This window comes from Paragemmobacter ruber (assembly GCF_009908315.1).
In the GTDB taxonomy this organism is placed as follows: Bacteria; Pseudomonadota; Alphaproteobacteria; order Rhodobacterales; family Rhodobacteraceae; genus Paragemmobacter; species Paragemmobacter ruber.
The window spans coordinates 108,248-165,301 of record NZ_JAAATW010000002.1 but is presented as its reverse complement, the minus strand read 5'-3'; the positions used below and the strand labels follow the sequence as shown (position 1 = coordinate 165,301).

Annotated in this window: 54 protein-coding genes and 1 riboswitch (2 of these 55 only partly in view); of the genes, 21 read left to right on the top strand and 33 right to left on the bottom strand. The window is 66.6% G+C overall.

The genetic code is table 11. The features are described from left to right. Positions 1–1,644, bottom strand: the 5' portion of a protein-coding gene (locus GU920_RS09220) for a DUF2339 domain-containing protein (protein ID WP_161766739.1). 1,110 nt of this gene lie to the left of the window's left edge; 1,644 of the gene's 2,754 nt are visible here — the first part of the coding sequence; it begins with the start codon at positions 1,642–1,644; its stop codon lies off the left edge, out of view. Between the two features lie 149 nt (positions 1,645–1,793). Between GU920_RS09220 and GU920_RS09215 the strand changes: the two genes are divergently transcribed. Then, a complete protein-coding gene (locus GU920_RS09215; protein WP_161766738.1) occupies positions 1,794–2,174 on the top strand; it encodes a DUF2237 family protein in 381 nt (126 codons plus the stop codon). 12 nt (positions 2,175–2,186) lie between these two features. On the opposite strand, the gene GU920_RS09210 is transcribed toward GU920_RS09215, so the two are convergent. From GU920_RS09210 to trpB, 3 genes are all read right to left on the bottom strand, one after another. Next, a complete protein-coding gene (locus GU920_RS09210; RefSeq protein WP_161766737.1) occupies positions 2,187–2,702 on the bottom strand; it encodes a helix-turn-helix transcriptional regulator in 516 nt (171 codons plus the stop codon). A gap of 30 nt (positions 2,703–2,732) precedes the next feature. After that, the gene (locus GU920_RS09205) at positions 2,733–3,224 is read right to left on the bottom strand and encodes a hypothetical protein (RefSeq protein WP_161766736.1); all 492 of its coding nucleotides are present in this window, start codon (positions 3,222–3,224) and stop codon (positions 2,733–2,735) included. A 374-nt stretch (positions 3,225–3,598) separates the two neighbouring features. Next, positions 3,599–4,831 carry a tryptophan synthase subunit beta gene (gene trpB / locus GU920_RS09200; RefSeq protein WP_161766735.1) on the bottom strand — a complete coding sequence of 411 codons (1,233 nt, stop codon included), beginning with the start codon at positions 4,829–4,831 and terminating at the stop codon, positions 3,599–3,601. Positions 4,832–5,173: 342 nt separating this feature from the next. Here trpB and GU920_RS09195 point away from each other — a divergent pair, with 342 nt between their 5' ends. Further along, positions 5,174–5,953 (top strand): DUF4394 domain-containing protein, encoded by a 780-nt coding sequence (locus tag GU920_RS09195; protein WP_161766734.1) that lies wholly within the window; start codon positions 5,174–5,176, stop codon positions 5,951–5,953. 34 nt (positions 5,954–5,987) lie between these two features. On the opposite strand, the gene GU920_RS09190 is transcribed toward GU920_RS09195, so the two are convergent. The 4 genes from GU920_RS09190 to rpsA form a co-directional block, all read right to left on the bottom strand. Continuing rightward, positions 5,988–6,626, bottom strand: coding sequence for a phosphoribosylanthranilate isomerase (locus tag GU920_RS09190; protein ID WP_161766733.1), 639 nt, complete (start codon positions 6,624–6,626; stop codon positions 5,988–5,990). A 3-nt stretch (positions 6,627–6,629) separates the two neighbouring features. Next, positions 6,630–6,992 (bottom strand): LapA family protein, encoded by a 363-nt coding sequence (locus GU920_RS09185; RefSeq protein WP_161766732.1) that lies wholly within the window; start codon positions 6,990–6,992, stop codon positions 6,630–6,632. Positions 6,993–7,077: 85 nt separating this feature from the next. Further along, positions 7,078–7,362 carry an integration host factor subunit beta gene (ihfB, locus tag GU920_RS09180; RefSeq protein ID WP_161766731.1) on the bottom strand — a complete coding sequence of 95 codons (285 nt, stop codon included), beginning with the start codon at positions 7,360–7,362 and terminating at the stop codon, positions 7,078–7,080. A gap of 196 nt (positions 7,363–7,558) precedes the next feature. Continuing rightward, the gene (rpsA, locus tag GU920_RS09175) at positions 7,559–9,238 is read right to left on the bottom strand and encodes a 30S ribosomal protein S1 (protein WP_161767326.1); all 1,680 of its coding nucleotides are present in this window, start codon (positions 9,236–9,238) and stop codon (positions 7,559–7,561) included. A gap of 387 nt (positions 9,239–9,625) precedes the next feature. On the opposite strand from rpsA, the gene GU920_RS09170 reads away from it, so the two are divergent. Continuing rightward, positions 9,626–10,711: a calcium:proton antiporter gene (locus GU920_RS09170; protein ID WP_161766730.1), complete on the top strand. Its 1,086-nt coding sequence runs from the start codon at positions 9,626–9,628 to the stop codon at positions 10,709–10,711. A 148-nt stretch (positions 10,712–10,859) separates the two neighbouring features. After that, positions 10,860–11,210, top strand: a complete 351-nt coding sequence (locus GU920_RS09165) for a DUF6614 family protein (RefSeq protein WP_161766729.1) — start codon at positions 10,860–10,862, stop codon at positions 11,208–11,210. A 34-nt stretch (positions 11,211–11,244) separates the two neighbouring features. On the opposite strand, the gene GU920_RS09160 is transcribed toward GU920_RS09165, so the two are convergent. The 5 genes from GU920_RS09160 to kdpA are packed head-to-tail and all read right to left on the bottom strand — an operon-like array spanning position 11,245 to position 18,915. Then, on the bottom strand, positions 11,245–11,940 hold the full coding sequence (locus tag GU920_RS09160) for a response regulator (RefSeq protein WP_161766728.1): 696 nt from the start codon (positions 11,938–11,940) through the stop codon (positions 11,245–11,247). Then, the gene (locus GU920_RS09155; RefSeq protein WP_161766727.1) at positions 11,937–14,612 is read right to left on the bottom strand and encodes a sensor histidine kinase; all 2,676 of its coding nucleotides are present in this window, start codon (positions 14,610–14,612) and stop codon (positions 11,937–11,939) included. The genes GU920_RS09160 and GU920_RS09155 overlap by 4 nt, the downstream gene beginning before the upstream one ends. After that, positions 14,609–15,187: a potassium-transporting ATPase subunit KdpC gene (kdpC, locus tag GU920_RS09150; protein ID WP_161766726.1), complete on the bottom strand. Its 579-nt coding sequence runs from the start codon at positions 15,185–15,187 to the stop codon at positions 14,609–14,611. The genes GU920_RS09155 and kdpC overlap by 4 nt, the downstream gene beginning before the upstream one ends. 12 nt (positions 15,188–15,199) lie before the next feature. Continuing rightward, positions 15,200–17,233, bottom strand: a complete 2,034-nt coding sequence (gene kdpB / locus GU920_RS09145) for a potassium-transporting ATPase subunit KdpB (RefSeq protein WP_161766725.1) — start codon at positions 17,231–17,233, stop codon at positions 15,200–15,202. Between the two features lie 8 nt (positions 17,234–17,241). After that, positions 17,242–18,915, bottom strand: coding sequence for a potassium-transporting ATPase subunit KdpA (gene kdpA, locus GU920_RS09140; RefSeq protein WP_161766724.1), 1,674 nt, complete (start codon positions 18,913–18,915; stop codon positions 17,242–17,244). Here kdpA and GU920_RS19905 point away from each other — a divergent pair. Beyond that, positions 18,914–19,126: a hypothetical protein gene (locus GU920_RS19905; RefSeq protein WP_449301113.1), complete on the top strand. Its 213-nt coding sequence runs from the start codon at positions 18,914–18,916 to the stop codon at positions 19,124–19,126. The two genes, kdpA and GU920_RS19905, sit on opposite strands and share 2 nt — an antisense overlap. Positions 19,127–19,482: 356 nt before the next feature. On the opposite strand, the gene GU920_RS09130 is transcribed toward GU920_RS19905, so the two are convergent. The 3 genes from GU920_RS09130 to aroA form a co-directional block, all read right to left on the bottom strand. Next, entirely contained in the window at positions 19,483–20,268 is a 786-nt protein-coding gene (locus GU920_RS09130; protein ID WP_161766723.1) for an SDR family NAD(P)-dependent oxidoreductase, read from the bottom strand. Beyond that, a complete protein-coding gene (locus GU920_RS09125) occupies positions 20,265–20,858 on the bottom strand; it encodes a (d)CMP kinase (protein WP_161766722.1) in 594 nt (197 codons plus the stop codon). Before GU920_RS09125 ends, GU920_RS09130 begins: the two co-directional genes overlap by 4 nt. A 96-nt stretch (positions 20,859–20,954) precedes the next feature. Next, positions 20,955–22,301, bottom strand: coding sequence for a 3-phosphoshikimate 1-carboxyvinyltransferase (gene aroA / locus GU920_RS09120; RefSeq protein ID WP_161767322.1), 1,347 nt, complete (start codon positions 22,299–22,301; stop codon positions 20,955–20,957). Between the two features lie 141 nt (positions 22,302–22,442). On the opposite strand from aroA, the gene GU920_RS09115 reads away from it, so the two are divergent. After that, on the top strand, positions 22,443–23,504 hold the full coding sequence (locus GU920_RS09115; protein WP_161766721.1) for an MBL fold metallo-hydrolase: 1,062 nt from the start codon (positions 22,443–22,445) through the stop codon (positions 23,502–23,504). Positions 23,505–23,511: 7 nt separating this feature from the next. Here GU920_RS09115 and trmB read toward each other — a convergent pair whose 3' ends face one another. From trmB to miaB, 10 genes are all read right to left on the bottom strand, one after another. After that, complete coding sequence (gene trmB / locus GU920_RS09110; RefSeq protein WP_161766720.1) at positions 23,512–24,231, bottom strand: tRNA (guanine(46)-N(7))-methyltransferase TrmB; 720 nt, start codon at positions 24,229–24,231, stop codon at positions 23,512–23,514. A gap of 144 nt (positions 24,232–24,375) precedes the next feature. Next, positions 24,376–24,819 (bottom strand): VOC family protein, encoded by a 444-nt coding sequence (locus GU920_RS09105; protein WP_161766719.1) that lies wholly within the window; start codon positions 24,817–24,819, stop codon positions 24,376–24,378. A gap of 89 nt (positions 24,820–24,908) precedes the next feature. Continuing rightward, a complete protein-coding gene (gene metK, locus GU920_RS09100) occupies positions 24,909–26,078 on the bottom strand; it encodes a methionine adenosyltransferase (protein ID WP_161766718.1) in 1,170 nt (389 codons plus the stop codon). Between the two features lie 6 nt (positions 26,079–26,084). After that, positions 26,085–26,134: riboswitch (SAM-SAH riboswitch) on the bottom strand. A gap of 32 nt (positions 26,135–26,166) precedes the next feature. Continuing rightward, a complete protein-coding gene (gene lnt / locus GU920_RS09095) occupies positions 26,167–27,657 on the bottom strand; it encodes an apolipoprotein N-acyltransferase (protein ID WP_235933200.1) in 1,491 nt (496 codons plus the stop codon). Then, on the bottom strand, positions 27,654–28,580 hold the full coding sequence (locus GU920_RS09090) for a transporter associated domain-containing protein (RefSeq protein WP_161766717.1): 927 nt from the start codon (positions 28,578–28,580) through the stop codon (positions 27,654–27,656). The genes lnt and GU920_RS09090 overlap by 4 nt, the downstream gene beginning before the upstream one ends. A 24-nt stretch (positions 28,581–28,604) precedes the next feature. Continuing rightward, positions 28,605–29,123, bottom strand: a complete 519-nt coding sequence (ybeY, locus tag GU920_RS09085; protein ID WP_161766716.1) for an rRNA maturation RNase YbeY — start codon at positions 29,121–29,123, stop codon at positions 28,605–28,607. A gap of 123 nt (positions 29,124–29,246) precedes the next feature. Next, entirely contained in the window at positions 29,247–30,266 is a 1,020-nt protein-coding gene (locus tag GU920_RS09080; RefSeq protein ID WP_235933198.1) for a PhoH family protein, read from the bottom strand. Positions 30,267–30,469: 203 nt separating this feature from the next. Continuing rightward, positions 30,470–30,817 (bottom strand): hypothetical protein, encoded by a 348-nt coding sequence (locus GU920_RS09075; protein ID WP_161766714.1) that lies wholly within the window; start codon positions 30,815–30,817, stop codon positions 30,470–30,472. Positions 30,818–30,831: 14 nt separating this feature from the next. Further along, positions 30,832–31,401: an OmpA family protein gene (locus tag GU920_RS09070; RefSeq protein WP_328799250.1), complete on the bottom strand. Its 570-nt coding sequence runs from the start codon at positions 31,399–31,401 to the stop codon at positions 30,832–30,834. Between the two features lie 210 nt (positions 31,402–31,611). Then, the gene (gene miaB, locus GU920_RS09065; protein WP_161766713.1) at positions 31,612–32,928 is read right to left on the bottom strand and encodes a tRNA (N6-isopentenyl adenosine(37)-C2)-methylthiotransferase MiaB; all 1,317 of its coding nucleotides are present in this window, start codon (positions 32,926–32,928) and stop codon (positions 31,612–31,614) included. Positions 32,929–33,116: 188 nt separating this feature from the next. On the opposite strand from miaB, the gene GU920_RS09060 reads away from it, so the two are divergent. Then, on the top strand, positions 33,117–33,986 hold the full coding sequence (locus GU920_RS09060) for a hypothetical protein (RefSeq protein WP_161766712.1): 870 nt from the start codon (positions 33,117–33,119) through the stop codon (positions 33,984–33,986). Positions 33,987–34,005: 19 nt separating this feature from the next. Here GU920_RS09060 and GU920_RS09055 read toward each other — a convergent pair whose 3' ends face one another. Together GU920_RS09055 and GU920_RS09050 are read right to left on the bottom strand one after the other, a co-directional pair. Further along, positions 34,006–34,641 carry an NrsF family protein gene (locus GU920_RS09055; protein WP_161766711.1) on the bottom strand — a complete coding sequence of 212 codons (636 nt, stop codon included), beginning with the start codon at positions 34,639–34,641 and terminating at the stop codon, positions 34,006–34,008. After that, positions 34,641–35,183, bottom strand: a complete 543-nt coding sequence (locus GU920_RS09050) for a sigma-70 family RNA polymerase sigma factor (RefSeq protein WP_161766710.1) — start codon at positions 35,181–35,183, stop codon at positions 34,641–34,643. Before GU920_RS09050 ends, GU920_RS09055 begins: the two co-directional genes overlap by 1 nt. A gap of 225 nt (positions 35,184–35,408) precedes the next feature. On the opposite strand from GU920_RS09050, the gene GU920_RS09045 reads away from it, so the two are divergent. From GU920_RS09045 to GU920_RS09030, 4 genes are all read left to right on the top strand, one after another. After that, positions 35,409–35,687 (top strand): BufA1 family periplasmic bufferin-type metallophore, encoded by a 279-nt coding sequence (locus GU920_RS09045; protein WP_161766709.1) that lies wholly within the window; start codon positions 35,409–35,411, stop codon positions 35,685–35,687. A 66-nt stretch (positions 35,688–35,753) separates the two neighbouring features. After that, a complete protein-coding gene (bufB, locus tag GU920_RS09040) occupies positions 35,754–36,590 on the top strand; it encodes an MNIO family bufferin maturase (RefSeq protein ID WP_161766708.1) in 837 nt (278 codons plus the stop codon). Beyond that, a complete protein-coding gene (locus GU920_RS09035) occupies positions 36,590–37,342 on the top strand; it encodes an HvfC/BufC N-terminal domain-containing protein (protein ID WP_161766707.1) in 753 nt (250 codons plus the stop codon). The genes bufB and GU920_RS09035 overlap by 1 nt, the downstream gene beginning before the upstream one ends. A gap of 4 nt (positions 37,343–37,346) precedes the next feature. Next, positions 37,347–37,784 carry a DoxX family protein gene (locus GU920_RS09030; RefSeq protein ID WP_161766706.1) on the top strand — a complete coding sequence of 146 codons (438 nt, stop codon included), beginning with the start codon at positions 37,347–37,349 and terminating at the stop codon, positions 37,782–37,784. Between the two features lie 438 nt (positions 37,785–38,222). On the opposite strand, the gene GU920_RS09025 is transcribed toward GU920_RS09030, so the two are convergent. The 3 genes from GU920_RS09025 to GU920_RS09015 all read right to left on the bottom strand — a co-directional run bounded on the left by GU920_RS09025 (position 38,223) and on the right by GU920_RS09015 (position 41,223). Then, entirely contained in the window at positions 38,223–38,996 is a 774-nt protein-coding gene (locus tag GU920_RS09025) for an ATP-binding cassette domain-containing protein (protein WP_161766705.1), read from the bottom strand. A gap of 14 nt (positions 38,997–39,010) precedes the next feature. Continuing rightward, complete coding sequence (locus tag GU920_RS09020) at positions 39,011–40,072, bottom strand: ABC transporter permease (protein ID WP_161766704.1); 1,062 nt, start codon at positions 40,070–40,072, stop codon at positions 39,011–39,013. Positions 40,073–40,200: 128 nt separating this feature from the next. Beyond that, on the bottom strand, positions 40,201–41,223 hold the full coding sequence (locus GU920_RS09015; RefSeq protein WP_161766703.1) for a sugar ABC transporter substrate-binding protein: 1,023 nt from the start codon (positions 41,221–41,223) through the stop codon (positions 40,201–40,203). Between the two features lie 207 nt (positions 41,224–41,430). Here GU920_RS09015 and GU920_RS09010 point away from each other — a divergent pair, with 207 nt between their 5' ends. From GU920_RS09010 to GU920_RS08970, 9 genes are all read left to right on the top strand, one after another. Next, entirely contained in the window at positions 41,431–42,651 is a 1,221-nt protein-coding gene (locus GU920_RS09010) for an ROK family transcriptional regulator (RefSeq protein WP_394351553.1), read from the top strand. A 188-nt stretch (positions 42,652–42,839) separates the two neighbouring features. Then, entirely contained in the window at positions 42,840–45,680 is a 2,841-nt protein-coding gene (locus GU920_RS09005; RefSeq protein WP_161766702.1) for a monovalent cation/H+ antiporter subunit A, read from the top strand. 1 nt (position 45,681) lies between these two features. Then, positions 45,682–46,026: a Na+/H+ antiporter subunit C gene (locus tag GU920_RS09000; RefSeq protein WP_161766701.1), complete on the top strand. Its 345-nt coding sequence runs from the start codon at positions 45,682–45,684 to the stop codon at positions 46,024–46,026. After that, the gene (locus GU920_RS08995) at positions 46,026–47,546 is read left to right on the top strand and encodes a monovalent cation/H+ antiporter subunit D (protein WP_161767314.1); all 1,521 of its coding nucleotides are present in this window, start codon (positions 46,026–46,028) and stop codon (positions 47,544–47,546) included. Before GU920_RS09000 ends, GU920_RS08995 begins: the two co-directional genes overlap by 1 nt. A gap of 1 nt (position 47,547) precedes the next feature. Then, positions 47,548–48,039 carry a Na+/H+ antiporter subunit E gene (locus GU920_RS08990; RefSeq protein ID WP_161766700.1) on the top strand — a complete coding sequence of 164 codons (492 nt, stop codon included), beginning with the start codon at positions 47,548–47,550 and terminating at the stop codon, positions 48,037–48,039. After that, complete coding sequence (locus GU920_RS08985; RefSeq protein ID WP_161766699.1) at positions 48,036–48,305, top strand: K+/H+ antiporter subunit F; 270 nt, start codon at positions 48,036–48,038, stop codon at positions 48,303–48,305. The genes GU920_RS08990 and GU920_RS08985 overlap by 4 nt, the downstream gene beginning before the upstream one ends. After that, complete coding sequence (locus GU920_RS08980) at positions 48,302–48,694, top strand: Na+/H+ antiporter subunit G (RefSeq protein ID WP_161766698.1); 393 nt, start codon at positions 48,302–48,304, stop codon at positions 48,692–48,694. Before GU920_RS08985 ends, GU920_RS08980 begins: the two co-directional genes overlap by 4 nt. 93 nt (positions 48,695–48,787) lie before the next feature. Continuing rightward, positions 48,788–49,774 (top strand): deoxyribose-phosphate aldolase, encoded by a 987-nt coding sequence (gene deoC, locus GU920_RS08975; protein ID WP_161766697.1) that lies wholly within the window; start codon positions 48,788–48,790, stop codon positions 49,772–49,774. Between the two features lie 4 nt (positions 49,775–49,778). Further along, a complete protein-coding gene (locus GU920_RS08970) occupies positions 49,779–52,121 on the top strand; it encodes an aldehyde dehydrogenase family protein (RefSeq protein ID WP_161766696.1) in 2,343 nt (780 codons plus the stop codon). Positions 52,122–52,238: 117 nt separating this feature from the next. On the opposite strand, the gene GU920_RS08965 is transcribed toward GU920_RS08970, so the two are convergent. Then, positions 52,239–52,793, bottom strand: a complete 555-nt coding sequence (locus tag GU920_RS08965; RefSeq protein WP_161767312.1) for a YqgE/AlgH family protein — start codon at positions 52,791–52,793, stop codon at positions 52,239–52,241. A 135-nt stretch (positions 52,794–52,928) separates the two neighbouring features. Between GU920_RS08965 and GU920_RS08960 the strand changes: the two genes are divergently transcribed. Continuing rightward, positions 52,929–53,729 (top strand): protein-disulfide reductase DsbD domain-containing protein, encoded by an 801-nt coding sequence (locus GU920_RS08960; protein ID WP_161766695.1) that lies wholly within the window; start codon positions 52,929–52,931, stop codon positions 53,727–53,729. 52 nt (positions 53,730–53,781) lie between these two features. Here GU920_RS08960 and GU920_RS08955 read toward each other — a convergent pair whose 3' ends face one another. Next, positions 53,782–57,054: the 3' portion of an efflux RND transporter permease subunit gene (locus tag GU920_RS08955; RefSeq protein WP_161766694.1), read on the bottom strand. It continues 120 nt past the right edge of the window; the window shows 3,273 of its 3,393 coding nt (coding positions 121–3,393); the start codon falls outside the window, past its right edge; the stop codon is at positions 53,782–53,784.

Genomic DNA, 57,054 nt, shown 5'->3' with positions numbered 1-57,054 from the left:
CGCCCGCGCGAACCGCATCGCCAACCCCACCATAAGCGCCGCCAGCGCCATCACCTGCAAGGCCCAAGGATAGGCCCCGATCACCGCCGCCACCGGCCATGTCAGCTCCAGCACCAGCGCCGTCACCGGCGCGGCCAGCGCCCCCGCGATCGACAGGATCACCGGATGCACCGCCCCCCGCCCGGCACGAAAGGCCAGCGCGACACTCACCCCCGCCGACAGCACCACAAGCCACGTCACCGTCCATGGCGCCGCCGTCTCGGGCGCGCGCTGCAGCGCCGCCTCAAAGGCGCGGAACACCTCGCTCCACCGCTCGGGCGCCAGCGCCACCAGCGCCACGAACCCCGCCGCAGGCACCAGCGGCAGGTCCTGCAACCCCGGCGCCTCCCCGGTCCACAGCGCCAGCGCGACAGCCAGCCCCGCCAGCAGCACAAAGGGCAACAGCCCCCAGCCCGCCCCCGGCTCGAACAGCACCAGCGCAGCCACCGCCACGGCCATCACCACCCATGCCAGCATCACCGGAAAGATCGGCCGCCCGCCGCCCTTCAGGATCAGCGACACCTGCAGAACCGTGGGCCCCGCATGATCGGGAAACAGCCGCAGCGCCGGGATGCCCACCGACATCAGCGCCAGCACCGCCACCGCCATCTGATAGGCCGCAACCGCGCCGCCGCCCGCCAGCAGCAGCATCCCCGCCCCCGCCGCCAAGGCCACCGCCAGCCCCGACACCCAGGCCCAGCGCCGCACCGCATCCACCGCCAGCCCGGCCGCCGCCACCAGCAGGAAATAGCCCTGCAGCCAATCCACGCTGTCCGAACTGCCCCCCACCATGAACGGCGACAGCACCGCCCCGGTCAGACCCAGCGCCGCCAGCAGCGGCCCGTGGAACCAGCCCAGCACCACCGCGCCCGCCGCCGTCGCCACCAGCGCGGCAAAGGTCACCTCGGCCCCGATCAGATCATAAAGCTGCCGCGCCGCCAGCACGGCGGCAAAGATCGACACCAGCCCCGCCCCGGAAAAGACCGACGGCAGATAGGCGGTGGATGACGCCTCGCCATCGCCGAACCGCCGCCGCACCCGCTCGCCCGCATAGATCAGCCCAAGGCCGAACCCGATCGCCGCCAGCACACGCAGCGCGGGCGGCAGAAAGCCGCGCTCCATCCCGTATTGCACCAGAAACACACCGGCCAAGGCCAGCGACACGCCCGATACGGCATAGACCCAGTTCGCCACCAGCCACGACCCGAAACGCTCGATCACCCCCGGCCCGCGCGGCGCGGGCGGCAGGGGCGGCGCGGGCCTGCGCGCCGCTTCTGGCGCCTCGGTCGGCGCGACAGCGGCGGTAGGGGCCGGGTTAGGCGCTTCCGCCACCTCCGCCACGGGTGCGGCGTCTGGCGGGTTCGCCTCCGCGACCACCGTTTCGGCCACACGCCACGGCCCCACCTCGTCCACCAGCGCCGCCACTGCCACCCCGGCCCGCGCGCCCCCGGGCGCCCCGCCCTGCGCCAACCGCCGCTCGGCATCGGTCAGCCGCAGCGTCAGCGCCGCGATCTCGCGACGCATCCCCGACACGCGCACCCAAAGCACGATCAGACCCACCGGAATGGCCAGAACCGCAAGCAAACCCAGTATGACCGCTTCCAATGCCCGTCCCCTGCAACAGCCCGTCAAATGCCGCGACCTTACCCCATCCCCCCCGCGCTGCAAATCGCCGCGCATGGGACGGCCCGCCCTCGACATCGGCCCCCATGACGCTACCCTGCACCCCAGCCGCCGCAGACCGGAGACCGCGCATGCAAGAACCCTCGCTCAACGTCCTCGGCCAACCGCTGGAGACCTGCTCCACCGCGCCCCTCACGGGCTTCTTCCGCAACGGCTGCTGCGACACCGGCCCGATGGATACCGGCGTCCACACCGTCTGCGCCGAAATGACGGCGGAATTCCTCGCCCTGTCGAAATATCTCGGCAACGACCTGTCCACCCCGCGCCCCGAATACGGCTTTGCGGGGCTCAAGCCCGGCGATCACTGGTGCCTCTGCGCCGCCCGCTTCTATCAGGCGCATGAAGAAGGCGCCGCCCCCCGCGTCCGCCTTGCCGCCACGCATATCCGCACGCTCGACATCGTGCCCCTGTCCATTCTGAAGGAATACGCCGTCGATCTGCCCGCTGGTTGACCCGCGCCCGGCTCAGGCCGCCGATTTCGGGCGCACCTGATCGGTCACATCGTCCCGCATCAGATCGTCGATGAACAACGACAGCAGCTGCGGCCGCCCGCTCACCCCCGCCTTGCGATAGATCGCATTGGTCTGCGCCTTCACGGTCCCCTCCGACGTGGCCCGCAGCGCCGCAATCTCGGATGTGGACATCCCTTTGATCGCGAACAGCGCCACATCCCGCTCCGCCGGGGTCAGCGCCCATTCCGCAAACCGCTCTTCCAGCAGATCCATGAAGGCGCCAGACGCGCGCCGCAACCGCTCCTGCGCGGTGTTCCGTTCCCGGATGATCCGCCGCAGCATCGCCGCCCCGAGGAAGAAGCCCAGCACAAGGCCAAGCGCCGCCCCCACCTCCATCAGCTCGCGGATCTCCCACGGCACCGGGGGGGTGTAGATCCCGAGGATCGACGCCAGAATGTCAAAGACAAAGAAAATGGCAGCCAGTGCCTGAACCAGCAGCACGCCACCGATGACCCACTTCCGCGTCACGCCACCGGCCACCCGCCAAGGCGGGCGGGATCAATTGTCCTTGCCGCCCGCGCCACCATCCCCGCCTTCGCCGCCTTCACCGCCGCCTTCACCACCCTTGTCGTCGCCGCCCCCCCAGCCGACATCGCCCCGGTCGCCCCAGTCGTTATCCGCCCAGTCCTTGTCGGTGAACTTGTCGCGCAGACTTGCCGCATCCTCGCCCAGATCGTCCGTCTTGCCAAAGCTGCTCGTCGTCCCGCCATCGCCAAGGCTGGCCGTCGCGCCCTCCGTCTCGTTGTTGGCCTCCACGAACAGATCACGCAGGATCTCGCCATTGTTGGGATTGATGACGATCTCGCGATGCCCAAGCTCCCCCTCCGCCGTGATGCGCGTCCGGCCAAGCCAGGTGCGCTCGCGCGAGATGGTCTTGAACCCCTCGGCCTGCAACTGCTCCACGATGCCTGCGGAAAAACCGTCGGCCAAGGCCGGTGTCGCCCCCATCGCGCCGGCAACCAGCGCCCCCATGACCTTGCGTCCCATCATTCCTTACCCCCTCTAGGGCAAACCGCAGACTCGCGGTTGTTAATTAATCTTTCACGAAACAGGATCCGGCAAGGCCAGAACCCGTCATTTTCATGGCGAAAGTTCCGCAGCGCCTCGCAGCCCAAAGAACCCGCCTCTCGACAGCCTGTGTCTTGCATGCCGCGTGCTGTGGCGGAATTGCCCGCAGGTTTAGGCGCAGCCCGGACCGCCGCATAACCCCGGATAAACCCAAGTTTATGCGCAAACCATTGAAATAGAACGATTTATTAATCGTGACCTTTCCACGGCAAAACAAAGCCCCCGCTGCTTGCGCAACGGGGGCCTTCTGCGTCTGTCATGTCACGGCGCGCGCCGGGCCGAATCGGCCCCCGCTGTCAGACCTTCATATCCACGCCCAGATGCTTGGCGACCGTAAAAATGTCCTTATCTCCGCGTCCGCACATGTTCATCACGATGATATGGTCGCTGGGCAGCGTCGGCGCGATCTTCATCACATGGGCCAGCGCGTGGCTCGGCTCCAGCGCCGGAATGATTCCCTCCAGCTTGCAGCACAGCTGGAACGCCTCCAGCGCCTCGGCATCGGTGATGCTCACATATTTGGCCCGGCCCACATCATGCAGCCACGCATGTTCCGGCCCGATCCCCGGATAATCCAGCCCGGCAGAGATCGAGAAGCCCTCAAGGATCTGCCCATCCCGGTCCTGCAGCAGATAGGTCCGGTTGCCATGCAGCACCCCCGGGCGCCCGCCCGTCAGGCTGGCGCAGTGCTCCATCCGGTCATCCACGCCCTTGCCGCCCGCCTCCACGCCGATGATGTTCACGCTTGTGTCGTCAAGGAAGGGATAGAACAGCCCCATCGCATTGGACCCGCCGCCGATGGCCGCGATGATCGTGTCGGGCAGGCGCCCCTCGCCCTCGGCTTCCGCCAGTTGCCAGCGCACCTCCTTACCGATGATCGACTGGAAGTCGCGCACCATCGCCGGATAGGGATGCGGCCCCGCCACCGTGCCGATGCAGTAGAAGGTGTCGCGCACATTGGTCACCCAGTCGCGCAGCGCATCATTCATCGCATCCTTCAGCGTGCCGCGCCCCGAAGTCACCGGAATCACTTCCGCCCCGAGCAACTTCATGCGGAACACGTTGGGCGCCTGCCGCTCCACATCATGCGCGCCCATGTAGACCACGCATTTCAACCCGAACTTCGCACAGACCGTGGCGGTGGCCACCCCATGCTGCCCCGCCCCCGTCTCGGCGATGATCCGCGTCTTGCCCATGCGCCGGGCCAGGATGATCTGCCCCAGCACATTGTTGATCTTGTGCGCGCCGGTATGGTTCAGCTCGTCACGCTTCATATAGATCTTCGCGCCGCTCAGATGATCCGTCATCCGCTCGGCGAAATACAAAGGCGAGGGGCGGCCCACATAGTGCTTCCACAGATCGTCCATCTCGGCCCAGAAGGTCGGGTCCGTCTTGGCGAAATTGTAGCGCTCCTCCAGTTCAAGGATCAGCGGCATCAGCGTTTCCGACACGAACCGCCCGCCAAAAATGCCGAACCGCCCGGCCTCGTCCGGCCCGGTCATGAAGCTGTTGATCCCGTCCTCGGCCATGCCCCGCACTCCCCGTTTTATTGACATGTGATGTAGCGTCCTTGGCGCGCCGGGGAAAGGGGGGCCGTCTGCCCCCCTCGTCGCTGACGCTCCTCACCCCCCGAGGATATTTTCACAACGGGGAATAGGCAGGGGGGGAATAGGCAGGGGGGGGTAGATGCAGGCCATTCCGAATGATGCCGCTTCCCCGTTGCCCAAATATCCTCGGGGGTCCGGGGGTGAAATCCCCGGGGGCAGCCACAGGGCGCGCGTTCTGACGCTTTCGTGAACACATGCGCTGAAACCCTGCCCCTGCCCCTTTCGTAGCTGCGTCCGTTGCAACCTATGGACAGGAGCGATTCCATGAAAACCCTGATGACCACCCTTCTCGTCACCGCCGCCGCCGCCGGCGCCGCGCAGGCGCAAACCGCCCTCGGCCTGACCGGCGACCGCACGCTGGTGATGATCGACACCGCCACCGGCGCCGTCACCGGCAGCGTCGAGGCACAGGGCGTCACCCGCCTGCACGGCATCGACTACCGTCCCGGCAACGGCACCATCATCGGCGTGACCGACACGCAGGCCATCGTGACGATCGACCCGGCCACCGGCGCCACGACCGAGATCGCCAAGATGAACACCATGCTGGACGTCGCCGAAGGCGCCGCCGTCATCGTGGACGTGAACCCCGCCGCGGACCGTCTGCGCTTCATGTCGGGCAGCCAGAACCACCGCGTGAACATGGAAACCGGCGAGGTGACCGTGGACGGGATGCTGAACTTCGATCCCGCCGATGCCAACGCCGCCGCCACCCCGATGGTCGTGGCCGTGGCCTATACCAACAGCTACGGCAAGCCGGAAAAGACCGCGATGTTTGACATCGACGCCGGCCTGAACGCGCTGTTGCAGCAGACCGCGCCGAATGATGGCACGCTGGCCACCATCGGCAGCCTCGGCGTCACGCTGGAAGGCCCGGTCGCGCTGGACGTCGCCACCACCGCGGATGGCACGAACACGGCCTATGTCGCCGCGCTGGGTGGTCTGCACCTCCTTGACCTCGCCACCGGCGCCGTGTCGGGCACGCTGCCCATCACCGGCACCGATCAGCCGGTCCGCGACCTGACGATCCTGCCCGCGATGTAAGGGCGATCCGACCCCGGGACGCTCCCGCCCGGGGTCACCCCGCCGCCCGGACAAAGGCCGCGATCTTGCCCGCATCCTTCTGTCCGGGCGCGCTTTCCACCCCCGACGACACATCCACCTGCCGCGCATTGGTCAGGCGCACCGCCTCGGCCACGTTCTCGGCCGTCAGGCCCCCGGCCAGCATCCACGGCCTGAGCCAGCGCCGCTGCGCCACCAGCCGCCAGTCGAAGGAAAGCCCGTTCCCCCCCGGCAGCGCCGACCCCTTGGGGGGCTTCGCATCGACAAGGATCTGATCCGCCACCGTGCTGTAATCAAACAGCGCCGCCAGATCGCCCTCATCCGCCACGCCCACCGCCTTCATCACCGGCAGGCCATAGCGCGCGCGCACCTCTGCCACCCGCTCCGGCGTCTCGTGCCCATGCAGCTGCAACATATCCAGCGGCACGCCCTCCACGATGGCATCCAGCACCGCATCCGGCGCATCCACCACCAGCGCCACCTTCGCCAGCCCCACCGGCGCCGCCAGCGCCAGTTCCGCCGCCTGCGCCACGCTCAGATGCCGCGGAGACCGTTCAAAGAACACGAACCCCGCATAGGCCGCCCCCGCCGCCGCCACGGCAGCCACATCCGCCACGGTCCGCAGACCGCAGATCTTCACCCGCACCTGTCCCATGGATCAGCCCGCTTTCCGCGGCTTTTCGATCAGCGTCAGGATCTCGTCCTTCGGCACGCTCGTCGAATCGCGCATCACCTCGATCTCGCGCTCCAGCCGGGCCAGTTCCTTGCCCCGCTGGCTCGCGGTGCGGCGATACTTGTGCTCGCGCAGCCATTCCCAGGTGAACCCGATCAGCACGCCCGCCACCACACCGCCCAGCATCACCAGGAACAGCGGCAGTTCCATCTGCCAGTTCACGCCGAACAGCGCCCCCACATCCTCGGGCAGGAACCGCACCGGCACCACCGTGCGGTTGGCCAGCGCCACCGTCAACAGCAGCACCAGAAGCATGGCGATGAAAGCATAGCGAAGATAGCGCAGCATCGGGCATCCCCCTCGGATCACGCCCGACTATCGCGCCCCCCACCCGTGCGCGCAAGGGACGGGACGGCGTAACCGGCGGAAAACCTCAGCCCTTGCCGTTCAGCCGGTCGCGCAGCAGCTTGCCGGTCTTGAAGAACGGCACCTTCTTGTCATCGACCTTCACCGCCTCACCCGTCCGCGGGTTGCGGCCCACGCGCGCATCGCGCGCCTTCACCGAAAATGCGCCAAATCCGCGCAGCTCCACCCGGTCACCCTTGGCCAGCGCCTCGATGATTTCCTCAAAGACCGTGTTCACGATCCGCTCCACATGCCGCTGCGTGAGATGCGGGTTTTCATCCGCGATCTTCTGGATCAGTTCCGAACGGATCATCCAAGTCCCCCCTGTGGTGCCGTTGATCGGTCGCCACGCTGTTGTTTGGATTGGACTATAGGCAAAAAAACCAAGCGCACAACGAAAACGCGCGCCACACCGCCAAACCGCCCCGCGCTGCGGCGCGACCGCCACCGCGAATGGCAAAAGGCCCCGCACGGAGGCGGGGCCTTTCACCAGGTTCAGACAGGATGGCTCAGTTGCCGCCCTTCAGCGCCGCGCCAAGGATATCCCCCAGCGACGCGCCCGAATCGGACGAACCGTACTGTTCCACGGCTTCCTTCTCTTCGGCGATCTCGCGCGCCTTGATCGACAGGCCCAGACGGCGGGTCTTGGGGTCGATGTTGGTCACGCGCACATCCACGTGGTCACCCACCTGGAACCGCTCGGGGCGCTGGTCGGCACGGTCGCGCGACAGGTCCGACCGGCGGATGAACGACTTGGCGCCGTTATACTCCACCTCGATCCCGCCTTCCTCGATCGCCGTCACCGTCACGGTGATGACCGACCCGCGCTTCACGCCATCCACCGCATCGGTGAAGGTGTCATCACCCAGCGCCTTGATCGACAGCGAGATACGCTCCTTCTCCACGTCCACCTCGGTGACCGCGGCCTGAACCGTGTCGCCCTTGCGGTAGTTCTGGATGGCATCCTCGCCGCGCTGATCCCACGACAGGTCCGACAGGTGCACCATGCCGTCGATGTCGTTGTCGAGGCCCACGAACAGACCGAATTCGGTGATGTTCTTGACTTCGCCCTCGATCGTCGACCCCACGGGATGAGTTTCCGCGAACACTTCCCACGGATTGCGCATCGTCTGCTTCAGGCCCAGCGACACACGGCGCTTGGCGCTGTCGATCTCCAGCACCATGACATCCACCTCCTGCGAGGTGGAAACGATCTTGCCGGGATGCACGTTCTTCTTGGTCCAGCTCATTTCCGAAACATGGACCAGACCTTCGACACCGGCTTCCAGCTCCACGAAGGCGCCGTAATCGGTGATGTTGGTCACGCGGCCCTTGTGCACCGAACCCAGCGGATAGGCGCGCTCCACGGCATCCCACGGATCGGCCTGCAGCTGCTTCATGCCAAGGCTGATGCGGTGGGTGTCCTTGTTGATCTTGATGACCTGCACCTTGATCGTCTCGCCGATCGACAGGATCTCGCTCGGGTGGTTCACCCGGCGCCAGGCCATGTCGGTCACGTGCAGCAGGCCGTCCACGCCGCCAAGGTCAACGAAGGCGCCGTATTCGGTGATGTTCTTCACCACGCCGTCGATGGTCTGGCCTTCCGACAGGTTGCCGATCACTTCGGCGCGCTGCTCGGCGCGGCTCTCTTCCAGAATGGCGCGGCGCGACACGACGATATTGCCGCGGCGACGGTCCATCTTCAGGATCTGGAAGGGCTGCTTCATGCCCATCAGCGGGCCTGCATCGCGCACGGGGCGCACGTCCACCTGCGAACCGGGCAGGAACGCCACAGCACCACCCAGATCGACGGTGAAGCCGCCTTTGACACGGCCGAAGATCGCGCCTTCGACGCGGGTCTCGGACGCATAGGCCTTCTCCAGACGGTCCCACGCCTCTTCGCGGCGGGCCTTCTCGCGGCTGATCTGCGCTTCGCCGCGGGCATTTTCCACGCGGTCCAGATAGACCTCAACCTCGTCGCCCACATTGATGTTGGGCTGTTCACCGGGGTTGGCGAATTCCTTCAGGTCGATGCGGCCTTCCATCTTGTAGCCGACATCGATGATGGCCTGGCCCGCCTCGATGGCGATGACCTTGCCTTTGACAACCGTGCCCTCTTCGGGGGTGTCAATCTCGAAGCTCTCCTTCAGAAGAGCTTCGAATTCTTCCATAGCGTTTTTCGCGCACATATGCAGTTCGTCCTTTGTCATGGTTTTCTGGCCATGCGGTTGGCTCCGCCGGTCTTTGGCTCACCCTGCGGGAAAAACCGCGCCGGTCCCGGAAAACCGGACAGACCGCGACTCCGCCATCAGGATGGGGGGCCTATAGTCGCTCGGACGCAGGAAAACAAGCGCCAAGCAATGGGCGGGCCGCAGGCCGCGTGACCTCCACCCCACCCGCCCCGCCCCCGGCACAGCGGGCAAGGCCGCGCCGCGCCCCCGCCCCGACATCCCAGACTTGCCCACGTCCCAGACTTGCCAGCCGGTCCCTGTCACGCGATCATGGGCCTGCGCAGATCGGCAGTCTCACCCCAGTCTCTCCCCAGTCTTACCCTTGACCAGAAAGCATCCCCATCCATGACCCCCGCCCCCGTCACGCCTTGGTGGTCATGGGCCGCGCCCGCGCTTGCCCTCTCTCTCGCCGCGCTTGGCCTTGTCGTGCTGCATGGCGCCGTGCCTGCCGTCTTCTTTCTCGTCGCCATTCCCGCGCTCTTCGCGGCGGTCTTTGCCGCTGTGCACCATGCCGAAACGGTCGCCCACCGCATCGGCCAACCCTTCGGCTCCATCGTGCTGGCCCTGTCCGTCACCGTGATCGAAGTCTCGCTGATCGTCTCGATGCTGCTGTCCTCGCCCGATGCCGAAAGCAGCGTCGCCCGCGACACCGTCTTTGCCGCGATCATGATCGTGCTGAACGGCATCGTCGGGCTTTGCCTGCTGATCGGGGGCCTGCGCTTCCACGAACCGGGCTTTCAGGCGCGCGGCGCGATCAAGGCCTTGGGCGTTCTGGGCACGCTGGCGGTGCTCGGCCTCGTTCTGCCGAATTACACGACCACGACCCCCGGGCCGGTCTATGCGCCCAAACAGCTGATCTTTGTCGCCACGGTCTCCCTCGCCCTTTACGGCCTGTTCCTCTACGTCCAGACGATCCGCCACAAAGAGGCGTTCCGCGACGCCGAGGATGACCACGACGACCACACCCCCCCGGATCGCCGCAGCTTTCTGATCGCGCTCCTGCTGCTGCCCCTCTCCCTTCTGGCCGTGGTCCTTCTGGCCGAGGTGCTGGCCCACCCGGTGGAAGAGGGCATCGCGCATCTCGGCCTGCCCGAAGCCCTGATCGGCGTCATCATCGCGCTGATCGTGCTCCTGCCCGAAGCGCTGGCCTCGGTCCGGGCCGCGCGTGCGAACCGGCTGCAAACCAGCATGAACCTCGCCCTCGGCTCTGCGCTGGCCAGCCTCTGCCTGACCATCCCAACCGTCGCCATCCTGTCGCTGATGCTGGGCCAGACCCTCATCCTCGGGCTCGAGGCCGAACATATCGTCCTCCTCGTCCTGTCGCTCTTCATGGCGACCCTCACGCTGGCGACGGGACGCACGACCATCCTGCAAGGTGGCATCCACCTCGTGATCTTCTTCGCCTTCCTGACCATCGCCGCCATCCCCTGACCTGCCGGCCCGGCGGGGTTCACCCCGCCCGCCCTAAGCGAAGGGCCGTCGCAGCCGTCTTAACAGGATGGAAAGTGGCAAGCCCGCAGGATGCGGCGCACCGTCCCAGACTCACAGTCCCGGACCGGGATCACGGAAGGAGGATACCGTGAACGTCTATCACTGCCTGATCGAACTGCGCCCGGAAGCCCGCGCCCTGTCCTTCGCCCATGCGGCCGGTCTCTGGCTCGATCACCTCAACCGCCTGCAGCTTGTCTCGGGCTGGCGGCTCATGCGCCGCAAGTTCGGCCTCGCCTCCGGGCGCCATACCGATTTCATCCTCGAAATCGAAATCGAAGGCATGGCCGCCCTCGACGCCGCCTTCACCGCGCTCGCCGATGCCGATGCCGATGCGGTGGAGCTTTACGAAAAGATGCACGCGATGATCGACACGGTCGAGATCGGGCTCTACCGCCCCTATCCCGACCCGTCGCAACGCGAACGCATCGCGCTGATCTGACGGCCGCCCCCGGGCGGCGCCTGCCGCATCCGCCTCAGCGTTCCGCCCCGTCAAGGAAGCGATACCCGATCCCCGGTTCCGTCGCGATGAAGCGCGGGTTGGCGGCGTCATCCCCCAGCTTCTGGCGCAACTGCCGGACATAGACCCGCAGATACTGGCTGTCGTCCACATGGGCCGGTCCCCAGATCGCCTTCAGGATCATCTCCTGCGTCACCAGCCGCCCACGATGGCTGGCCAGCATCCACAGCAGATCGAACTCCCGCCGCGTCAGATGCAGCGCCTGCCCGTCCAGCGCCGCGGTATGATCCGCCGCATCAATCCGCAGCGGCCCGATGGTCAGAACCGATGGCACGATCTCGGCCAGACGGTCGCGCAACAGGCCCCGCACCCGGGCCAGAAACTCCTTCATCCCAAAGGGCTTGACCACGTAATCCTGCGCGCCTGCATCCAGCGCCTCCACCTTGCCCGCCTCATCGGCCCGCACCGACAGGATCAGCACAGGCACCTGCGTCCAGCCACGCAGATCCCGCAGCACCGACAGCCCGTCCGCATCCGGCAGCCCCAGATCCAGCACGATCAGCCCCGGCGCCTCGCGCGCGGCCAGCGCCAGACCGTCCCGCGCGCTGCCCGCCTCGATCACCTCATGCCCCTCGGCCACCAGCGCCACCCGCAGGAAACGGCGGATCGGCGCCTCGTCGTCGATCACAAGGATGCGCGCCCCCACACTCATGCCACCCTCCCCGGGGCATCCATCGGCAACGACACCACGATCCGCGTCCCGCTGCCATCCGGCGCCCCCGCCTCGGCGCGGATCGCGCCGCCCATTGCCTCCACCAACCCCTTGCAGATCGCCAGACCCAGCCCCGTGCCCGCGCGCTGCCGGTCGCCCCCCGCCACCCGATAGAACATGCCGAAGACGCGCGTCAGATCGGCCTCCGGAATGCCCGGCCCCTGATCCGTCACCGAAATGTCGATCATCCCGCCCCTCTGCACGGCCTGCAGCACGATCTCACTGCCCTCCGGCGCATATTTGGCCGCATTGTCCAGGATGTTGACAAGCACCTGTTCCATCAGCACCGCATCGGCACTGGCCAGCGGCAGGTCCGGCGCCAGCTCCACCCGCAGCCGATGATCCCGCAGCACCCCCTTCATCCGCGCCCGCGCCCCCCCGATCAGTTCCGCCACATCCAGCGCCACCAGACGCGGCTTCAGCGCGCCATGGCCCAGCCGCGTCATGTCGAGCAGGTTCTGCACATAGCGATCCAGCCTTTCGCCCTCGTCGCGGATGTTTTCGGCCAGATCGCGCCGCGCTGCCGCGGGCAGGTCACCCTCCACCAGATGGCCCGCCGCGCCGATGATCGTGACCAGCGGGGTGCGCAGATCATGGCTCACCGAATTCAAGAGCGCCGCGCGCAAGCGCTCGGTCTCGCTGGCAAGCTGCGTCGCCGCCAGATCCTCGGTCAGGCGCAGCCGTTCCAGCGCCAGCGCGATCTGGTCTATCAGCGCATCCAGCAGCCGCCGGTCGGTCCGCGCCAGCAGGCGGTCATCCGCATAGGCGATGCCAAGGACACCCAGCCGCCGCTCCCCCGCGATCAAGGGCAGAAAGAACCACCGCGCCATGGGCAGCGTATCCGATCCGCGCCCCGCCACCTCGCCCTTGTCCCAGGCAAATTGCGCGGCGGATTTGTCCCGCACCTCCAGCCGGTCCTCCGGGGGAAAACCACCCACCACCTGCAACGCCCCCCCGCGCGGCATCAGAAGCAGCGCCTCGCAGCGCAGGGTCGTCGCCACATGGCTGACCGACGCCCAGACAACATCATCCGCCGTCGCCGCCGCCGCCACGCGGCGGCTGAAATCATACAGCTTGTTGGTGCGGTCCGCGATGGCGGCCTGCGCCTCCACCCGCGCGCGCAGACGCGCCGCAAGATTGCCCGTCACCAGCGACGCGGCCAGAAACAGCCCCAGCGTCAGCAACTCCCCCTGACGCGATACGTTGAACGTATAGCGGGGATGGGTGAACAGGAAGTTATACGCCAGAAAGCCCAGCACCGCCGTCGCAAGGGCCGGGCCAAGGCCCCGGCGGCTGGCCACCACGACCACCGCCGTCATGTAGATCACGCTCAGGCTCGCCACCGGGAAAAGCTGCTCAGCCCCCCAGGAACAGGCCGACGCCAGCGCCACCGCCAGCACCGCCTCGCCCCAGGCGCGCGGCTCGGCGCCCAGCCCGGGCAGCCCAAGGCGCAGGCGCGACGGCTTCTCATCAGGCTCCGATGCGACCGTCACCTCGAAAGATCCCGCCTCCCGCAGGATATCGCGCGCCACATCCTCGCCCGCGATCCGCGCCCAGAACGGGCGCGGGCGCGGACGGCCGATCACGATGCGCCGCACATTCCTGTCCCGCGCAAAGGCAAGGATGGCCTTGGCCACGTCATGCTCGGCCTCCAGCGTGGCAAGCTCGGCCCCCAGCCGCTCGGCAAGGCGCAGACTGCCCGCCAGCCGGTCCTTCTCGGCCTCGGGCAGACGTTCGCCCCGCGCCTGCGCCACATTCAGCGCGATCCATTCCGCCCGCGACCGATCCGCGCTGCGCTTGGCCACGCGGATCGCCTCGCGCGCGGCGGGGCTTTCGTTGATGCAGACCAGAACGCGCTCCTGCGTGGGCCATGGTCCCGCAATGGCATTGGCGGCCATATGTTCGCGCAATTGCGCATCCACACGGTCGGCCGCCGTCCGCATGGCCAATTCGCGCAGCGCCGTCAGATTGCCCTTCACAAAGAACGATGACAGCGCCCGCGCTGCCTGATCGGCCGGATAGACCTTGCCCTGTTTCAGACGCTCCACCAATTCATCGGGCGGCAGGTCGATCAGTTCGATCTCATCGGCCATCTCCAGCGCGCCATCCGGCACTGTCTCGCGCACCCGCACCCCGGTGATGCGCGCCACCGTCTCGTTCAGCGTCTCGATATGCTGGATGTTCAGCGTGGTATAGACGTCGATCCCCGCCGCCAGCACCTCCTCGACATCCTGCCAGCGCTTCTCGTGGCGGCTGCCATCGGCATTGGTATGGGCCAACTCGTCGATCAGCGCGAGGTCGGGCTTGCGCGCCAGAAGGCCATCAAGGTCCATCTCGGTCAGCACGCGGCCCTGATAGATCACGGGCCGGCGCGGCAGTTGCGTCAGCCCCGCCAGCTTGGCCTGCGTCTCGGCCCGGCCATGGGTTTCGATCAGGGCCGCCACCACATCGCGGCCCCGGGCCGCTTCGCGATGGGCATCGTCCAGCATGGCCCATGTCTTGCCCACACCCGGCGCCGCGCCGAGAAAAACCTTCAGCCGACCCCGCCCCTCCCGCGCGGCCTGCGAGAGAAGAGCTTCGGGAGAAGGGCGAAGATCGGCGTCAGATGTCATTCCCCACCAGCGGGCGCTATCGGAAAGGCCGCGTCAAGCGCGATGTTGGTGCGCAGCACATTCACCCGCGCCTCGCCATACATCCCCAACAGCGGCGGGACCACCGCGTCCTCGATCAACGCGCGCACCGCCGCCGGGTCCGCCCCCCGCGCGGTGGCGATCCGCCCGGATTGGCCCAGCGCCGAAGCCACGCTGATATCGGGATCAAGGCCCGACCCCGACGTGGTGACCGCGTCGATGGGCGCATCTGTGCCGTTCAGCCCCTCCCACGCGGCACGGCGGGCGGCAACATCGGCGATCAGCGTGGCCGAGGTGGGGCCAAGGTTCGTGGCCCCCGTCCCCGCCGCATTATAGCCCGACGCCGAAGCCCGCGGGTGCAGATAGCCCGCCCCCGCAAAGGGTTGGGCGATCAGGGCCGACCCGATCACCGCCCCCTCCCGCGCCATCAGGCTGCCATTGGCGGCGTCAGGAAACAGGCCCTGCGCAAGACCCGTCATCGCAAAGGGATAGGCCAACCCCGTGAGCAGCGTGAAAATCGCGGTCAGGGCGATGGCAGGGCGAAGCTGTGACAGCATCTTTGGGCCTCCTCAGGCAAGGTTCAGCGCGACAAGCGCAAGGTCGATGGCCTTGATGCCGACGAAAGGCACGATCAGGCCGCCCAGTCCGTAGATCGCAAGGTTGCGCCGCAGCAGCGCCGCCGCGCTCGACGGCCGATACCGCACCCCCCGCAGCGCCAGCGGCACCAGCGCCACAAGGATCAGCGCGTTGAAGATCACCGCCGACAGGATCGCCGATGTGGGCGAGGCCAGATCCATCACGTTCAGCACCGCCAACCCCGGATAGGCCGCGACAAAGATCGCAGGCAGGATGGCGAAATACTTCGCCACGTCATTGGCGATGCTGAACGTCGTCAGCGCCCCGCGGCTGATCAGCAGTTGCTTGCCCACCAGAACCACCTCGATCAGCTTGGTCGGATCGCTGTCAAGGTCGATCAGGTTGGCCGCCTCCTTCGCCGCCGGCGTGCCCGCATTCATGGCCACCCCCACATCGGCCTGCGCCAGCGCGGGCGCGTCGTTCGACCCGTCGCCGCACATGGCCACCAGCCGCCCCCCCGCCTGTTCGCGCCGGATCAGATCCAGCTTCATCTCGGGCGTCGCCTCGGCCAGGAAATCATCCACCCCCGCCTCGGCCGCAATCGCCGCCGCCGTCAAAGGGTTGTCCCCCGTGATCATCACCGTGCGGATACCCATCGCGCGCAACTCGGCAAACCGCTCCCGCACGCCGGGCTTCACGATGTCCTTCAGATGCACCGCGCCCAGGATCTCCGCCCCCTCGGCCACCAGCAGGGGCGTCCCCCCCGACCGCGCGATCGCATCGACCTGCTCGGCCAGCGCGCCGGGCGGGGTCTTGCCCGTCAGACGGATCACCGCATCCATCGCCCCCTTGCGCAGGGACCGCCCGCCCGCATCCAGCCCCGACAGCCGCGTGTGCGCCGTAAAGGCCACCGCTTCCGCCCCCGCGGGCATCCCGGGCAGCGCCCCCAGCACCTCGCGCGCCTTCTCCACGATGGATTTGCCCTCGGGCGTCTCATCGGCCAGCGACGCCAGCGCCGCCGCCTCTGCCAGACGCCGCAGCTCCACCCCCGGCGCCGGGATCAGCGCATCCGCCATCCGGTTGCCAAAGGTGATCGTCCCGGTCTTGTCCAGAAGCAGCGTATCCACATCCCCCGCCGCCTCCACCGCGCGGCCCGATTTGGCGATCACATTGGCCTTCACCAGCCGGTCCATCCCGGCAATCCCGATGGCCGACAAAAGCCCCCCGATCGTCGTTGGGATCAGCGTCACGAACAGCGCCCCCAGCACGATCACCGGGATCGCCGCTCCGGAATAGCTGGCAAAAGCAGGCAGCGTCACCACGACGAACAGGAATATCAGCGTCAGCCCCACCAGCAGGATGTTCAGCGCGATCTCGTTCGGGGTCTTCTGCCGCTCGGCCCCCTCGACCAGCGCGATCATGCGGTCTAGGAAACTCTTCCCCGGCTCCGCCGTCACCCGGATCACCAGCCAGTCCGACACGACGGTGGTACCCCCCGTCACCCCCGACCGATCCCCGCCCGCCTCGCGGATCACCGGCGCGCTCTCGCCGGTGATCGCGCTTTCATTCACCGACGCCATGCCGCGCACCGCCTCGCCGTCGGTGGGGATGATCTCCCCTGCCGCGACATAGACGATCTGCCCGGGGCGCAGCGCGGTGGACAGAACCTCCGTCGCCCGTTCCGGGCTTTCCTCCACCCCCGACAGAAGCCGCACCCGCGTCTCCGCCTTGGTCGCCCGCAGCGTATCCGCCCGTGCCCGCCCCCGCCCCTCGGCCAGCGCCTCGGCGAAATTCGCAAAAAGCACGCACAGCCACAGCCAGGCCGAAATGTGCAGGCTCGTCCCCGCGCCCGCCGCCCCGGCCAGAAAATCGCGCAGGCCCAGCACCGTCGTCAGCGCCGCCACCACGGCGGTCACGAACATCACCGGGTTACGCCACAGCCGCCGCGGATCCAGCTTCACCAGACTTTCCCGGATCGCAGCCGTGTACAGACCGCTCAGATCGGCCGTCTTTTGATGTTTGGACATGGTTTGCCTCAAAAGCTCTGCCCGGCCATCCGCGCGGTCTCTTCCGCGATCGGGCCAAGGGCAAGGACAGGAAAGAAGGTCAGCGCGCCAAGGATCAGCACCGTCAGAACCAAGAGCGTCACGAACAGCGGGCCATGCGTCGGAAAGGTGCCGCTCGTGACGGGCGCCTGCGGCTTGCGCAGCATCGACCCCGCAATCGCCAAGAGCGGCACGATGATCGCATAGCGGCCCAGGATCATGATGATCCCCAGCGCCGTCGTCTGCCACGGGTTCGCCGCGCCCCAGCCCCCAAAGGCCGAACCATTGTTCCCCGTGGCCGAGGTATAGGCATACAGGATCTCGCTCATCCCGTGCGGCCCGGCCTCCTGCACGGATGTCAGCGCCGCGGGAACCGTGGCCGCCACCGCGCCGCCCACCAGAATTCCCAAGGGCATCGACAGGAAGGCCAGCACCGCCAGCGTCACCTCCCGCGCCTCGATCTTGCGGCCAAGGTATTCCGGCGTCCGCCCCACCATCAGCCCGGCAAGGAACACCGCCAGCACGACATACAGCATCATGCCGTAAAGCCCCGCCCCGACGCCGCCAAAGATCACCTCGCCCACCGCCATGAACACCAGCATCACAAGGCCCGACAGCGGCATGAAACTGTCATGCATCGCATTGACCGATCCGTTCGATGCCGCCGTGGTCGATGCCGCCCAAAGCGACGAAAGCATCGCGCCAAAGCGCTGCTCCTTGCCCTCCATATTCGCCCCGAGGCCCAGCGACGGGTTCCCCGCCGCCTCATAGCCATGGATCACCGCAAGGCCTGCCACGAACATCACCGCCATCGCGGCAAAGATCGCCCAGCCGTGCCGACGGTCCCCGACCATCCGGCCGAACAGAAAGCAAAACGCCACCGGGATCAGCAGGATCGACAGCGATTGCGCCAGGTTCGATGCAATGTTCGGGTTCTCGAAAGGATGGGCCGAATTCACGCCGAAGAACCCGCCCCCATTCGTGCCCAGTTGCTTGATCGCGATCTGCGCCGCCGCAGGACCCCGGGCGATGATCTGTTCCTCGCCCTCGATGCCCGTGGCAACCACCGCTCCCTGCAAGGTCTGCGGCACACCCTGCGCCGCCAGAAACAGCGCCAGGACGACCGACAGCGGAAGCAGGATCCACAGGACAGACCGGCTCAGATCCAGCCAGAAATTGCCAAGCGTAGCCCCCGTCGCGCCGACAAAGCCCCGGATCACCGCCACGGCCACCGCCATGCCCGTGCCCGCGCTCACGAAATTCTGCATCGTCAGCCCGGCCATCTGGCTCAGATAGCTCAGCTGCGCCTCGCCCGAATAGGCCTGCCAGTTGGTGTTCGTCACAAAGCTGACGGCGGTGTTGAACGCCAGATCGGGCGCCATGCCCGCGATGCCATCCGGGTTCAGCGGCAGCACGCCCTGCGCCCGCAACAGCGCATAGAGCAGCACGAAACCCGCCGCATTGAAGGCCAGCACCGCCCGGGCATAGTCGCCCCAGCCCATGCCACGCCCGGGGTCCACCCCGCCCAGCCGCAAAAGCCCCGCCTCGACGCGCCGCAGCGCGGCGGGAAGCTGGCCTGCATAGACGCGCGCCATCCACGCCGCCATCAGCCATGCCAGACCGACCAGCACAGCAAAATACAGAAGATAGGAAATTAGTGTCATGCCGCGCGCCTCAGAACCGGTCCGGCCGCAGCAGCGCCGCGCCCAGATAGACAAAGAGGCCCGCCGCAACGGCAAGGCCGAGGATCAGATCAAGCATGATGCCGCCTCACATCCGCTCGGCCGCACGGACAGCCAGGCCAAAGGCCGCAAAGGCGATCAGGCCCAGCGCAAGATAGATCACGTCCAGCATGGTGCATCTCCAGAAAGTTAGGCCCCGAAGATGCGCCCGCCCCGCGTAAAGGTGCCATGCGGGATGCGGCCCGGCCCCGTAAAAGGCGCGTAAAGCGGGCGGCGGCGCCGCTGGCCTCCGGAACGGGCCTCAGGAACGGGCCGCGAAGACGCCGCCCACGACCCTCCTCCCCCTGTTGGCAAGCCCTGCCTCAGGCCCGGCGCAGGGGTCAGGCCCACTGTGCGCCAAAACACCCTTAACCATTCCGCACGGCCTCACCCTGCCGGAATTTGTATGCACGCCCGTCTGCACCGGTTCCTGCACCCGTTGCTGTACAGTCGCCAACGGCGCTTCGCGCCAAAATCGACGGAAATTCAGCGTGTTAACCCTGACGCCCCTCAGGGCATCAGCTGCCCGCCATTCACCTCGATCACCTGCCCCACGACATATCCCGACAGGCTCTCGCAGGCCAGAAACAGATAGGCCCCCACGCAATCCTCCGGCCCGCCCAGCCGCCCTGCCGGGATCGTGGCAAGCTGCGCCTGCAACTGCGCCTCGGTCGAATAGCGCTCGTGAAACGGCGTGGTGATCACCCCCGGCGCCACGGCGTTCACGCGAATACCAAAGGGAATCAACTCTTTGGCCATCCCCCGCGTGACGTTGTGGACAAAGGCCTTCGACGATCCGTAAAGCCCGGCCCCGCCGCTCGCCCCGTTCCGCGCCGCGACCGACGTGGTGTTGATGATGAACCCGCCCCCCGCCGCCTTCAGCGGCCCGATGGCCGCCTGCGACGCCACCACCACCGACCGCGCGTTCAGATCCATGATCTCGTCGTAATCCCGTTCGGAAACATCGGTATAGGCCACGCGCCGCACCATGCCGCCTGCATTGTTGACTAACCCGTCCAGCCGCCCGAAGGCCGCCACCGCCTGCTCCACCGCCGCCCGCGCCCCCGCCCCGGAAGACACGTCCGCCCGGATCAGCACCGCCTCCCCGCCGGCCGCCCCGATCTCGTAAGCCACGGCTTTTGCAGCCTCTTCCGACGCGTTGTAATGCAACCCCACCCGCGCGCCCTGCGCCGCGAAGGCCCGCGCCACCGCCGCCCCGATCCCCGTCGATGCCCCCGTCACAAGCACCGCCTTGCCCTGCAACTCCGGCAACCGCATCCCCGTCATCCCCGTCATCCCCGTTCCTCCAGCCGCCGCTCCACCACCGCAATGGCCCGCGCCACCGCATCCTCCACCGACATCACACTGGTATCCATCACGAAAGCATCCGCCGCCGCCCGCAGCGGCGCATCCGCCCGCCCCATGTCGCGCGCATCCCGCTCCCGCACTTCCGCCAGAACAACCGCCTCATCCCCACCGACCTCCAGCCACCGCCGATGCGCACGCACCTCCGCACTGGCAGTCACATAGAGCTTCACCTCCGCCTCGGGGCAGATCACCGTGCCGATATCCCGCCCGTCCAGCACCGCGCCGCCCTCCGCCCGCGCAAAGCGGCGCTGGAATTCCACAAGCGCCGCACGCACTTGCGGGATCGCGGCCACACGGCTGGCCGCCTGACCCGCCGCCAGCGTCCGCAACCCCTCCCGCTCCAGATCACCGGGAACAAGCGCCTCTGCCGCCGCCACGGGATCGCCGCCCTTCGCGCCGACCGCCCGGTACAAAAGCCCGGTATCCAGATGCCGGAACCCAAAACGCGCCGCCACGGCCCGCCCGATGGTCCCCTTGCCTGCCGCCGCCGGCCCGTCGATCGCCACCGTGAAGATCACGACAAATGCCCCTTCATCTTGGCCCAAATACCCTCGGGGGAAAGCCCCGCAGGGGCGCGGGGGCAGACAGCCCCCCGATTTTTCGCAGGAAGATCGTCACCCGCGATCGAGCAAGGCGCCAAGGCCCGTCATCAGCCCCTCAAAGATCGGGAAAGACGTCAGGATGGGCGACGCGTCATCCACCGCCACCGCCGTCTTCGCCGCCATCCCGCAGACAAGGAAACTCATCGCGATCCGGTGGTCCAGATGCGTGGCGCAGGTCGCCCCACCCGGCACGCCCCCCGCGCCAAGACCATGGACGATCAGCGTATCCTCGTCCTCCTCGACCCGCACGCCACAGGCCTCAAGGCCCCGCGCCATGGCGTCGATCCGGTCGCTTTCCTTGACCCGCAACTCCTTCACGCCGCGCATCACCGTGGTGCCTTCGGCAAAGGCCGCCACCACCGACAGGATGGGATATTCGTCGATCATCGACGGCGCGCGCTCCTCCGGCACCTCTATGCCCTTGAGATTGGGCGAAAACTTCACCCGCAGGTCGGCCACAGGCTCGCCCCCCTCCTCGCGCGGGTTCTGGAACTCGATCTGCGCCCCCATCTCGACCAGCGTCAGATAGAGCCCGTTGCGCGTCAGGTTCTGGCTCACGCCCGGAACCAGGATGTCAGACCCTTCCACGATCAGCGCCGCACAGGTCGGAAAGGCCGCCGAGGACGGATCGCGCGGCACCGCCACGGTCTGCGGCCGCAACTCCGGCCGCCCGGTCAGGGTGATGACATTGCCCTCGGCCGTCTTCTCCACCACCAGTTCCGCGCCAAAGCCAAGCAGCATCCGCTCCGAATGATCCCTCGTGGGTTCCTTCTCGATCACCACCGTCTGCCCCGGCGCGTTCAGGCCCGCCAGCAGCACCGCCGATTTCACCTGCGCGCTCGCCACCGGCAGGGCATAGCGCACGGGCACAGGGTCCACCGCGCCCACCACCGTCATCGGCAGCCGCCCACCCTGCCGCCCATAGGCCCGCGCGCCGAACAGCGACAGGGGATCTGTCACCCGCCCCATCGGCCGCTTGCGCAAACTCGCATCCCCCGTGAAGGTCGCGGTGATGGGCGATGTCGCCATCGTCCCCATGATCAGCCGCACGCCCGTGCCCGAATTGCCGCAGTCGATCACATCGGCGGGCTCGCGGAACCCGCCCACGCCCACGCCGTTCACCGTCCACACGCCGGGGGCATGGCGTGTCACATCCGCCCCGAAGGCGCGCATGGCCTTGGCCGTGTCCAGCACGTCCTGCCCTTCCAGAAGGCCCGTCACCCGCGTCTCGCCCACCGCCATCGCGCCAAAGATCAGCGCGCGATGGCTGATCGACTTGTCGCCCGGCACCTCGGCCACGCCCTTCAGGGGCCCGGATTTGCGGGCGGTCATCGGTTGCGCTTCGCCATGGCCGGACATCGTGATCTCCCTGTCATTCCGGCCCGCCTGATAGCGCAAGCGATGGGGCCGGTCCATGCCCTGCGGAACAGGAGCCGCCCCCCCGTACGCAAGGCGTGCGCAAGGGTTGAACATGCAGCGCGCGGTCTCATATCCACAGTCATGAACCGCCGCCGCTTTCTCGCCCGCACTGCCCTCCTTGCCACCGGCGCCGCCGCCGCCGCCACGGGAGCTTTCGCCCTGTCCCCCGCCCGCAACCGATATTACCAAGGCCCGCCGGGGCCGAACTTCGACGGAACCCGCTTCTTCAACCCGGGCGGCAGCCCGCCCAAGGGCTTTGCCGATCTGCTGAAATGGCAGGCGGGCGGCGGTCGCGCCCAGTGGCCCGACAGCATCGGCATCCGGCAGGCCGTGCCTGCCCCCCGCGTCGATGATCTGATCATCACCATGGTCGGCCATGCCACCCTGCTCATTCAGGTGGCCGGGCTGAACCTCTTGACCGATCCCGTCTGGTCGGATCGCGCCAGCCCCTTCTCCTTCGCAGGCCCCCGCCGCGCAACCGCCCCAGGCATCCGGTTCGAGGCACTGCCCCGCATCGACGCGGTGCTTCTGTCGCACAATCACTACGATCATCTCGATCTCGCCACGCTGGCGCGGCTGAAACAGGCGCATGACCCGCTGGTGATCACGCCCCTCGGCAATGACACGATCATCAAGGACGCCGTTCCCGACATGCGGGTCGCGACCGGCAATTGGGGCCACACCGTTCCCGTCGGTCCCGCCACGGTGCACTTCGAACCCTGCCACCACTGGTCGGCACGCGGCACCCGCGATCGCTCCATGGCGCTCTGGTCGGCCTTCCTGATCGACACGCCCGCCGGGCGAATCTTCCACATCGGCGATACGGGATTCGATCAGGGCCGTCCCTACCGCGATCTGCCGCGCAAGCACGGGCGCATCCGCGCGGCCATCCTGCCCGTCGGCGCCTATGAACCCCGCTGGTTCATGCGCGATCAACATCAGGACCCGGCCGAGGCGGTGGAAGGCTTCCTCCTCAGCGGCGCGGAACACGCCGTAGGCCATCACTGGGGCACGTTCCAGCTCACGAACGAAGGCCGCGACGCGCCCCCCGCCGCGCTGGCGCAGGCGCTGCAGGCCAAGGGCATCGCCCCCGACCGCTTCCGCGCGCTGGCCCCCGGCGAATGGTGGGCGATCCCGGCTTAAGCCTTTTTTAACCTTTACGCCGGAAGGTCAGGTAATGGGGCGCCCGCCCCTCGCGCAGCGCCTTCTGCTCATAGCGGGTGGACAGCCAATCCTCCCACGCGCCCCCCGCTCCGGCCTGCGCCACAATATCGAACCCCGCCTTGGGCACCTCTTCCAGCGTCTGGCGCACATAATCGGGGATGTCGGTCGCCACACGGAACTCTGCCCCCGGCGCCATCACCCGCGCCAGGGCCACCAGATAGCCCGGCGTCACGAAGCGCCGCCGATGGTGCCGCGCCTTGGGCCAAGGGTCGGGATAGTTGAGAAAGGCCTTCGCCACCGATGCGTCAGGCAGCACGTCGAACAGATCACGCACATCGCCGGGATGGATCGCCAGATTGTCCACCCCCGCCGCCCGGATCTTGCCCAGAAGCATCGCCACCCCGTTCACGAAAGGCTCGCAACCGATGATCCCGATGCGGGGGTAACGGGCCGCCATATGCACCAGATGCTCCCCGCCGCCGAAACCAACCTCCAGCCACAGCGGGCGTTCCCCGAACAGCGCCACCGGGTCGATGGGCGACCGCCCCGGGTTCTCCTCCACCGTGATCCCCGCCAGCCGGACCTTGCCAAGGTCCTCGGCCAGATATTGCTTCTGGCTCGCCCGCAGGGTCTTGCCATGCACCCGGCCATAGAAATTCCGCCGCTCCGGCACGGCAGGCATCCCCTCTTGCGTCACATCGGTCATGGCAGGCTCCCCATTCTCAAGCGCGCGCCCTAGTCCCGCCACGCCACAGGGTCAAGCCAAAGCCGCCCTGCCCCTTCCCCGTTGTGCAAATATCCTCAGGGGGAGTCGCCGCAAGGCGACGGGGGCAGAATGCCCCCTCCACCCTCAGACCTGCCCCAAGGGCCGCTCCCCGATCCGCTCGGCCACCATCACCAGATAACCGTCCGGGTCCTGAACGAGGAACTCGCGCTGCCCCCCCATCCGGTCACCCCAGTCGCGCCATTTCTCGCGCGGCTCCACATAGAACGGCACCCCCGCCGCCCGCATCCGCGCCGCCGCTGCATCGGCATCGGCCACATAGACCTGCACCACCAGCCCGCGGCCAAAGGGCCGCTCCATCGGCCCGGTCTCCCAATCCCCGTCGCGCTGATAGATCATCACCTGCGCCCCGTCGGGATGGGCCAGACAGGCCAGCTTCTGCGCCGGCCGCTCAAAGGCCAGGGCAAAGCCCAGCGGCCCCGTCCAGAACGCCAGCGAGGCCGGATAATCCGTCACCATCATCTCTGCCATGCCCATCGCCCATTGGGCGGGCGGCGCCCCGATCCCCATGCCATCCTCCCCCGAAAAACGCCTCTCCAAACGCAAACGGCGCGCGGGGTTTCCACCCCGCGCGCCGCCCGAACCCGCCAGCGGGTCGCTTACTTCACGGCCTTCTTCAGCGCCTCGACCAGATCGGTCCGCTCCCAGCTGAAGCCGCCATCCGCCGTCGCCTCGCGCCCGAAATGGCCATAGGCCGAGGTGCGCGCATAGATCGGCTTGTTCAGGCCCAGCGCCGTGCGGATACCGCGCGGCGTCAGGTCCATGCACTCCGCCACGGCGCGTTCGATGGCGGCGGCATCCACCGCCCCCGTGCCATGGGTATCGACATAGATCGACAAGGGCTTCGCCACCCCGATCGCATAGGACACCTGCAGCGTGCAGCGATCCGCCAGCCCCGCCGCCACCACGTTCTTGGCCAGATAGCGCGCGGCATAGGCCGCCGACCGGTCCACCTTGGTCGGGTCCTTGCCCGAGAAGGCCCCGCCGCCATGCGGCGCGGCCCCGCCATAGGTATCCACGATGATCTTGCGCCCCGTCAGGCCCGCATCGCCATCCGGGCCCCCGATCACGAACTTGCCCGTGGGGTTCACCCACCATTCCGTCTTCGCGGTGATCCAGCCGTCGGGCAGGATCTCGCGGATATAGGGCTCCACGATGGCGCGGATGTCGTCCGACGTCTGCGCCTCGTCCAGATGCTGGGTCGACAGCACGATAGAGGTCACTTCGACGGGCTTGCCATCCTCATAGCGCAGCGAAAGCTGCGACTTGGCATCCGGCCCCAGCGTCGGCTCCTTGCCGGATTTCCGCACCTCGGCCAGCCGCCGCAGGATCGCGTGGCTGTACTGGATCGGCGCCGGCATCAGTTCCGGCGTCTCGCGGCAGGCATAGCCGAACATGATGCCCTGATCGCCTGCGCCATCCCGATCCACACCCTGCGCGATATGGGCGGATTGTTCGTGCAGGAAGTTGTGCACCTTCAGGGTGTTCCAATGGAACTTGTCCTGTTCGTAGCCGATATCCTTCACGCAATCGCGCACGATACCTTCGACGCGCGACAGCATTGCTTTGGTCGCCGCCTCGGTGGACAGACCGACTTCCCCGCCCACGACAACCGTATTCGTGGTGGCAAAGGTTTCACAGGCAACACGGGCATTGGGCTCTTCCGACAGGAAGGCATCGAGGATCGCATCCGACACGCGATCGCACACCTTGTCGGGATGCCCCTCCGACACGGACTCGGAGGTAAACACATAGTTGGTACGGGTCATGGGAAGTGCTCCATTGGGGTTATCCCCGCCACGCCAGGAAGCCGTTGTAGCGGTTAAACCGTCTCCCTATCCGCGACCCCCGCCCGCGTCAAGCCGATGTCCGACGCCCGGCCACCCACAGTCCTGCCATGAGCAACCCGATCAGCAGGATCACCGGCCCATCCCCCCAACGCGCATAGACGGTCGGCGGCAGCGCGCCGGGCAGGGGCGCGTCAAGATAGCCGGGCTCGCCAAAGGGCAACTGGTCCAGAACGCGCCCCCGCGCATCGACCACCGCCGTGACGCCCGTATTGGCCACACGCACCAGCGGCAGGCCCTGCTCGATGGCGCGCAAGCGCGCCTGCGCCATGTGCTGGAACGGGCCGGACCAGGTGCCGAACCACGCGTCATTGGTGATCTGCAGCATCCAGTCCGCCCGCTCCGGCGCGGCGCGCACATCCTGCGGAAAGATCACCTCATAGCAGATCAGCGGCAGCACCTTGCCCAGATCACCGCCCAGATCCAGCACCGCAGGCCCCGGCCCGGGCGAATAGCCGTTGCCCTGCTGGGCGGCAAAGGCCACCAGACCGAACCAGTCATAGAGCAGATCGCCAAAGGGGATGTATTCGCCGAACGGCACCAGATGGTGCTTGTCATAGCTGGCCTCGATGCGCCCGCCCTGGCCGATGACGGCAAGGCTGTTCCAGTATTGCCAACCCGCCACCCGCTGCACGCCCACGGCAACCGGGTTGCCGCGCCCCGCCTCGGCGATGCGGCGGGCGACCTCGGGGTATTCGTCGATCAGGTAAGGCACCGCCGTTTCCGGCCAGATCGCCAGATCGGGCCGCGCCCCGGCCGCGGTAAAGGACAACTGCCGCTCAAAGAACAGCCGCGCCTGATCGGGATCCCATTTCAGCCCCTGTTCGGCATTGGGTTGCACCAGCCGCAGCAGGGCCGCACGCGGGGCCGGCTCGGGCCCGGCCAACCGCCACGCGCCAAAACCGAAAGCCGCCCCCACCATCGCAACGGCAAGTACGGCCAGCCCCAGGCGCCGCGCGGCCAACAGCGCCGCCGCCACCAGCGTGAACAGCGTCAGGCCAAAAGGCCCCACCATCGCCGCCAGTTGCGCAGGCGCATGACCGATCCAGACATGCCCGATCATCGCCCAGGGAAATCCGGTCAGCACATGCGCCCGCGCGAATTCGGCCACCGTCAGGCCAAGGGCAAATCCCAGCGCCGCAAAGCGCCCCCGCGCCGCCACCGCCGCCAGCGCCCAGAACAGGGCCAGTCCGAAAGACAGAAACACCACCGCAAAGGGCGCCATCCAGCCATGGATTTCGGGCGCGATCAGGAACGGCTCGACGATCCAGGCCAGTGCCGCCGCGAAATAGCCCGCCCCGCCAAACCAGGCGATCCAGCCCCGCCCGCGCGCGGCCCCCGCCACCAGATGCACGAAGGCCGCCAAAGCAGGCAGCGCCGCCCACCACCAGCCCAGCGGGGCCTGCCCGCTGGCCACCACCACCCCGCAGGCGGCGGCACCCGCCACCGCCCGCAGGCCGGGCCATCCGGCGCGGGCACGGCGCCAGCCCGCGCCGATCAATCCGCCTCCACCTTTTCGCGCTGCGCCACCACCTCGGGCAGACGGATGCGCACCCGCTTGATCCGGCGGGGATCGGCGTCGATCACCTCGAACTCGGCCCCGCTCTCATGCGGCACGACCTCGCCCCGCGCAGGCACGCGGCCCGTGCGCAGAAAGACGATGCCGCCCAGCGTGTCGATCTCCTCGTCATCCTCGTCATGGCGCAGACGAAGGCCCGTCGCGGTTTCGATCTCTTCCAGCGGCGCATTGGCCATGGCGACAAAGACGCCGGGCCGCTCTTCCTTCCAGAGCGCGCCCTCCTCCTCGTCATGTTCATCCTCGATCTCGCCGATCACGGTCTCGATCAGGTCCTCGATGGTCACCAGACCATCCACCCCCCCATATTCGTCGATCACCAGCGCCATATGCACCCTTTCGCGCTGCATCTTCTGCAAGAGCACGCCGATGGGCATGGAAGGGGGCGCATAAAGCACCGGGCGCAACAGACGCTTGAGCGAAAACCGCCCCGAGGCGCCGAAGCCGTGCTGCAGCGCAAGGTCCTTGAGCAGCACAAGGCCCTGCGGCTGGTCCAGCGTGCCCTTGTAGACCGGAACCCGGCTGAAGCCATGTTCGCGGAACACCTCGACCAGGTCCTCTTTGCCGATGTCCAGCGGCACGGCAACGATCTCGACCTTGGGTATGGCCACATCATCCACCCGTAGCCGCCGCAGGTTGCCGATCCCCGGCAATCCGCCGCCCGGTGCGGCCGCGGCTGGGTGGGCCGCCGCTCCGTCGGTGCTTGTGGAACTGGCCGTCTCTGTCGAAGGGGAAAACGCGCTTAACAAGCGCCCGAAGAACCCGCGTTGCGCGCGTTCTTGTCCGTCGTCCTGGGTCAAATCCCGCGCGCCCTGCGCTGCGTTAGACCCGTCGCTGCTACTGCCCATCGGTCCTTCTTCCAAAAGGCCCCGTCACGCGGGGCGCGCCAAATATGGGTCAGGTAGGCCGAGGGTGGCAAGTATCTCCACCTCGTGCCGCTCCATCACCGCTGCATCTGCGTCGTGGATGTGATCATAGCCGAGGCAATGCAACAATCCATGAACAATCAGATGGGTAACATGGTCGGCCATGGGCTTTCCCTGCGCCTCGGCCTCCTGCGCGCAGGTTTCCCACGCGATGGCCATGTCGCCCAATTCCTCGGGATCGTCCGTCGCGCCCGGTTCGGGCAAGTCCGGCTCCTGCCCCGGCGTGTCGGCGCCGCGTTCCTCTGACGGCCAGGACAGCACATTGGTGGGCTGCGGCTTGCCCCGGAAATCCGCATTAAGCACGGCAATCCGTGCATCATCGCAGCCCAGAAGCACAACCGAAAATCCATCACGCGCCAGCCGCAGATGCGCCATCGCCGCCACGCAGGCACGCTCCGCCAGCGCCGTCAGCCCGAAGGCCTCCCAGCGCGCATCCTCGATCACGACATCCACCAGCGGTTCCATGCGCCGCCCTTTAGTGCTGACCAGACAAAAGCGCAAACCCTGCCCTGCCTCATCAGCAGAAATTTCCCGCGCAACCGGGGAAAGCGCGCGCGGCGTCAGGTTCGGCCGCGCGCCTTGATCGGTTCAGCCCTGCTGCGCCTCGTTCGCCTCATAGGCTTCGATGATCCGGGCCACCAGCGGGTGGCGCACGACGTCCTTGGCGGTGAAGTAGTTGAAGGACACGCCCTTCACCCCCTTCAGGATGCGCTCGGCTTCCTGCAGGCCGGACGGCACGCCGCGCGGCAGGTCGATCTGCGTGCGGTCGCCGGTGATCACCATGCGGCTGCCCTCGCCCAGACGCGTCAGGAACATCTTCATCTGCATCGTGGTCGCGTTCTGCGCCTCGTCCAGCACGACAAAGGCGTTCGACAGCGTCCGCCCCCGCATAAAGGCCAGGGGCGCGATCTCGATCCGCTTCTCTTCGATCAGCTTTTGCACCTGCTTCTGCGGCAGGAAATCGTTCAGCGCGTCATAAAGCGGCTGCATGTAGGGATCGACCTTCTCCTTCATGTCGCCGGGCAGAAAGCCAAGGCGTTCGCCCGCCTCCACCGCCGGACGCGACAGGATGATCTTCTCCACCGCGCCCGAGATGAACATCGTCACGCCCACCGCTACGGCGAGATAGGTCTTGCCCGTCCCCGCAGGGCCGATGCCAAAGCCAAGCTCGTTCTGGAACAGGTTCGCGACATAGGCCTTCTGCGCCTCGGTCCGCGGTTCGATGGGCTTCTTGCGGGTGCGCAGTTCCAGCCCGCCGCCACTGAACATCTCGATCTGCTCGCCATCGGCCATCGCCCGGTCGGGCATCGGGCGGCCCATTCGCATCGCGCCGTCGATATCACCCGCCGCCACGCCGCGCCCGGATTCCAGCCGCGCGTAAAGCGATCTCAGCACGGCTGCCGCCTGATCCCGCGCCCCCTTTTCCCCGATCACCGCCAGCCTGTTGCCACGGCGCAGGATGTGCACCCCGATCTGATGTTCGATCTGCGCAAGGTTGCGGTCAAACTCGCCGCACAGGTCGATCAGCAATCGGTTGTCGGGAAATTCGAGCAGCGTTTCCACAACGTCCTCGGAACGGGTCGGGGGGGTCAGCGCGCTGATGCCCAAGGAGATCTCCTTCTTTAGGGGCTTCGCCAATATCTTGATGATGTGCCGCGTTTGGCCACAAGGCAAGCACCATTCAAGGCCGTGAGCTAACTCTGCCCAAGGATTGTGCAAGAAGCGTGACAGCGGCAAAGCGCGCATCACGCGGCAAAGAAAAAGGGCCGCACCCTGCGGCGCAGCCCCTGCCTGCCAGCGCTGACGCGCGATCAGGGCGTCGGCACCCAGTCGCGGATTCCCCCCTGCCTGGTCTCGTAATCGCCAATCACCGTTCCCGGCGGGAAGCGGTTGTTGCAGATGGGCAGACCCGACACCGGGTCGTAGCGGGGGCTGGAATAGCCTTCGATGCCATCGTCGATGATCCAGTTCTGGCACCCGTCCGGATCATAGGCGATGGCCGCCTCGCCATTCACCAGCGCGCTGCGGTCGAAGAAACCGCGATCCGAACCCGTCGCAATCGTCGAGTTCGGCCCCGAATAGGGCTGGATGCCACAGGCCGAGAGCGCCAGCCCGACCACAAGGAAAAGCCCGGCGCGGGGCAACGACACATCACTCATTACCGGCCCCACGATCACCGACCCCACGTATAGCAGACCACTTCCACACGGCGGTTCTGCTGCATCCCTTCCGCCGTCGCATTGGTTGCGCGCGGCTGCCGCTCGCCATAGCCGATCTGCCGTTCCACCGGCGCACCGACCGACCGCGCGACATCCGCTACCGCCGCCGCCCGGCGCTGCGACAGGCGGATGTTGTATTCGTCGGACGCGCGGCTGTCGGTATGGCCGTAGATGGCATAGCCAAAGGCCCCGGCCGACCGGAAGAACTGCTGCAGCCGCGCCCGCCCATGCGCCGTCAGATGGGCGCTGTCGGTGGCAAAAAGGGTGTCGGTATTCTCGACCAGACAGAGGTTGCGCTTCAGACAGACGGGTTTGCCCGTATGCGGATCGCGGCGCGGGACCATATAGCCCTCCACCCCGCCATCGGCCCACCAATGCATGCAGCCGTCATCATCAATCCAGGCACCCCAGTCGATGCGGCCTTTCACTTCGGGTTGGGTCTGGGCCATCGCGTCCAGCGGTGCGCCAGCGGCCACCATCAGACAAAGCGCGCCGATCGCCGCGCGCACCGAGTATCGAAACAAGCCGAAGCCCTCCTCGTTAACAAAACACCACCTACAGATACTCAAGGGCAGGATTGCCGCCGCTTGGGCCACAACGCAAGTGAAAACATCACCTTCCGTCACATCGCGGTGATCCGCGATGGCACGGCAAAGATACGATCCACGCGCAAGGGCGGGACTGTTTCCCGATCGGCAACAATTGCGGGGCGCGATTGCGGGGCAGGCCTGCCCTTACACCCGCGTGCCGGCCAGCGAATTGGGGGCCGATGCCGTGATCCGCACCCGCACCAGATCGCCCACCCGCCCTTCGGGATCGGTCACATGCACGGCATGCAAGTGATCGGATTTGCCGACCATCTGCCCCGGCAGCCGCCCCGGCTTTTCATAAAGCACCCCCACCTCGCGGCCCACCATCGCCTCTTGCGCGGCGCGCTGCTGCGTGGTGATCAGCGCCTGCAGCGCCTGCAGCCGCGCATCGGCCACCTCGGCCGCCACGGGTGCCTTCTCTGCCGCGGGCGTGCCGGGCCGGGCGGAATACTTGAAGCTGAACGACGACCCGAAGCCGACCGTCCGGATCAGATCCATCGTATCGGCAAAATCCTGATCCGTTTCCCCCGGAAAGCCCACGATGAAATCGGAACTGAGCAGGATGTCAGGCCGCGCCGCACGGATACGCTCGACCAGACGGAAATACTGGTCGCGCGTGTGCTTGCGGTTCATGGCCTTAAGGATGCGGTCGCTGCCCGATTGCACCGGCAGATGCAGGTAGGGCATCAGCTTGGCCTCGTCGCCATGGGCGGCGATCAGGTCATCTTCCATGTCGTTGGGATGCGAGGTGGTATAGCGGATACGCTCCAGCCCGTCGATCCGCGCCAGTTCGCGCACCAGCCGCGCCAGCCCCCAGTCGCCGCGGTCGCCCGCGCCGTGATAGGCATTCACATTCTGGCCGAGCAGCGTGATCTCGCGCACGCCCTTCTCCACCAGCGCCCGCGCCTCGCCCAGAAGCCGCGCCACCGGACGGCTCACTTCCGCCCCCCGCGTGTAGGGGACGACGCAGAAGGCGCAGAACTTGTCACATCCCTCCTGCACCGTCAGGAACGCCGACGGCCCGCGCAGCACCTTGCGTTCGGGAAGATGGTCGAACTTGTCCTCGGCCGGGAAGTCGGTATCCACCGCCTTGCCACCCTTCGCCACCTCGCCCACCATCCCGGGCAGCCGGTGATAGCTCTGCGGCCCGACCACCAGATCGACAAGCGGCATCCGTTTCAGGATCTCTTCGCCCTCGGCCTGCGCGACGCAGCCCGCGACGCCGATCTTCAGGTCAGGCTTGGCCTGTTTCAGGGGTTTCAGGCGCCCCAGGTCGGAGTAGAGCTTTTCCGACGCCTTCTCGCGGATATGGCAGGTGTTGAGAAGCACCATGTCCGCCTCTTCGGCGACCTCGGTCGTCACATAGCCCTGCGCACCCATCGCCTCGGCCATGCGCTCGCTGTCATAGACGTTCATCTGACAGCCATAGGTCTTGATGAAAAGCTTCTTCGGCTCCGCCATGGCGCACCCCTGTTCCGCAAGCACGCCCCTTACACGCAAACGACGCCTGTCTGCAATCATCCGGCATTTTCGTGATCAAGCCGCCTGCGGGGGCTTGCATTGCCTTGGCCCTTGCCGGACCTTGCAGGCAAAGGCGCCCGGGCAGGAACCCGGTCGCGGGCGAAAAGGTCGGGACTGGGGGCAGGTCCATGGAGCATCAAAGTCTGGCATCCTATATCGGCGCCGCGGCGGGGACGCCGCCCAAGGGCCCCATGGCCATCATCATGGCCGAGGACCCGGTGGAGGTGGACACGACCCTGCGCCATCACCTGCAGGCAGGGTTCCGCGATGTGCTGCTTCTGGCCCCTGACGCGATCCCGATGCCCAAGGGGATGGAGGACAAGGTCCACCGCATCGCCTACGACGTGCATGCCGAAGGCGCCCTGATGGCGGCGGTCAACACCTTGATCGACGCCTTCCCCGGGCTGTGGATCTATTACTGCTTCAACGCCGAATATCTGTTCCACCCCTTTTGCGAAACACGCACGGTGCGCGACCTTCTGGCCTTTCACGCAGAAGAGCGGCGCGATGCGATGCTGACCTATGTGATTGACCTCTATGCCGGCGATCTGGACCGTTTTCCCAGCGCCGTCAGCCTTGAAAACGCGCATCTCGACCGATCCGGATATTACGCGCTGGCCCGGCAGGATCCCGAAAACAACTGGCACCCGAAAGAGCGGCAGCTGGATTTCTTCGGTGGTCTTCGCTGGCGGTTCGAAGAGCATGTCCCCTCCAACCGCCGCAAGATCGACCGAATCTCGCTGTTCAAGGCGAAGAAGGGCCTCATCCTGCGCCCGGACTTCACCTTCAACGACGAGGAATACAACACCTATGCCTGCCCGTGGCACAACAACCTGACCGCCACGGTCTGTTCCTTCCGCACGGCCAAGGCGTTGAAGGCCAATCCCGGATCCAAATGGGACATCAAGAGCTTTCACTGGCACAATTCCACCGGCTTTCAGTGGCATTCCCAGCAGTTGATGGATCTGGGGCTGATGGAACCCGGCCAGTGGTTCTGATCCGGCGCCCGCCTGCCCGTCACCAGCGCAGGACGCGCCGCCCCGCAATGGCGCCCAGACCCGTCACAAGCCCGATCGCCGCCCCGTAAAAGGTGACGTAGAAGATCGGGTTGTCCTTGGTGCAGAACAGCGAATAGCCCGCCGCAACACCGCAACCCACGGCAAGGCCCGCCAAGGCCCCGGCCCGCGCGGGCGCCGTGCTTGCCCCCCGCCCCATCATCCGCAGCACCAGCCAAAGCGGCACCAGCGACAAAAGCAGGATCAGGCCCAGACATTCCACCACCGCAGAGGGCATCCATTCGGCAAAGCGCAAGGGCGCCGGCACCGCCATAAAGGCCCAAAGCCAAAGCCCCACCGCCAAAGACAGCGGAACCAGCAGCCGGGCCGCGGGCAATCCGGCCGCACCCGGCCGCAGCTGACGCAGCGCAACCGGCGCGACCAGCACACAGGTGAGCAGGGGCAGGATCGCCTTGGCCGCCACCTCGGGGCGCAGCAGGGCCTGCGCCAAGGCAGGGCGAACCCCGATCAGGCTCAGAAACAGACCCACGACCACGACCACCGCCAGAACACTTGCCGCGGCGATCTGCCCCGGACGCAGTGGCGCGTCCGGCGTGGCATCCGCTGCAAGAATGCTGATCAGATCTTCCGTCTTCATCACTCCGCCCCCTTGGCGAGCCGCGCCATCCGCTGGATCGCGCGATGCAGGGCCACCCGCACCGCCCCTTCCGACATCGACAGCCGCGCGCCGACCTCGGCCGTGCTCTGCCCTTCCAGGCTGACCGCCCGGACAATCGCCGCCGACCGCGCATCAAGCTGGCCGATCAGCGCCGCGCTGTCGCGCGCGGCCAGCGCATCGGGCTCGGCCTCGGCCTCCAGCACATCGACGAAGTCGTCGATCGGCAGATGGACCGATCCACCCCGCCGCCGGAACGCATCCACCACCTTGTGCCGCGCCACGGCATAGAGCCATGGCAACAGGGGCGCCGTCTGATCCCATGTGTGGCGCTTGGTGTGGAGCGCGATCAGAACCTCTTGCACCACATCCTCCTGCCCTGCCGCGCCCAGATCGCGGCCCCGCGCCCGGACGATCCCGCGCAGCACAGGCGTGACAAGGCCGAGGAAGCGGGCATAGGCGCGCCCGTCCCCTTCCATCGCCGCCCGCAGCAGCGCCGACCATTCGGCTTCGCGGTCCATCATCCTGTACGTCCTATCGCCACGACCTTGGCAATTGTTACAGCAAGACCCCGCTTTTGCCCGCAAATTGTTTCAGGAGCCCCACTTTATCCGCGAAGCGCGCCCCCGTGATCACCGTCGGGTGATCGGGCGTAACGGCCCTCACCCCGGGGGCGAATGGACGCAACGAGAGGCGGGAAACGCCGCTCACGACAGAAAGCAAACCCAAGTCCAAGACAGGAAAAACCGATGACAGCCTTTGACAGAACCCTCACCCTGACCGCCACGCTGGCCGCTGCGCTGACCATGGCCGCCGCCACTGCCTCGGTCGCGGAAGACGCGATGGAGAAATGCTATGGCGTGGCGCTGGCAGGCGAAAATGACTGCGCCGCAGGCCCGGGCACCACATGCGCCGGCACCTCAACCACCGACTACCAGGGCAATGCGTGGAAGCTGGTTCCGGCGGGAACCTGCATGACCATTGAGACGCCCAACGGAATGGGTTCGCTGGAACCGATCGAATCCTGAACCCGCTGCGGGGCGCGTCTGCACAGCCTTGCACGCGCGCCCCGTAACCCCTTGATGGAGAGGACCATGCCGCTTCCCCGCGCGCCGGGACTGGGCTTCAAGTCCGAACATTTCGATGCGATCCGGACCACGCGACCCGCCCTCGGGTTTCTGGAGGTGCATGCGGAAAACTACATGGGTGCGGGCGGCCCCCCGCATCGCCAACTGGCCACGCTGCGGCAGGATTACGCCCTGTCCCTGCATGGGGTTGGCCTGTCCATCGGCGGGCCCGACCGGCCTGATCAGGGCCATCTGCGCCGCCTGCGCGATCTGATCTCCCGCTACGAACCGGCCAGTTTCTCTGAGCATCTGGCATGGTCGAGCCATGGCGGCGACTATCTGAACGACCTGCTGCCCCTGCCCTATACGCCCGAAACCCTGCAGATTGTCTGCGACCATGTGGATGAGGTGCAATCCACCCTCGGGTGCCGGATGCTGCTGGAAAACCCGTCAACCTACCTGCTTTTTGCCCAATCCACCCTGCCCGAGACCACCTTTCTGGCCGAGGTTGCAGGCCGCACCGGCTGTGGCCTGCTGTTGGATGTGAACAACGTCTTCGTCTCTTGCACCAATCACCGCACCGATCCTGTGGACTGGCTTGCATCAATCCCCCTGCATCATGTGGGCGAGGTGCATCTGGGTGGCCATGCCCGCGAAGACCTGCCATCCGGTCCCTTGCTGATCGACGATCACGGCTGCCCGGTGGCGGATCCCGTGTGGCAGCTTTATGCCCGGGTGATCGCGCAGGCGGGGCCTTTGCCCACGCTGATCGAATGGGACAACGACGTTCCCGATTTCCCCACCCTGCTGGCCGAGGCAGAGCGCGCAGCGCGGGTTATGGCGCAGGCGGCGGAGGCCGTGTGATGGATCATGCGACCTTCACAACTGCCTTCCGGGCCGCGTTGTTTGGCGGCCCCCCGCCCCCGGGTGCATTCGCGAACGACCCCGATGAAGTGGAGCGGCGTTTCGCCGTCTATCGCAACAACGTGGCACATAGCCTGACCCGTGCGCTGGCATGCCGTTTTCCCGTGGTCGAGCGTCTGGTGGGTGGCGATTTCTTTGCCGCCACGGCACGGGTGTACTTGCAGGAGGACCCGCCCGCCTCTCCACGCCTTTCGCAATGGGGACAAGGCTTTGCGGCGTTTCTGGAACGGTTTGAACCGGCCGCCGCCCTGGCCTATCTGCCCGACGTCGCGCGGCTTGAATGGCAGCGCGGACAGGCCTACCACGCGGCCGATGCGGGGCCGGTCTCCGCAGAGGCGCTGATGCAGGCGGCAGCCGATCCGGGGCGCCACGCGCTGCGCCTACATCCGTCGGTGGCGATGGTTCGGTCGCGGTTTGCGGTGGTGTCGATCTGGGAGGCGAACCAGCCGGGACAGAGGCCGGGCGGCCATCTGCGAGCCAACCGGGCCGAGACGGCGCTGGTCCTGCGCGACAGGGCGGATCAGGTACCGGTCATCGCACTGACCGAGGAAGAGGCGCTCTGCGCCGATGCGCTGCTGCGGGGCGCGACGCTGCTTGCCGCCACGGCAGGGACCGAGGGCAGCGCAGCGATGCGCCTGCTGCCGCTTCTGATGCGCGTCGGGGCCATCACGGGGATTGCGGAACAGGGGTAGGATCATGGCGATGCTGACAGCCAACATACTGAAATTGAATACGATTCTGGGGCGAGTGCCCTGGGATGCGGCAGCGCTGGCGCTGCGCTTCTTTCCTGCGGCGGTGTTCTTCGCCTCGGGCCAGACAAAGGTGGACGGCTGGCGGATCGCTGACAGCACGTGGTTTCTGTTCGAACAGGAATATGCCCTGCCGCTGATCCCGCCGCACATGGCCGCCATCGCCGCGACGGTGGCGGAGCATGTGCTGCCCGCGCTGCTGGTCTTGGGCCTGTGCACGCGGCTCTCGGCGCTGGGATTGCTGGGGATGACCGCCGTGATCCAGATTTTCGTCTATCCCGGGGCCTGGCAGACCCATGGGATCTGGGCGGCCTGCTTCCTGGCGCTGATCTGTGCGGGGCCGGGGCGGGTGTCGCTGGACCGGGTGCTGGGTCTGGACCGCTAAACCTCTGCGGGCGCTGGATTAATTCGCCCCGATTTGCGTTTTCGGCTGTGCAGTGCCGTATGCAGCAATCCAGTGCAGACAAGCGTGCATACGCGCGCGGCGCTTTCGGGGCGTTAAGGTTAAGGCAAGGGAAATAAGGCAGGCGATTCGACGGGGTGCGCCCTATGGCGGCCGGGGCCGATCCCTGCGGTTCGTCAGAGCGGGAGAGGCGCGACCGGCCACGGCAAAGCCATGAGTTGGAGGGGGGCACGGGCGACGAAGGGCCCGCGCCGCGCGGACAGTGCACCGCCTTCGCTACGGTCGGGCATCGAGGTGATGGGGGGGTCAAGGGGGGGCTGTTGCCCCCCCCTTGCGCCCTGCGCGACGGCGCCTGCAAGAAAAAGGGGGGGCAACAGCCCCCCCTTACCCCCCCCCGGCGCGGGGATCAGACCGGAGACTTCAGGCGATCACATGTTCCGGCACCTTGGCCCCGGTCATGAAGGCCACGGCGTCGGACATGGTGTAGTCCTTGGGGTCGATCACGCAGAGCCGCTTGCCCAGACGGTGGATGTGGATGCGATCGGCCACCTCGAACACATGGGGCATGTTGTGGCTGATCAGGATGATCGGCAGCCCCCGCTTCTTGACGTCGAGGATCAGTTCCAGCACGCGGCGGCTTTCCTTCACGCCCAGCGCGGCGGTGGGTTCGTCCATGATCACGACCTTGGACCCGAAAGCCGCCGCCCGCGCCACGGCCACGCCCTGCCGCTGGCCGCCCGAAAGCGTTTCCACCGCCTGCCCGATGTTCTGGATCGTCATCAGGCCCAGTTCGCTCAGCTTGTCGCGCGCCACCTTTTCCATGGCCTTGCGATCCAGCATGCGGAACATGCTGCCCATGATGCCGGGTTTGCGGATTTCGCGCCCCATGAACATGTTGTCGGCAATCGACAGCGCGGGCGAGAGGGCGAGGTTCTGATAGACCGTCTCGATCCCCGCCGCGCGGGCCTGCATCGGGTTGGTGAAGTGGACCGGCTGGCCATCCAGCCGGATCTCGCCGTCATCCGGGACCACGGCGCCGCAGAGCGCCTTGATCAGCGTGGATTTCCCTGCCCCGTTGTCGCCGATCACGGCAAGGATTTCGCCGGGGTAGAGATCGAAGTCGCAATTGTCGAGCGCGGTCACCTTGCCATAACGCTTGGTCAGGCCGCGCGCCGTCAGAATGGGGTTTGCCATATCCTGTTCCTCCCTCAGCCCGAAACCTTGCGGATCCACTGGTCAATGGCGACGGCGCCGATGATCAGGATACCGGTCAGCAGCACCTTCCATTGCGGGTCAGCCCCCAGCATGTTCAGCCCCATGCTCATCACGCCCACGATCAGCGTTCCGAACAGCACGCCAAGGATGGAGCCCCGCCCACCGAACAGCGAGATCCCCCCGATCACGGCCGCCGTGATGGCCTGAAGGTTGAAGTCGGTGACGACGGTGGAGGGCGAGATGGACCCGTTCCGCCCGATCGACACCCAGGCCGCCAGCCCCGCGATCAGGCCCGCCAGCGTGTAGGTCTTCAACAGCACGTTGTTGGTGCGGATCCCGGCCAGATCGGCGGCGTCCGGGTCATCGCCCACGGCATAGATGTGGCGGCCAAAGGCGGTGTAGTTCAGCATGTACCACAGGCCCACATAAAGGATCAGCATCGCAACCACGCCCAGCGTCACCACGGCCGGGCCGACCTTGAAGCTGATGCCGAAGATGTGCAGCAAGGGGGTGATGGCGGTCAGGTCCGCCTCGCGTAAGGTGGCGTTCTCTGAATAGATCAGACAGATCGCCATGATGATGTTCCAAGTGCCCAGCGTCACGATGAAGGGCGGCAGTTTAAGCCGCGAGACGAGATAGCCGTTCAGCGCCCCGCCGCCCCCGGCGATCAGAAAGCCCGCAAGGATGGCCACCATCGCGGGCATCTCATAGGCCAGAACGAAATTCCCCATGATGACGAAGGCAAAGACCATCAGCACGCCGATGGACAGGTCGATCCCTGCCGTCAGCACCACCAGGGTCTGCCCTGCGGCAAGGATGCCGACCACGGCCACCTGCTGCATGATCAGGGTCAGGGTATAGGCGGAAAAGAACCGCTCGCCCCGCGCGATGCCGAAGATGACGATCAGCGCCAGAAGCACGATCATCGGCACCGCGGCCGGGTTGGAATGCAGGAAATGCTGCAGTTTGCGAAGGCCGCTCTTCTGTTCTTCGAACTGCGCGACGGTCGTCGCGCTTTGCCCGAGCACCTTTTCGAATTCCTGTGGCTGGCTCATCTGTCCCCCCTTCACGCCGCCCGACGGGCGCTGCCTAGACGAAGGGCGGCCCTGATCGAGAGCCGCCCCTGCTTTCTCCCTTGCGGGATGGTGCGGGGGGACGCGCCCCCCGCGCAAGTCTTTTCAGATCAGCCCCAGCAGAGCTCGGTGCCCTTGGTGGTGTCGATCGAGGTGACACCTTCGGCGGGCTTGTCGGTGATCAGGGCGACGCCGGTATCAAAGAAGGCCTTGCCCGGGGTCGGCTCCGGCTTCACGCCTTCGTCGGCCCATTTCTTGATCGCTTCCACGCCGAGCGCGGCCATCATCAGCGGATACTGCTGCGAGGTCGCACCGATCACGCCTTCCTTGACCGAGGCCACGCCCGGGCAGCCGCCGTCAACCGACACGATCAGCACGTCGTTTTCCTTGCCCACGGCCTTGAGCGCCTGATAGGCGCCGACGGCGGCGGGTTCGTTGATCGTGTGGATCACGTTGATGTCGGGGTCGCGCTGGAGGAGGTTCTCCATCGCTTTGCGGCCACCTTCCTCGTTGCCGTTGGTCACGTCATGGCCGACGATGCGCGGGTCATCCTCGTCGCCGATGTCGTTGGGATCCTTCACGTCGATCCCGAAGCCCATCATGAAGCCCTGGTTGCGCAGGACGTCCACGGTGGGTTCGGACGGGGTCAGGTTCAGGAAGCCGATCTTGGCGTTCGCAGCCTCGGCCCCCAGCGTGGCGGCGGCCCAGGCGCCGATCAGCTTGCCGGCTTCGAGGTTGTCGGTCGCGAAGGTGGCGTCGGCGGCATCAGCCGGATCCAGCGGGGTGTCGAGCGCGATGACGACCATGCCGGCCTCTTGCGCCTTTTTCACCGAATCCACGATGGCCTTGGTGTCGGAGGCGGCGATCAGGATGCCCTTGGCACCATCGGCGATGCAGCTTTCGATGGCCGCGACCTGGCTGTCATGGTCGCCGTCGACCTTGCCCGCGTAGGATTTCAGCGACACGCCCAGTTCGGCGGCCTTGGCCTCGGCGCCTTCTTTCATCTTCACGAAGAAGGGGTTGGTGTCGGTCTTGGTGATCAGGCAGGCGGACACGTCCTGTGCCAGCGCCGGTGCGGCCGAGAACAGGGCAAGCGTTGCCGCGCCCGCAAAGGCCTTAGCTTTGAATTTCATTGATTTTCCTCCCAAGAAAATCAGGGGGTGCGCCCCCGTATGTGATGTGCCGTGAGGAGTGATCCCCCCTGCGACGAGGACAAGAAAACCGATTCCAGGGCTTGCGTCAAGATAATTAAATCACTCTGAATTATTATTGACAGGCTGCTGATTCCCCGCGCATCCTTGCTTCAAAACCGGGCAGACAGGCCCGGAGCGGGAGGAGACGTGCGACCATTGGCCGAGACGATGCCGGATCGTCCGGCCCCCGAAGGCACAGGCTTTCGGGGGTCGAACCAATCTGGCATGCGCGCCCATAACGAGCGGCTTGTGCTGTCGATCCTGCGCCAGCAGGGCGCCTTGGCGAAATCCGATCTGGCGCGGATGACGGGGCTTTCGGTGCAGACCGTATCCGTGATCATGCGCAGCCTTGAACAGGACGGGCTGCTCTTGCGGGGCGAGCCGATCCGGGGCCGGATCGGGCAGCCATCGGTGCCGATGTCGCTGGATGCAGAGGGGGCGTTCTTTCTGGGGCTGAAGATCGGGCGGCGGTCGGCGGATCTGATGCTGGTGGATTTTCTGGGCCGGGTGCGCGCCATGCGGCGCCGCGTCTATCGCTATCCGACGCCGGATATCGTGGTGGCCTTCGTGCGCGATGCCCTTCCGGCCGTGCTCACCTCGCTGCCCGCGGCGCAGCGCGACCGGGTGGGGGGCATGGGCATCGCCATGCCGTTCCAGCTGTGGAACTGGGTGCATTACCTTGGCGCGCCGCAGGGCGAGATGGACAGTTGGCGCAACCGCGACATCATGGCCGAAATTTCGGCCATCGCCGGGATGCCGGTGCATGTGCAGAACGATGCCACCGCCGCCTGCGGGGCGGAACTGGTGTTCGGGACGGGCGAGAAGCCCAATGATTTCCTGTATTTCTATTTCGGCACCTTCATCGGCGGTGGGCTGGTGTTGAATGGCAAGCTGTTCACCGGGCGCACGGGAAACGCGGGCGGTGTCGGGCCGATGCCGGTGCCGGGGCCGGATGGCACCTTGCAGCGGCTGTTCGACGTGGCGTCCATGTCGCGGCTGGCCGAACGGATGGAGGCGGCAGGGGAAAGCTCCGATCATCTGTGGGAACAGCATCTGGAATGGCGGGTGTCGCCCGCGATCCTGGATGAATGGATCCAGCACGCCGCCGAAGGGCTGGCCTATGCCACACTGTCCGCCGCGGCGCTGGTGGAACTGGAGGCGGTGATGATCGACGGCTGGATGCCCACCGAGGTGCGGGCAGAGATCACGCGCCGGACCCATGCCGCGCTGCATCGGCTGGACCTGTCGGGGGTGGAGGCGCCGCAGGTGCGCGAAGGCTCTGTCGGGGCAGAGGCGCGGGCCTTGGGCGCGGCGGCGATCCCGCTGGCGCAGCGCTATCTGATCGACGCGGCGATTGCGCAGGGCTGATCCCTTCGCGACATGATCCACGAAAAAGCGCATCGCGGCGGCGCTTTTCATGCGTGATCGGCTTGATCCAATCGAACATTTTGCCCAGATGGGGGTAGTCCGTGCCAAAGTATGGCTAAGCTTTGCATGGGATCGGTCGAAAAGGAGACTGCGTCGCGGAACCCGGCGCAAAGGGAGTGATTTACAGTATGACCCTTGCGCTGATTGCCGCTCTGCCCTTCCTTGGCGCCCTGCTGCCGGGCCTGTTGATCCGTGCAGGGCGCAACGCCTGCGCCGCCGTCACGGGATCGGTGACGCTGCTGGCGCTGGTGCTGCTGGCCATGCAGGCCCCCGCCGTGCTGCGGGGCGAGGTGGTGACGACGCGGATCGAATGGTTGCCGTCGCTGGGCCTGAACGCCAATTTCATGCTGGACGGGCTGGGGCTGCTTTTTGCGGGGCTGATCCTTGGCATCGGGCTGCTGATCATCCTCTATGCGCGGTTCTACCTTGCGAAATCCGATCCGATGGGGGTGTTCTACACCTATCTGATGCTGTTCCAAGGCGCGATGGTGGGGATCGTCCTGTCGGACAACATCCTGCTTTTGCTGATCTTCTGGGAATTGACCTCGCTGTCGTCCTTCCTGCTGATCGGATACTGGAAACATCTGCCGGAGGGGCGCCAAGGCGCGCGGATGGCGCTGGCGGTCACCGGGGGCGGTGGCCTTGCGCTGATCGCGGGGATGCTAATCCTTGGCAATATCGCGGGCAGCTATGACCTGTCGGTGATCCTGACGCAGAAAGAGGCGATTCAGGCGTCAGACTGGTATCTGCCTGCGCTGATCCTGATCCTTCTGGGCTGCTTCGCCAAATCGGCGCAGTTTCCGTTCCATTTCTGGTTGCCGCACGCGATGGCCGCGCCGACGCCGGTTTCGGCCTACCTCCATTCCGCGACCATGGTGAAGGCGGGCATTTTCCTGATGGCGCGGCTTTGGCCGGTGCTGGCGGGAACGCCGGAATGGTTCTGGATCGTCACCACGGCGGGGCTGATCACCATGGTGCTGGGCGCGAAGATCGCCTTCTTCAAGGATGATCTGAAGGCGCTGCTGGCCTTTTCCACCGTGTCGCATCTGGGCCTGATCACCATGCTTCTGGGCATGGGCACGGCCAAGGCGGCGACGGTCGCCGTCTTCCACATCATCAACCATGCCACGTTCAAGGCCGCGCTCTTCATGTCGGCCGGGATCGTGGACCATGAGGCGCATACCCGCGATCTGAAGCGGTTGGGCGGCCTGCGTCACCTGATGCCCGTCACCTTCACGATTGCAGGCATCGCTGCGCTGTCGATGGCGGGGATTCCGCCGTTCAACGGGTTCCTGTCCAAGGAACTGATGCTGGAAGAGGCCGCGCATACCGCGCTTGGCCCGGCATGGCTGCTGCCGGTGCTGGCCACGGTGGGGGCGCTGTTTTCGGTCGCCTACAGCTTCCGTTTCCTGTCGCATGCCTTCCTTGGGCCAAAGCGCGATGATTACCCGCATATGCCCCATGACCCCGGCTTTGGCCTGTGGGCGGCGCCGGGCTTTCTGGCGCTGCTGGTGGTGCTGATCGGGGTGATGCCCATGACCACCGCCGCATGGCTTGTGGATGTGGCGGCGGGGGCCGTGACGGGCGCGCCGGTCGAGGTGGAGATCAAGCATTGGCACGGTCTCTATGCCCCCGCGCTGTGGATGTCGCTGGCGGCTGTGGGCGGGGGCCTTGCGATGTTGGGGGCCTTTGTCGCGCTGCGGGCGATGTGGGACGCCACCCCGCGCCCCGAGGCGAAGGCGATCTTCGACGGGATCATCGAGCCGCTGGCGGCGCTGGCCCGTGCCGTGACGCAGGCGCTGCATAACGGATCGCTGACGCGGGCGGTGGCCATCGGGACGGTGGCCATCACGGCGGCGGGGCTCTGGGCCTTTGCGGGCGGGGCCTATAGCGCGGGCACGCGGGCGATGCTGCCCTTGTCGCCCGTGGCGGTGATCGGCTGGGGTCTGTTGATGGTGGCGGTGGCGGGCGTTGTGCTGGTCCATCGCAACCGCCTGATGTCGCTGATCCTGATCGGGATCATCGGGCTGATCATCTCATTGGGCTTTGCTTGGCTGTCGGCACCCGATCTGGCGCTGACGCAGATCACGGTCGAGGTGGTGACAGTGGTGTTCATGCTCTTGGCGCTGAACTTTCTGCCCAAGGAGACGCCGCGCGAAAGCACAGCCTTCCGCCGGGGGCGCGACGCGCTGATCGCGATTGGTGCGGGCGCGGGGATCGGCGGGCTGGCCTATGCGATCATGACGCGGGATTTCGCCTTCCCCTCGATCTCGGCCTATCATCTGGCGCAGTCCAAGCCCGGGGCGGGCGGGACGAACGCGGTGAACACAATCATCGTGGACTTCCGCGGCTATGATACCTTTGGCGAGATCATCGTGCTGGGGATCGCGGCGCTGCTGATCTATGCGCTGGTCGAGGCGCTGCTGAAACCCGGCAGCGCGAATGACCGGCTGCTGGCGATGCCGGTGCGGGCGGATATCGCGGGCGACCGCCATCCGCTCTTGATGGTGATGGCCACGCGCTTCCTGCTGCCGGTGGCGATGATGATCGGGGTGTTCCTCTATTTCCGCGGGCACAACCTGCCGGGCGGGGGATTTGTCGCGGGGCTGGTCTTCGCCATCGCCACGGTCATGCAATACATGGCGTCCGGCCTTGGCTGGACGGAGGCGCGGCAGCGGATCGAATATCACGCGCTGATTGCCGCGGGCGTGCTGGTGGCGGCGGCGGCGGGCGTGGGGTCGTGGCTGTTCGGATCGCCCTTCCTGTCGTCGAGCTATACTTACGTGAACCTCTGGCCGCTGGAACAGTTCGAACTGGCCACCGCCGCCATCTTCGACCTTGGCGTGTTCCTCTGCGTGCTTGGCGCGGTGCTTCTGGCGCTGAACTCGCTCAGCCGGATGGCCCGTCGCGCCGGGGAAACGGTCAGCGCCGATCCCTATTCCGTAGACCGCCCGGAAGGAGGGAAGTGACATGGAAGCCTTGATCGCCATCGCCATCGGGTCGCTGACGGCTGCGGGCATCTATCTGATGCTGCGGCTGCGCACCTTCCCCGTGATCATCGGGCTGACGATGCTGTCTTATGCGGTGAACGTGTTCATCTTCGCGGCGGGGCGGCTGGTGCCCGGCCTGCCGGCCATCATCTCGCCCGATGCGGCGGGCTATACCGACCCGCTGCCGCAGGCGCTGGTGCTGACGGCGATCGTGATTTCCTTCGGGATGACAGCGGTGATCGTGCTGATGGCGCTGGGGGCGTGGCTGGAAGCGGGCCATGACAAGGTGGACATGGACGACGCGGATCAGGAGGCCTCGAAATGATGGGCCACTGGATCATCGCGCCCGTGGCGCTGCCTGCGATCGTGGCGGCGCTGATCGTGCTGGTGATGCGGCATGATCTGATGCTGCAACGGGTGTTTTCGGTCGCCGCGACGCTGGCGCTGGCGGGGATCGCGGGGGCGCTGCTGATGGCGGCCAGCCAGAACCCGCCGGAGATCTATCTTCTGGGCAACTGGCCCGCGCCCTTTGGCATCGTGCTGATGCTGGACCGGCTGTCGGCGCTGATGCTGGTGCTGACATCGCTCTTGGCGCTGGCGGTGCAGTTCTATGCCATCTCGACCGACTGGGATTCGCGGGGCAAGCATTTCCACGCGCTGTTCCTGTTCCAGATGATGGGACTGAACGGGGCCTTCCTGACGGGTGATGCGTTCAACCTGTTCGTGTTCTTCGAGGTGCTGCTGATCGCGTCCTACGGCCTGATGATCCATGGTGCGGGGCGTGATCGGCTGCGGGCGGGGGTGCAGTACATCGCCTTCAACCTGATCGCCTCGACCCTGTTCCTGTTCGCCTTGGCCACGCTTTACGCCGTGACCGGCACGCTGAACATGGCCGATCTGGCGGCGCGGATCGCCGATCTGCCCGAGGGCGAAGCGGGCCTGATCCGCGTGGCGGCGGTGCTGATGCTGGCGGTCTTTGCCATCAAGGGCGCGCTGGTGCCGTTGCAGTTCTGGCTGCCCGGCACCTATGCCAATGCGCCCGGCCCGGTGGCGGCGCTGTTTGCGATCATGACGAAGGTGGGCGCCTATGCCATCCTGCGCACCACGACGCTGATCTTCCCGCCCGAGACGGCGGCGACCGGCAGCATGGTGGCCGATCTGATGCTGCCCGCAGCGCTGGTGACGCTGGCCGTCGGGTCGGTGGGTATCTTGGGGGCGACCACCCTGCCCCGGCTGGCGGCCTTTGCCGGGATCGCGTCGATGGGCACGCTGTTCACCGCATTTTCCGCCTTTACCCCGCAGGCGACGGCGGCGGGGTTGTACTACCTGCTCCACTCCACCCTTGCCACGGCGGCGATCTTCCTGATCGCCGATCTGGTGGCCGACCGGCGCGGCAATGGCAGCCTGACGGCCCAGCCGCGCATCGCCCAGCAGGGGCTGATCGCGGGGCTGTTCTTCTCCAATGCCATCGCGCTGGCGGGGATGCCGCCCCTGTCGGGCTTTCTTGGCAAGCTGTTGGTGCTGGATGCCTTGCGCGCGGATGCGGCGCTGATCTGGACCGTGATCCTTGTGTCGTCCTTCCTGATGGTGCTGGGCTTTGGTCGGGCGGGATCGGTGCTGTTCTGGAAGTCCCACGCCGTGGGCGACGCGGCCGAGCCGGACCACCGGCCAGAGCCGCTGGCCTTTGTCGCGGTGGGCGGACTGCTGGCGGGGCTGGTCGCGCTGACCGTGTTCGCGGGGCCGGTGATGGGCTGGCTGGAGGGGACCGCCGCCGCCCTGCACGCACCTGACGCCTATATCGCCGCCAACCAGTTACCGCCGCCCGGCGTGATCGAGGGGAACTGACATGCTGCGCCGTCTGTACCCGCATCCCTATCTGTCGCTGTTTCTGGTGCTGACCTGGTTCCTGCTGGTGAACCAGTGGAAGATCGGCAGTCTGGTCATGGCGGTGATCCTTGCCACGATCATCCCGCTGATCACCGCGCCATACTGGCAGCATCGGCCAAAGCTGAACAGCCTGCCGGCGCTTCTTTCCTATGTCGTGCTGGTGGTCTGGGACGTGATCCTTGCCAATATCCAGGTGGCGAAGATCGTGCTGTTCATGCCGCGCGACCGCATCCAATCGGCCTGGGTGCGGGTGCCGATCGAACTGAAATCGCCCGAGGCGATTGCCCTGCTTGCTGGCACCATCACCATGACGCCCGGCACGGTGACCGCCGACATGTCGGCCTGTGGCCGCGTGCTGTTGATCCATTCGCTGCACGCCCCCGACCCCGACGCCATCCGCGACGACATCAAGTCGCGCTACGAAACCCGGCTGAAGAGGATCTTTGAATGATCACCTACGCGCTCGGCTTAGCCATGGTCTGCTTCGGCCTTGGCCTGATCCTGAACCTCTGGCGGCTGGCCATCGGCCCCACCGTGGCCGACCGCGTGCTGGCGCTGGACACGATGGTGGTGAACGTGATCGCCATCATCGTGCTGTTCGGCATCCAGACCGGACAAGGCATCAACTTCGAGGCGGCCATGCTCTTCGCCCTGACCGGGTTCGTCGGCACCGTCGCCTTTTGCAAGTATTTGCTGCGGGGGAGCGTGATCGAATGACATTTGCGCTGGAAATCCTGCTGTCCGTCCTGCTTGTGGTGGGGGGCATCTTCGGCCTGACCGGCAGTTATGGCCTGATCCGCCTGAAGGACCGGATGCAGCGCCTGCATGCACCGACCAAGGCTTCGACCATCGGGGTGGGGACGGCGCTGATCGCGTCGATGCTGCACGGTCTGATGATCGGCACCGGCTTTTCCTGGCAGGAAGTGCTGGTGATGATCTTCATCTTCGTGACGGCGCCGATCACGGCGAATTATCTGTCGAAGGTGCATCTTCATTCCCGCCATTACGGGGATGCCCTGCCCAAGACCGGCGTCAGCCGTGACTGGGCCACCTTCGACCGCACGACCGAGGGCGCGGAGCCGATGCTGCCCAGCCGGGATTCCTGACCAAAAGGTCAAAAAATTGCCGATGAGGCGACCCCCGCCCTTGCGCGGTGGCCTTGCTGCGTGCATCTTCGCCGCGTCCGAAGGGAGGACCGCGTGCATACACTCAGCCCCAGCACCACCCAGTTGCCGCAAGTGGCCCACCCCCGCAATCCGGGGATGCCGCTGGATCTGGATTGGGTCGCCGCCGTACAGGCCAACACCTCGGCCATCGAACGCCGCGCTGCCACGCTGGGCGGGCGACGGTCGGTGAAGAAAGAGTTTCAGGCGGCATGGCTTCTGAAGGCCATCAGCCTGATCGACCTGACCACGCTGTCGGGGGATGATACGGCAGGCCGGGTGCAGCGCCTGTGTGCCAAGGCGCGGCAACCCGTTTCGCCCTGGATGCTGGAAAAGCTGGGGATGGAGGGGCTGACCGTGGGCGCGGTCTGCGTCTATCACGACATGGTGGAAACCGCCGTGCGCGCGCTTGAGGGATCGGGGATCCCGGTCGCCGCCGTGTCCACGGGCTTTCCCGCCGGTCTGTCGCCCTATCACCTGCGCATCGCCGAGATCGGCGAAAGCGTGAAGGCGGGCGCGCAAGAGATCGACATCGTCATTTCCCGCCGCCATGTGCTGACGGGCAATTGGCAGGCGCTTTACGACGAGATGTGCGAAATGCGCGCGGCCTGCGGGGCGGCGCATGTGAAGGCGATCCTTGCCACCGGCGAACTGGCAACGCTGCGCAATGTGGCCCGGGCGTCGCTTGTGTGCATGATGGCGGGGGCCGATTTCATCAAGACCTCCACGGGGAAAGAGGCGGTGAACGCCACGCTGCCCGTGTCGCTGACCATGATCCGCGCGATCCGCGACTATCAGGATCGCACGGGGGTGAAGGTTGGCTACAAGCCGGCGGGCGGCATCGCAAAGGCGAAGGATGCGCTGCTCTATCTGGCGCTGATGAAGGATGAATTGGGCCACGCTTGGCTACAGCCCGATCTGTTCCGCTTTGGCGCCTCGTCGCTTTTGGGGGATATCGAGCGCCAGCTGGAGCATTACCTGACCGGCCATTATTCGGCCGCCAACCGCCATGCGATGGGATAAGACCATGACGATCAAGGAAATCTTCGACCGCATGGACTATGGCCCCGCTCCGGAAGGCAATGCCGAGGTGAAGGCGTGGCTGGCGCGGCACAAGGGCAATTTCGGGCATTTCATCGATGGGCAGTTCGCCCGGCCCGGGACGGGCTTTGCCACGAAGAACCCCGCCACGGGCGATGTGCTGGCCACCGTCACGCAAGGGACGGTGGGGGATGTCGATGCGGCGGTGAAGGCCGCGCGCCGGGCGCAACCCAAATGGGCGCGCCTGCCGGGGCACGCGCGGGCGAAATACCTCTATGCGCTGGCCCGGCTGATCCAGAAGCACAGCCGCCTGCTCGCGGTGCTTGAGACGATGGACAACGGCAAGCCCATCCGCGAGGCCCGCGACATCGACATTCCGCTTGTGGCGCGGCATTTCTACTATCACGCGGGCCTTGCCCAGTTGATGGACAGCGAAATGCCCGGGATGGCACCCCATGGCGTCTGCGGCGCGGTGATCCCGTGGAACTTTCCGCTGCTGATGCTGGCATGGAAGGTCGCCCCCGCCCTTGCGGCGGGGAATACGGTGGTGCTGAAACCGGCCGAATACACCCCCCTGACGGCCCTGCTCTTCGCCGAGATCACGCGCGAGGCGGGCTTGCCCAAGGGCGTGCTCAACATCGTGACGGGCGACGGGGAAACCGGGGCGGCGCTGGTCGCCCATCCGGGCGTGGACAAGATCGCCTTTACCGGCTCCACCCCCGTGGGCCGCGCGATCCGCCGCGCGACCGCGGGCACGGGCAAGGCGCTGACCCTGGAGTTGGGGGGGAAATCCCCCTATATCGTCTTCGACGATGCCGATATCGACAGCGCGATCGAGGGGCTGGTCGATGCGATCTGGTTCAATCAGGGACAGGTCTGCTGTGCCGGATCGCGCCTTCTGGTGCAGGAAGGCATTGCCGAGCGGTTCCATGACAGGCTGAAGCGCCGGATGGACGGGCTGCGCATCGGCGATCCCTTGGACAAATGTATCGACGTGGGCGCCGTGGTGGACCCGGTGCAACTGGCCACGATCACCGATATGGTGAACGGATCCGAAGGTGAGGTCTATCACGCCAAGACCCCCCTGCCCGGTCAGGGCTGCTTTTACCCGCCGACACTGATCACCGGCCTTGGCACCGCATCGCGCCTGATGCAGGAGGAAATCTTCGGCCCTGTCCTTGTGTCGATGACCTTCCGCACGCCGCAGGAAGCCGTGGATCTGGCCAACAACACGCGCTTTGGCCTTGCCGCCAGCCTGTGGACCGAGAACATCAACCTCGCCCTCGACATCGCGCCCAAGATCAGGGCCGGTGTCGTCTGGGTGAATGCGACCAACCTGTTTGATGCCGCCGCAGGCTTTGGCGGTGTGCGCGAAAGCGGCTTTGGCCGCGAAGGCGGCTGGGAGGGGCTTCTGACCTATCTGAAGCCCGCCGCCGCGGCCAAACCCATCAAACGGGTGGCCGCGATCCCCGAACCCGCCAGCTTCGACGTGCCCGATCTGGACCGCACCACCAAGCTGTTCATCGGCGGCAAGCAGACGCGCCCGGATGGCGGCTATTCCCGCCCGGTGTTTTCGTCCAAGGCAAAGCTGCTCGGCCATGCGGGCCTTGGCAACCGCAAGGACATCCGCAACGCGGTGGAAGCCGCCCATGCTGCGAAAGGCTGGGGCAAGGCCACCGGTCACAACCGGGCGCAGATCCTGTACTACATCGCCGAAAACCTTTCGGCCCGCGCCGGGGAATTCGCCGCCCGCCTGCGCGACCTGACGGGGCGCGATGGCCGGGCCGAGGTGGAGGCCAGCATCGCGCGCCTCTTCACCTACGCGGCATGGTCGGACAAGTTCGACGGACAGGCCAAATCGGTGCCGATCCGGGGCATCGCGCTGGCGCTGAACGAACCCGTGGGCGTGATCGCCGCGCTTTGTGCCGATGAGGCCCCGCTGTTGGGCCTTATCTCGGCCATGGCGCCTGCCATCGCCATGGGCAACACCTGCGTTCTGGTGCCGTCCGACCCCTTCCCGCTGGCGGCAACCGATCTCTATCAGGTGCTGGAAACCTCGGACCTGCCGCCGGGTGTGGTGAACATCGTGACTGGCAGCCATACCGAACTGGCCAAGCCTTTGGCGGGCCATATGGATGTGGATGCGCTATGGTCCTTCTCGTCTGCTGACCTTTCCGCTCTGATCGAGGCGGAGTCAGCAACCAACCTGAAGCGCACCTGGGTCAACAACGCGCGTGCGCGCGACTGGATGGGCGCGGAGGGCGAGGGTCGGGACTTCCTGCGCCAAGCGACAGCCATCAAGACCGTCTGGGTGCCTTACGGCGCGTGACGGAAAAGTTTTCTGCGAAAGCTTTTTCCCTTGGGGTCTTCTGCGAAGACCCCGCAAATTTTCCCGAGGAAAATTTGCTTGGACCCCAATTTTCTCCAACGGAAAAAATTGGTCGGCTCAGGCCCGCCCGGCCGTTGCGGACAGGCTGAGCGGGTCGATGCCCATCGCGCGCAGGGCGCCGGCCCATTTTCCGGCATCGTCGGCAGAGAAGACCAGATCCTCTGACGCATCGGCGACAAGCCAGCCATTGGCGAGGATCTCGCCCTCAAGCTGGCCCGGACCCCAGCCGGAATAGCCCAGCGCGAGCAGGGCGCGCGACGGGCCTTCGCCACGGGCCAGCGCCTCGAGGATATCCAGCGTGGCGGTCATGCCGTATTCCGCCCCGATCCGCATCGTGGCCGGACCGCCTGTGTAATCGGGGCTGTGCAGGACGAAGCCACGCCCGCGTTCCACCGGACCGCCGGAATGGATGCGGATGTCACGGCCTGTGGGCACGCGCGGGATGGAAAGCTGTTCCAGTAGATTGCCGAAGGTCAGATCGCGCGTGGGCCGGTTGACGATCAGCCCCATCGCCCCTTCGTCGGAATGCGCGCAGATCAGGATGACGGTCTTTTCAAAGCGCGGGTCGCCCATGCCCGGCATCGCGATCAGAAGTTTGCCGTCCAGATCCAGTCCTGCCATCGCACCCGTTCCCTGTTGCATGCCCTTAAGATGGTCCTGTTGCGGCTGCGCCTCAAGTCTCTTGCTGTCACGGCCCTTCGCCGGAACGTGATTTCCTCTCTCCGCTGCAAGCCTTACCTTGCTGGCATGCGCCATACTTGCCTTGCCCTGCTCGCCCTTTGTTCTGCCGCCGCGCCCGTTCATGCCTTTTCGCAAGAGGAGGTGTTGACGGCGGCAATCCGCACCGGGTGGCAGACCGACACAGGCGCCCATATGGCGGCGCTGCACCTGACGATGGCGCCGGGATGGAAGACCTATTGGCGCAGCCCTGGGGATGCGGGGATACCGCCCGTTTTCAACTGGTCGGGAAGCGAAAACCTGCGTGCGGTGCGCTTTCACTGGCCGCGCCCGCATGTCTTTACCCTGAACGGCCTGCGGACGGTGGGGTACAAGAACGATCTTGTCCTGCCGATGGAAGTTATCCCCGCTGACCCGTCCCAGCCCGTGCGTCTGCGCGCGCAGGTGGAGCTTGGGGTCTGCGATGACATCTGTATCCCGGCGAGCCTGTCGCTCGATTCACTGATCGCAGGGCCGGGCGCGCCCGATCCGGCGATTGATGCCGCGCTGGCCGACCAGCCGATTTCGGCGCGGCAAGCCGGGCTGGGCGGCATCGGCTGCGCGGTGGAGCCGATCGACGATGGCCTGCGCATCACCGCAACGATGGATCTGCCGCAGGGCGGCCGCGACGAGACGGTAATCTTTGAAAGCGGCCTGTCCGATGTCTGGGTGTCCGAGGCCAGCGCCAGCCGCCAGGGCGGCATCTTGACCGCAAGCGCAGAGATGGTGCCACCACAGGGCACGCCCTTCGCGCTGGATCGGTCCGGGGTGACGGTCACGGTGATTTCAGATCGCAAGGCGGTGGAAATCCGGGGCTGCCCCGCGCCGTGATGGCCGCGCGGCCAAACCGGGGGCCAATCGGGTGCCAGTCGGAGAGGCGCCGCTAGCCCCGGCGCCGGGGCGGAGGCGCGCGCCGTGCCATCACCCAGACCGCAGCCGCGACCAGCGCCGCACCCATCGTCACGACCAGGACCGCGGTCATCCCCACGGGTGCCGCAGCAAGGGCCGGCAGCATCCCCGTGAGCCAGCCCGGCAGCGCGCCCTGCGCCACCACCGGCCCCATCACCGCCAGCCACAGCCCCGCCACCACCGCCGCCGCCCCGGCAATGCCACGGCGCGCACGCCCGCCGCGCAGACCAAGGCGCAGCCCGCGCCGCAGCGCGCGCAGCCTTTTGCCGATATCGGCCAGCACCACCGTGATCGCGGGCACCACCAGCAGCACGAGGAACATGCCGAAGCCCAGACCGAAGACCAGCGTGACGACCGTAGGCTTCAGGAACTCGGCCTGGCTCGACCGTTCGAAGAGCAGCGGCGCCAGCCCCAGCACGGTGGTCAGCGTGGTAAGCAGCACCGGGCGCAGCCTGTCGGCCACCGCATCCACAACCGCCGGGATCAGCCCGCGTTTTTCCGAATATTCGTCGATGGTCGAGACGAGAACGATGGAGTCGTTCACGATGATTCCCGACATGCCGATGATGCCGACGATGGAGAACATCGACAGCGGCACGTCCCAGACCCAGTGGCCGAAGATCGCACCGACAAGGCCAAAGGGGATGACCGACATCACCACCATGGGGCGCGACCAGCTGGCGAAGATCCAGGCAAGGCACAGATAGATGCCCAGCAGGGCAAGGATCACCGCCACGGCCGCGCCGCTGAGGAATTCCTGTTCCTGCTCGGCCTGCCCCGAGAAGCGGGCGCGCACGCCGAAATCCTGTTCGATCTGCGGCACGATCTCGGCCCGCAGGGCCGTCTGAACCTCGGTCGCGCGGGCGGGGTCATCTTCGGACAACTCGCCCGATACGGTGACGACGCGCAGCCCGTTTTCCCGCACGACCGAGGAAAAGCCCGAAGCGCGGGCCACGGTCACGATATCGGCCAGCGGCACATAGACCGACGCGCCATCCGGCGCGCTGGCCCGCACCTGCACGCGGTCAAGGAAATCTGCCGTCAGCTCGCCTTCGGGCAGTTCCACCCGGATCGCGGCCGAGCGGGGGCCGTCGGGATAGGTGGCGGCCTCGATCCCAGCCAGCATGTCACGCAGGTCGCCCGCAAGCCCATCAATGGTGAAGCCCATGGCCTGCCCCGTGGGCGTCAGGCTGAGGACAAGCTCCTCTTTGTCATAGGCGAGCGTGTCTTCCAGCCCCGACACTTCGGGAAAGACGGCCAGCCGGGTCTTGAGCGCCTCGGCCGCGGCTTTCAGCACGTCCGCATCGGCGCCGTAGAAATCCACCGACAGCGCCGCGCCGCCGGGGCCGAAGCGGCCGCCACGGAAGCTCATTTCCTCCAGCAGGGGATGGCGGCGCACCTCGGCCTCGATCGCGGCGATGACGGCATTGGCCGAATAGGGGCGCAGGTCGGGGTCCACGATTTCCACCGAGATGCCGCCCAGAAGATCGGCGTCCTTGGTGGCCGCGCCTGACAGGCCCCGCCCGGACCCGCCGCCCACCTCGGCCATGACAAAGATCACCGGGTTCAGGCCGTGTTCGGCCTCAAAGGCCGCGCCCGTGGCGGCGACGGCGCGCTGCATCTCGGCCATCATGGCAAGCGTATCCTCGCGCGTGGCCCCGGGAAGCATGGAGAAATTCCCGCTGAGCGAGCCCTGTTCCGGCGCGTTGAAAAAGCGGAAGGGCACGTCGCCGCGCAGGAACAGCGCGGCTTGCGTCGCCAAGGCCAGCACCGCCGCCGCCAGCACCGGATAGCGCGCCGCAATCACGGCGCGCATCAGGGGTTTCATCGCGGCGTCCTTGAAACGGTTTAGCCAGCGGTTGGTGAAACGGCTGGGTGCATCGTACCACTTTTCCTTCACCGAATCCGCCAGCGCATGGGCCATGTGATTGGGCAGGATCAGAAAACATTCGATCAATGAGGCGATCATCACCGCCATGACGGTGAAGGGGATATCCTCGATCAGATCGCCGAAGCGCCCGCCGATGGCCGCCAGCGCGAGGAAGGCGATCACCGTCGTCAGGGTCGAGGCCAGCACCGGCCCCGCCATCCGCAGCGCGGCGCGTTCGGCGGCGACCACCGGGCTTTCGCCCAAGTGACGGACCCGGAAATCGGCGTGTTCGCCCACCACGATGGAATCGTCCACGATCACGCCCAGCACGAGGATCAGCGCGAACAGCGAAATCATGTTCAGCGTGACGCCGCCCATCCACATCACCCCGATGGCGGCCAGCGTGGCCACCGGTATGCCTGCCGCCACCCAAAGCGCGATACGCCCGTTCAGGAACAGAAACAGCATCAGCACCACAAGGACGAGGCCCGACAGCGCGTTGTCGAGCATCAGCGAAAGCCGGTCGGTGATCTGGTCGGCGCGCGCGCGCACAAGATCCAGCGTCACGCCCTGCGGCAGGTCGGGGCGCATGGCCTCCACCGCCTGCGCCACGCGGGCCTGCTGGTCGATCGCGTCGCCTTCCGGGCCGCGCTCCACGCGGATCACCATGGCGGGGTTCGCGCCGACAAAGGCCGCGCGGCCCCGGTCGGCGCCTTCCACCCGGATCGTGGCCACGTCGCGGATGCGCAGCACCGTGCCATCCGCCGCCGCGCGCAGCGCGATGTCGCCAATCGCATCGGCCGCGCGGCGTTCCTCACCCGTCCGCACGCGGGCGGCGCCGGTCGCTACCTCGCCCGCCGGGCGCGTGACGGTGGCGGCGGCGATGGCGGCGGCGATCTGTTCCATCGTCACGTCATGGCGCATCAGGGCAACGGGCGTGACCTCGACAATCGTCTGTGGCGCGGCAAGGCCGGTGATGGTGACGCGGGTCACGCCTGCGGTGAACAGCCGCCCGGTGAATTCATCGGCCAGACGCGCCAGCTGATCCACGCCGACCGGGCCGCTGATCACCACATCCGTCACCTGATCGCGCCACGAGCCACGGCTGATCTCGGGCTCTTCGGCATCTTCGGGCAGGGTCGTCACGCCATCGACCGCCGTCGTGACATCCTGCGTCGCGCGATCAAGATTGACGCCGGGTTCGAACTCGATCTCGATGGAGGCGCGGCCCTCGAAGGATCGGGCATAGGTGGCCGCGACGCCTTCGACCGCTTTCAGGGCCGGTTCCAACACCTGCACGATGCCGCGATCCACATCCTCGGCCCCGGCACCGGGCCAGGCCACGGAAACGTCCACCTCGGACAGGACGACATCGGG

Bases quoted from the DNA above. Each gene is read 5' to 3' on its own strand.
- GU920_RS09130 (WP_161766723.1), bottom strand. From the start codon at position 20,268: ATGACGGGGATGACGGGGATGCGGTTGCCGGAGTTGCAGGGCAAGGCG.
- GU920_RS09025 (WP_161766705.1), bottom strand. From the start codon at position 38,996: ATGGCAAACCCCATTCTGACGGCGCGCGGCCTGACCAAGCGTTATGGC.
- GU920_RS09020 (WP_161766704.1), bottom strand. From the start codon at position 40,072: ATGAGCCAGCCACAGGAATTCGAAAAGGTGCTCGGGCAAAGCGCGACG.
- metK (WP_161766718.1), bottom strand. From the start codon at position 26,078: ATGACCCGTACCAACTATGTGTTTACCTCCGAGTCCGTGTCGGAGGGG.
- GU920_RS09050 (WP_161766710.1), bottom strand. From the start codon at position 35,183: ATGATGGACCGCGAAGCCGAATGGTCGGCGCTGCTGCGGGCGGCGATG.
- GU920_RS09155 (WP_161766727.1), bottom strand. From the start codon at position 14,612: ATGACATCTGACGCCGATCTTCGCCCTTCTCCCGAAGCTCTTCTCTCG.
- GU920_RS09190 (WP_161766733.1), bottom strand. From the start codon at position 6,626: ATGGGACAGGTGCGGGTGAAGATCTGCGGTCTGCGGACCGTGGCGGAT.
- GU920_RS08990 (WP_161766700.1), top strand. From the start codon at position 47,548: ATGCTGCGCCGTCTGTACCCGCATCCCTATCTGTCGCTGTTTCTGGTG.
- GU920_RS09055 (WP_161766711.1), bottom strand. From the start codon at position 34,641: ATGAAGACGGAAGATCTGATCAGCATTCTTGCAGCGGATGCCACGCCG.
- GU920_RS09090 (WP_161766717.1), bottom strand. From the start codon at position 28,580: ATGGGCAGTAGCAGCGACGGGTCTAACGCAGCGCAGGGCGCGCGGGAT.
- GU920_RS09160 (WP_161766728.1), bottom strand. From the start codon at position 11,940: ATGAGTGTGGGGGCGCGCATCCTTGTGATCGACGACGAGGCGCCGATC.
- GU920_RS09205 (WP_161766736.1), bottom strand. From the start codon at position 3,224: ATGATGGGACGCAAGGTCATGGGGGCGCTGGTTGCCGGCGCGATGGGG.
- kdpA (WP_161766724.1), bottom strand. From the start codon at position 18,915: ATGACACTAATTTCCTATCTTCTGTATTTTGCTGTGCTGGTCGGTCTG.
- trmB (WP_161766720.1), bottom strand. From the start codon at position 24,231: ATGACCGATGTGACGCAAGAGGGGATGCCTGCCGTGCCGGAGCGGCGG.
- GU920_RS09195 (WP_161766734.1), top strand. From the start codon at position 5,174: ATGAAAACCCTGATGACCACCCTTCTCGTCACCGCCGCCGCCGCCGGC.
- trpB (WP_161766735.1), bottom strand. From the start codon at position 4,831: ATGGCCGAGGACGGGATCAACAGCTTCATGACCGGGCCGGACGAGGCC.
- GU920_RS08980 (WP_161766698.1), top strand. From the start codon at position 48,302: ATGACATTTGCGCTGGAAATCCTGCTGTCCGTCCTGCTTGTGGTGGGG.
- GU920_RS08970 (WP_161766696.1), top strand. From the start codon at position 49,779: ATGACGATCAAGGAAATCTTCGACCGCATGGACTATGGCCCCGCTCCG.
- GU920_RS09215 (WP_161766738.1), top strand. From the start codon at position 1,794: ATGCAAGAACCCTCGCTCAACGTCCTCGGCCAACCGCTGGAGACCTGC.
- GU920_RS09185 (WP_161766732.1), bottom strand. From the start codon at position 6,992: ATGCTGCGCTATCTTCGCTATGCTTTCATCGCCATGCTTCTGGTGCTG.
- GU920_RS09060 (WP_161766712.1), top strand. From the start codon at position 33,117: ATGGAGCATCAAAGTCTGGCATCCTATATCGGCGCCGCGGCGGGGACG.
- bufB (WP_161766708.1), top strand. From the start codon at position 35,754: ATGCCGCTTCCCCGCGCGCCGGGACTGGGCTTCAAGTCCGAACATTTC.
- ihfB (WP_161766731.1), bottom strand. From the start codon at position 7,362: ATGATCCGTTCGGAACTGATCCAGAAGATCGCGGATGAAAACCCGCAT.
- GU920_RS09045 (WP_161766709.1), top strand. From the start codon at position 35,409: ATGACAGCCTTTGACAGAACCCTCACCCTGACCGCCACGCTGGCCGCT.
- kdpB (WP_161766725.1), bottom strand. From the start codon at position 17,233: ATGTCCAAACATCAAAAGACGGCCGATCTGAGCGGTCTGTACACGGCT.
- GU920_RS19905 (WP_449301113.1), top strand. From the start codon at position 18,914: ATGCCGCGCGCCTCAGAACCGGTCCGGCCGCAGCAGCGCCGCGCCCAG.
- GU920_RS09170 (WP_161766730.1), top strand. From the start codon at position 9,626: ATGACCCCCGCCCCCGTCACGCCTTGGTGGTCATGGGCCGCGCCCGCG.
- rpsA (WP_161767326.1), bottom strand. From the start codon at position 9,238: ATGTGCGCGAAAAACGCTATGGAAGAATTCGAAGCTCTTCTGAAGGAG.
- GU920_RS09115 (WP_161766721.1), top strand. From the start codon at position 22,443: ATGAACCGCCGCCGCTTTCTCGCCCGCACTGCCCTCCTTGCCACCGGC.
- GU920_RS09005 (WP_161766702.1), top strand. From the start codon at position 42,840: ATGACCCTTGCGCTGATTGCCGCTCTGCCCTTCCTTGGCGCCCTGCTG.
- GU920_RS09000 (WP_161766701.1), top strand. From the start codon at position 45,682: ATGGAAGCCTTGATCGCCATCGCCATCGGGTCGCTGACGGCTGCGGGC.
- aroA (WP_161767322.1), bottom strand. From the start codon at position 22,301: ATGTCCGGCCATGGCGAAGCGCAACCGATGACCGCCCGCAAATCCGGG.
- GU920_RS09015 (WP_161766703.1), bottom strand. From the start codon at position 41,223: ATGAAATTCAAAGCTAAGGCCTTTGCGGGCGCGGCAACGCTTGCCCTG.
- GU920_RS09075 (WP_161766714.1), bottom strand. From the start codon at position 30,817: ATGAGTGATGTGTCGTTGCCCCGCGCCGGGCTTTTCCTTGTGGTCGGG.
- ybeY (WP_161766716.1), bottom strand. From the start codon at position 29,123: ATGGAACCGCTGGTGGATGTCGTGATCGAGGATGCGCGCTGGGAGGCC.
- GU920_RS08985 (WP_161766699.1), top strand. From the start codon at position 48,036: ATGATCACCTACGCGCTCGGCTTAGCCATGGTCTGCTTCGGCCTTGGC.
- GU920_RS08995 (WP_161767314.1), top strand. From the start codon at position 46,026: ATGGGCCACTGGATCATCGCGCCCGTGGCGCTGCCTGCGATCGTGGCG.
- miaB (WP_161766713.1), bottom strand. From the start codon at position 32,928: ATGGCGGAGCCGAAGAAGCTTTTCATCAAGACCTATGGCTGTCAGATG.
- GU920_RS08960 (WP_161766695.1), top strand. From the start codon at position 52,929: ATGCGCCATACTTGCCTTGCCCTGCTCGCCCTTTGTTCTGCCGCCGCG.
- kdpC (WP_161766726.1), bottom strand. From the start codon at position 15,187: ATGCTGTCACAGCTTCGCCCTGCCATCGCCCTGACCGCGATTTTCACG.
- GU920_RS09035 (WP_161766707.1), top strand. From the start codon at position 36,590: ATGGATCATGCGACCTTCACAACTGCCTTCCGGGCCGCGTTGTTTGGC.
- GU920_RS09030 (WP_161766706.1), top strand. From the start codon at position 37,347: ATGGCGATGCTGACAGCCAACATACTGAAATTGAATACGATTCTGGGG.
- GU920_RS09105 (WP_161766719.1), bottom strand. From the start codon at position 24,819: ATGGGGATCGGGGCGCCGCCCGCCCAATGGGCGATGGGCATGGCAGAG.